Annotated in this window: 46 protein-coding genes; 28 read left to right on the top strand and 18 right to left on the bottom strand. The window is 72.9% G+C overall.

The features are described from left to right. Nucleotides 1–200 precede the first annotated feature (200 nt). Complete coding sequence (gene rsmD / locus LX83_RS36575; protein WP_253780486.1) at nucleotides 201–776, top strand: 16S rRNA (guanine(966)-N(2))-methyltransferase RsmD; 576 nt, start codon at nucleotides 201–203, stop codon at nucleotides 774–776. A 95-nt stretch (nucleotides 777–871) separates the two neighbouring features. Further along, entirely contained in the window at nucleotides 872–1,354 is a 483-nt protein-coding gene (gene coaD, locus LX83_RS36570) for a pantetheine-phosphate adenylyltransferase (protein WP_253780484.1), read from the top strand. An 86-nt stretch (nucleotides 1,355–1,440) separates the two neighbouring features. Here the strand turns inward: coaD and LX83_RS36565 are convergent, their stop codons facing one another. Beyond that, on the bottom strand, nucleotides 1,441–1,914 hold the full coding sequence (locus LX83_RS36565) for a GNAT family N-acetyltransferase (protein ID WP_253780482.1): 474 nt from the start codon (nucleotides 1,912–1,914) through the stop codon (nucleotides 1,441–1,443). 113 nt (nucleotides 1,915–2,027) lie between these two features. Here LX83_RS36565 and LX83_RS36560 point away from each other — a divergent pair, with 113 nt between their 5' ends. The 6 genes from LX83_RS36560 to mutM all read left to right on the top strand — a co-directional run bounded on the left by LX83_RS36560 (nucleotide 2,028) and on the right by mutM (nucleotide 6,222). Beyond that, nucleotides 2,028–2,474 (top strand): ribonuclease, encoded by a 447-nt coding sequence (locus LX83_RS36560; RefSeq protein WP_253780480.1) that lies wholly within the window; start codon nucleotides 2,028–2,030, stop codon nucleotides 2,472–2,474. A 172-nt stretch (nucleotides 2,475–2,646) separates the two neighbouring features. Further along, nucleotides 2,647–3,366 carry a DivIVA domain-containing protein gene (locus LX83_RS36555; RefSeq protein ID WP_253780477.1) on the top strand — a complete coding sequence of 240 codons (720 nt, stop codon included), beginning with the start codon at nucleotides 2,647–2,649 and terminating at the stop codon, nucleotides 3,364–3,366. 206 nt (nucleotides 3,367–3,572) lie between these two features. Further along, on the top strand, nucleotides 3,573–4,148 hold the full coding sequence (locus LX83_RS36550) for a YceD family protein (RefSeq protein ID WP_253780475.1): 576 nt from the start codon (nucleotides 3,573–3,575) through the stop codon (nucleotides 4,146–4,148). A 69-nt stretch (nucleotides 4,149–4,217) separates the two neighbouring features. Next, nucleotides 4,218–4,403, top strand: coding sequence for a 50S ribosomal protein L32 (gene rpmF / locus LX83_RS36545; protein ID WP_253780473.1), 186 nt, complete (start codon nucleotides 4,218–4,220; stop codon nucleotides 4,401–4,403). 26 nt (nucleotides 4,404–4,429) lie between these two features. Next, nucleotides 4,430–5,212, top strand: a complete 783-nt coding sequence (rnc, locus tag LX83_RS36540) for a ribonuclease III (RefSeq protein WP_253780471.1) — start codon at nucleotides 4,430–4,432, stop codon at nucleotides 5,210–5,212. Between the two features lie 83 nt (nucleotides 5,213–5,295). Continuing rightward, nucleotides 5,296–6,222 (top strand): bifunctional DNA-formamidopyrimidine glycosylase/DNA-(apurinic or apyrimidinic site) lyase, encoded by a 927-nt coding sequence (gene mutM, locus LX83_RS36535; RefSeq protein ID WP_253780469.1) that lies wholly within the window; start codon nucleotides 5,296–5,298, stop codon nucleotides 6,220–6,222. Between the two features lie 78 nt (nucleotides 6,223–6,300). On the opposite strand, the gene LX83_RS36530 is transcribed toward mutM, so the two are convergent. Beyond that, the gene (locus LX83_RS36530; RefSeq protein ID WP_253780466.1) at nucleotides 6,301–6,738 is read right to left on the bottom strand and encodes a MarR family winged helix-turn-helix transcriptional regulator; all 438 of its coding nucleotides are present in this window, start codon (nucleotides 6,736–6,738) and stop codon (nucleotides 6,301–6,303) included. Nucleotides 6,739–6,794: 56 nt separating this feature from the next. Next, complete coding sequence (gene asnB / locus LX83_RS36525; RefSeq protein ID WP_253780463.1) at nucleotides 6,795–8,642, bottom strand: asparagine synthase (glutamine-hydrolyzing); 1,848 nt, start codon at nucleotides 8,640–8,642, stop codon at nucleotides 6,795–6,797. Nucleotides 8,643–8,986: 344 nt separating this feature from the next. Here asnB and LX83_RS36520 point away from each other — a divergent pair, with 344 nt between their 5' ends. After that, nucleotides 8,987–11,665 carry a sensor histidine kinase gene (locus LX83_RS36520; RefSeq protein WP_253780460.1) on the top strand — a complete coding sequence of 893 codons (2,679 nt, stop codon included), beginning with the start codon at nucleotides 8,987–8,989 and terminating at the stop codon, nucleotides 11,663–11,665. After that, nucleotides 11,662–12,345 (top strand): response regulator, encoded by a 684-nt coding sequence (locus tag LX83_RS36515; RefSeq protein WP_253780457.1) that lies wholly within the window; start codon nucleotides 11,662–11,664, stop codon nucleotides 12,343–12,345. Before LX83_RS36520 ends, LX83_RS36515 begins: the two co-directional genes overlap by 4 nt. 5 nt (nucleotides 12,346–12,350) lie before the next feature. Here LX83_RS36515 and LX83_RS36510 read toward each other — a convergent pair whose 3' ends face one another. Then, nucleotides 12,351–12,551 carry a hypothetical protein gene (locus tag LX83_RS36510; protein WP_253780454.1) on the bottom strand — a complete coding sequence of 67 codons (201 nt, stop codon included), beginning with the start codon at nucleotides 12,549–12,551 and terminating at the stop codon, nucleotides 12,351–12,353. Between the two features lie 75 nt (nucleotides 12,552–12,626). After that, the gene (locus LX83_RS36505) at nucleotides 12,627–13,205 is read right to left on the bottom strand and encodes a hypothetical protein (RefSeq protein WP_253780453.1); all 579 of its coding nucleotides are present in this window, start codon (nucleotides 13,203–13,205) and stop codon (nucleotides 12,627–12,629) included. Nucleotides 13,206–13,404: 199 nt separating this feature from the next. Here LX83_RS36505 and LX83_RS36500 point away from each other — a divergent pair, with 199 nt between their 5' ends. Next, complete coding sequence (locus LX83_RS36500; protein ID WP_253780495.1) at nucleotides 13,405–13,713, top strand: acylphosphatase; 309 nt, start codon at nucleotides 13,405–13,407, stop codon at nucleotides 13,711–13,713. A gap of 26 nt (nucleotides 13,714–13,739) precedes the next feature. Here the strand turns inward: LX83_RS36500 and LX83_RS36495 are convergent, their stop codons facing one another. Continuing rightward, nucleotides 13,740–15,704, bottom strand: coding sequence for a peptidoglycan recognition protein family protein (locus LX83_RS36495; RefSeq protein WP_253780451.1), 1,965 nt, complete (start codon nucleotides 15,702–15,704; stop codon nucleotides 13,740–13,742). Between the two features lie 434 nt (nucleotides 15,705–16,138). On the opposite strand from LX83_RS36495, the gene smc reads away from it, so the two are divergent. Next, entirely contained in the window at nucleotides 16,139–19,777 is a 3,639-nt protein-coding gene (gene smc, locus LX83_RS36490) for a chromosome segregation protein SMC (RefSeq protein WP_253780449.1), read from the top strand. 45 nt (nucleotides 19,778–19,822) lie between these two features. On the opposite strand, the gene LX83_RS36485 is transcribed toward smc, so the two are convergent. Next, nucleotides 19,823–20,446, bottom strand: coding sequence for a TetR/AcrR family transcriptional regulator (locus tag LX83_RS36485; protein ID WP_253780446.1), 624 nt, complete (start codon nucleotides 20,444–20,446; stop codon nucleotides 19,823–19,825). 74 nt (nucleotides 20,447–20,520) lie between these two features. Between LX83_RS36485 and LX83_RS36480 the strand changes: the two genes are divergently transcribed. Further along, nucleotides 20,521–21,951, top strand: coding sequence for an MFS transporter (locus LX83_RS36480; RefSeq protein WP_253780443.1), 1,431 nt, complete (start codon nucleotides 20,521–20,523; stop codon nucleotides 21,949–21,951). Between the two features lie 25 nt (nucleotides 21,952–21,976). Here LX83_RS36480 and LX83_RS36475 read toward each other — a convergent pair whose 3' ends face one another. Then, nucleotides 21,977–22,582, bottom strand: a complete 606-nt coding sequence (locus LX83_RS36475) for a maleylpyruvate isomerase N-terminal domain-containing protein (protein WP_253780440.1) — start codon at nucleotides 22,580–22,582, stop codon at nucleotides 21,977–21,979. 159 nt (nucleotides 22,583–22,741) lie between these two features. Here LX83_RS36475 and LX83_RS36470 point away from each other — a divergent pair, with 159 nt between their 5' ends. Further along, a complete protein-coding gene (locus tag LX83_RS36470; protein ID WP_253780437.1) occupies nucleotides 22,742–23,062 on the top strand; it encodes a GNAT family N-acetyltransferase in 321 nt (106 codons plus the stop codon). Between the two features lie 36 nt (nucleotides 23,063–23,098). Here LX83_RS36470 and LX83_RS36465 read toward each other — a convergent pair whose 3' ends face one another. Both LX83_RS36465 and LX83_RS36460 read right to left on the bottom strand, forming a co-directional pair. Continuing rightward, a complete protein-coding gene (locus LX83_RS36465) occupies nucleotides 23,099–24,613 on the bottom strand; it encodes a sodium:solute symporter (RefSeq protein ID WP_253780434.1) in 1,515 nt (504 codons plus the stop codon). Next, a complete protein-coding gene (locus LX83_RS36460) occupies nucleotides 24,600–25,817 on the bottom strand; it encodes an anhydro-N-acetylmuramic acid kinase (protein ID WP_253780492.1) in 1,218 nt (405 codons plus the stop codon). Before LX83_RS36460 ends, LX83_RS36465 begins: the two co-directional genes overlap by 14 nt. Nucleotides 25,818–25,996: 179 nt before the next feature. Here LX83_RS36460 and ftsY point away from each other — a divergent pair, with 179 nt between their 5' ends. Continuing rightward, entirely contained in the window at nucleotides 25,997–27,607 is a 1,611-nt protein-coding gene (gene ftsY / locus LX83_RS36455; protein WP_253780431.1) for a signal recognition particle-docking protein FtsY, read from the top strand. Nucleotides 27,608–27,777: 170 nt separating this feature from the next. Continuing rightward, on the top strand, nucleotides 27,778–28,449 hold the full coding sequence (locus LX83_RS36450) for an HAD family hydrolase (RefSeq protein ID WP_253780428.1): 672 nt from the start codon (nucleotides 27,778–27,780) through the stop codon (nucleotides 28,447–28,449). Between the two features lie 56 nt (nucleotides 28,450–28,505). On the opposite strand, the gene eda is transcribed toward LX83_RS36450, so the two are convergent. Beyond that, nucleotides 28,506–29,129, bottom strand: coding sequence for a bifunctional 4-hydroxy-2-oxoglutarate aldolase/2-dehydro-3-deoxy-phosphogluconate aldolase (gene eda / locus LX83_RS36445; protein WP_253780426.1), 624 nt, complete (start codon nucleotides 29,127–29,129; stop codon nucleotides 28,506–28,508). Nucleotides 29,130–29,181: 52 nt separating this feature from the next. Further along, a complete protein-coding gene (gene edd, locus LX83_RS36440) occupies nucleotides 29,182–31,071 on the bottom strand; it encodes a phosphogluconate dehydratase (protein WP_253780423.1) in 1,890 nt (629 codons plus the stop codon). Nucleotides 31,072–31,367: 296 nt separating this feature from the next. Here edd and LX83_RS36435 point away from each other — a divergent pair, with 296 nt between their 5' ends. The 4 genes from LX83_RS36435 to LX83_RS36420 all read left to right on the top strand — a co-directional run bounded on the left by LX83_RS36435 (nucleotide 31,368) and on the right by LX83_RS36420 (nucleotide 35,654). Continuing rightward, nucleotides 31,368–31,667 carry a hypothetical protein gene (locus LX83_RS36435; protein ID WP_253780421.1) on the top strand — a complete coding sequence of 100 codons (300 nt, stop codon included), beginning with the start codon at nucleotides 31,368–31,370 and terminating at the stop codon, nucleotides 31,665–31,667. Between the two features lie 322 nt (nucleotides 31,668–31,989). Then, a complete protein-coding gene (locus LX83_RS36430; protein WP_253780418.1) occupies nucleotides 31,990–32,772 on the top strand; it encodes a hypothetical protein in 783 nt (260 codons plus the stop codon). 97 nt (nucleotides 32,773–32,869) lie between these two features. Then, on the top strand, nucleotides 32,870–34,882 hold the full coding sequence (locus LX83_RS36425; protein ID WP_253780415.1) for a fumarate reductase/succinate dehydrogenase flavoprotein subunit: 2,013 nt from the start codon (nucleotides 32,870–32,872) through the stop codon (nucleotides 34,880–34,882). A gap of 1 nt (nucleotide 34,883) precedes the next feature. Beyond that, nucleotides 34,884–35,654 carry a succinate dehydrogenase/fumarate reductase iron-sulfur subunit gene (locus LX83_RS36420; protein WP_253780412.1) on the top strand — a complete coding sequence of 257 codons (771 nt, stop codon included), beginning with the start codon at nucleotides 34,884–34,886 and terminating at the stop codon, nucleotides 35,652–35,654. A gap of 449 nt (nucleotides 35,655–36,103) precedes the next feature. Here the strand turns inward: LX83_RS36420 and LX83_RS36415 are convergent, their stop codons facing one another. The 4 genes from LX83_RS36415 to LX83_RS36400 all read right to left on the bottom strand — a co-directional run bounded on the left by LX83_RS36415 (nucleotide 36,104) and on the right by LX83_RS36400 (nucleotide 39,446). Continuing rightward, nucleotides 36,104–36,994 (bottom strand): amino acid ABC transporter permease, encoded by an 891-nt coding sequence (locus LX83_RS36415; RefSeq protein ID WP_253780410.1) that lies wholly within the window; start codon nucleotides 36,992–36,994, stop codon nucleotides 36,104–36,106. Beyond that, the gene (locus LX83_RS36410) at nucleotides 36,991–37,638 is read right to left on the bottom strand and encodes an amino acid ABC transporter permease (RefSeq protein WP_253780407.1); all 648 of its coding nucleotides are present in this window, start codon (nucleotides 37,636–37,638) and stop codon (nucleotides 36,991–36,993) included. The genes LX83_RS36415 and LX83_RS36410 overlap by 4 nt, the downstream gene beginning before the upstream one ends. 103 nt (nucleotides 37,639–37,741) lie before the next feature. Then, on the bottom strand, nucleotides 37,742–38,641 hold the full coding sequence (locus LX83_RS36405) for a glutamate ABC transporter substrate-binding protein (RefSeq protein ID WP_253780404.1): 900 nt from the start codon (nucleotides 38,639–38,641) through the stop codon (nucleotides 37,742–37,744). Nucleotides 38,642–38,717: 76 nt separating this feature from the next. Next, entirely contained in the window at nucleotides 38,718–39,446 is a 729-nt protein-coding gene (locus tag LX83_RS36400; protein ID WP_253780490.1) for an amino acid ABC transporter ATP-binding protein, read from the bottom strand. 348 nt (nucleotides 39,447–39,794) lie between these two features. Between LX83_RS36400 and LX83_RS36395 the strand changes: the two genes are divergently transcribed. Further along, complete coding sequence (locus LX83_RS36395) at nucleotides 39,795–40,532, top strand: response regulator transcription factor (RefSeq protein WP_253780401.1); 738 nt, start codon at nucleotides 39,795–39,797, stop codon at nucleotides 40,530–40,532. Nucleotides 40,533–40,623: 91 nt separating this feature from the next. Further along, nucleotides 40,624–42,015: a sensor histidine kinase gene (locus tag LX83_RS36390; protein WP_253780399.1), complete on the top strand. Its 1,392-nt coding sequence runs from the start codon at nucleotides 40,624–40,626 to the stop codon at nucleotides 42,013–42,015. A 12-nt stretch (nucleotides 42,016–42,027) separates the two neighbouring features. Here the strand turns inward: LX83_RS36390 and LX83_RS36385 are convergent, their stop codons facing one another. Then, on the bottom strand, nucleotides 42,028–43,005 hold the full coding sequence (locus LX83_RS36385; protein WP_253780396.1) for a TAXI family TRAP transporter solute-binding subunit: 978 nt from the start codon (nucleotides 43,003–43,005) through the stop codon (nucleotides 42,028–42,030). 58 nt (nucleotides 43,006–43,063) lie between these two features. Between LX83_RS36385 and miaB the strand changes: the two genes are divergently transcribed. The 3 genes from miaB (at nucleotide 43,064) to LX83_RS36370 (ending at nucleotide 46,881) form a co-directional block, all read left to right on the top strand. Then, the gene (gene miaB, locus LX83_RS36380; protein ID WP_308204125.1) at nucleotides 43,064–44,545 is read left to right on the top strand and encodes a tRNA (N6-isopentenyl adenosine(37)-C2)-methylthiotransferase MiaB; all 1,482 of its coding nucleotides are present in this window, start codon (nucleotides 43,064–43,066) and stop codon (nucleotides 44,543–44,545) included. After that, the gene (locus LX83_RS36375) at nucleotides 44,542–45,099 is read left to right on the top strand and encodes an Rv2732c family membrane protein (RefSeq protein ID WP_253780394.1); all 558 of its coding nucleotides are present in this window, start codon (nucleotides 44,542–44,544) and stop codon (nucleotides 45,097–45,099) included. Before miaB ends, LX83_RS36375 begins: the two co-directional genes overlap by 4 nt. A gap of 207 nt (nucleotides 45,100–45,306) precedes the next feature. Beyond that, complete coding sequence (locus LX83_RS36370; protein ID WP_253780391.1) at nucleotides 45,307–46,881, top strand: amidohydrolase; 1,575 nt, start codon at nucleotides 45,307–45,309, stop codon at nucleotides 46,879–46,881. A gap of 126 nt (nucleotides 46,882–47,007) precedes the next feature. Here LX83_RS36370 and LX83_RS36365 read toward each other — a convergent pair whose 3' ends face one another. After that, nucleotides 47,008–48,339 carry a DUF349 domain-containing protein gene (locus LX83_RS36365; protein ID WP_253780389.1) on the bottom strand — a complete coding sequence of 444 codons (1,332 nt, stop codon included), beginning with the start codon at nucleotides 48,337–48,339 and terminating at the stop codon, nucleotides 47,008–47,010. A 176-nt stretch (nucleotides 48,340–48,515) separates the two neighbouring features. Here LX83_RS36365 and LX83_RS36360 point away from each other — a divergent pair, with 176 nt between their 5' ends. From LX83_RS36360 to dapF, 3 genes are all read left to right on the top strand, one after another. Continuing rightward, complete coding sequence (locus tag LX83_RS36360; protein ID WP_253780386.1) at nucleotides 48,516–49,280, top strand: class III extradiol ring-cleavage dioxygenase family protein; 765 nt, start codon at nucleotides 48,516–48,518, stop codon at nucleotides 49,278–49,280. Between the two features lie 156 nt (nucleotides 49,281–49,436). Continuing rightward, complete coding sequence (miaA, locus tag LX83_RS36355; protein ID WP_253780383.1) at nucleotides 49,437–50,378, top strand: tRNA (adenosine(37)-N6)-dimethylallyltransferase MiaA; 942 nt, start codon at nucleotides 49,437–49,439, stop codon at nucleotides 50,376–50,378. 70 nt (nucleotides 50,379–50,448) lie between these two features. After that, nucleotides 50,449–51,288: a diaminopimelate epimerase gene (dapF, locus tag LX83_RS36350; protein WP_253780380.1), complete on the top strand. Its 840-nt coding sequence runs from the start codon at nucleotides 50,449–50,451 to the stop codon at nucleotides 51,286–51,288. Nucleotides 51,289–51,573 lie beyond the last annotated feature (285 nt).

Genomic DNA, 51,573 nt, shown 5'->3' with positions numbered 1-51,573 from the left:
GGGCCTGAGCCCGGCCGAATACCGGGCCCAAGCCCTCACCAACTAGCCTTCAATTAGCCAGTCCAACTCCCGGGGAGCAGTTCAGAGGGCGGGGGCTGCGCCCCTACCGACTCCGGACCCGGCGCGGATCGCCTGGCGTCCTCCTCGGTGAGAGGGGGCTGCCCGCACCACCGCGCGGCGCCGTGCGCGACCATGGCGGGGTGACCAGGATCGTGGCCGGCGTGGCCGGTGGCCGGCGCCTGCTGGTGCCGCCCAAGGGGACCAGGCCCACCTCGGAGCGGGTGCGGGAGGCGCTGTTCAGCGCGCTGGAGGCGCAGTTCGACCTGGACGGCGCCCGCGTGCTGGACCTGTACGCCGGGTCGGGCGCGCTCGGCTTCGAAGCCCTGTCCCGCGGTGCCGGCCACGCCACGTTCGTCGAGTCCAACCAGCGGGCGGCCGGGCTGCTCCGGCGCAACGCCGCCGAACTCGGCCTGCCCGGCGTGCAGGTGCTGACCAGGACGGTGCGCGGGGTGCTCAGCGAGCCCGCGGCCCAGCCCTACGACGTGGTCCTCGCCGACCCCCCGTACGCCGTGGCCGACGCCGAACTCGACGAGATGCTCACCCTCGCGGTGGCCAACGGCTGGCTCGCGCCGGACGCCGTGGTCGTGGTGGAGCGCGACGTGCGCAGCGCCGACCCGCACTGGCCGGCCGAACTGGAACCGCTGCGGCGCAAGCGCTACGGCGACACCGCCCTGCACTGGGCGGCGGTTCGGCCGTTCGCGGTACACCCCGGCTGACCCGGGTCGCGCAGCCGGCCGAACAGCCCGTTCTGGCGGGTGACGAGGACCACGAGCGCGGCGGTGTAACCCGATCGGCTGCTACCGTCCGGCTCATGAGGCGCGCGGTGTATCCCGGCTCCTACGACCCGGTGACCAACGGTCACCTCGACGTCATCGGGCGGTCGGCGAGCCTGTTCGACGAAGTGGTCGTTGCCGTCCTCATCAACAAGAACAAGCGCACGCTGTTCACCGTTGACGAGCGGATGGACATGCTCCGCATGGTCACCGAGCAGTGGCCCAACGTCCGGGTGGACGCCTGGCACGGACTGCTCGTCGACTACTGCCGCGAGCACGAGATCGGCGTGATCGTCAAGGGCCTGCGGGCGGTCAGCGACTTCGACTACGAGCTGCAGATGGCGCAGATGAACCTGCAGCTGTCCGGCGTCGAAACCCTGTTCATGCCCACCAACCCGATCTACAGCTTCCTGGCCAGCTCCCTGGTCAAGGAGGTGGCCACCTACGGCGGGGACGTGTCCAGCCTGCTGCCGCCCCTGGTCGAGCAGCGCCTGGTGCAGCGCCTGGCCGAACAGCGCTGAGGCGCCGCACAGCGGCAGCCGCACCGCGTCCGCGTCACAGGGGCTGACAGGGGCCGCCGCCCAGGGGCCGCCGCCCAGGGGCCGCCTCACAGGGACAGCTTCATCCCCACGTGCGTCGGCTGGAAGCCGAGCCGCTCGTAGAACCGGTGCGCGTCGGTGCGGCGGGCGTCCGTGGTGAGCTGCACCAGGCCGCAGCCGCGCTGACGTGACTCGGCAACGGCCCACCGCAGCATCCGCTGGCCCAGCCCGCTGCCGCGCTGGTCCGCGCGCACCCGCACCGCCTCCACGGTCGCCCTGGTCATGCCCCCGCGGGACAGGCCGGGGGTGAACGTGAGCTGGAGGGTGCCGACCACCTCGCCGTCCGCCTCGGCCACCACCAGCAACTGGTTCGGGTCGGCCGCGATCCGCTCGAAGGCCGCCAGGTAGGTGGGGTCGCCCGGGGTCTCCCGGCCCGCCCCGATCTGGTCCGCGGCCAGCAGCTCCACGATCCGGTCCACGTCCGCGCGGCGCGCCCGCCGAATGCCGGCTTGCGCGGCGAGTTCTTGCACAGTCAATTCCACGCGCGTCAGCATGCCACCGGGAGGCGACAGCGAGTGAGCCTCACCCCGACTCGACACCGTGGGTTAATGTCAAATCCTCGCGGGCACAACGTGAACGATTTACCTTTCGTTACATGAACCGCATCACAGCCAGCATGGCGAAGACGTTGGCCGCCTTCCTGCTCGCCGTGGTCGGCGTGGTCGGTCTGGCGGCCACCTCGGTCGCGGCCCCCGGCGCCGCCCCGACCCTGCCGACGAGCGCGGTCTCGACCAGGGCCGCCTGCGGCAACACCTCCGGGTTCCACCGGGTCGACCTCTCCGACCTGCCGTCCCAGGCCACCGACACGGTCGAGCTGATTCTGGCCGGCGGCCCCTTCCCGTATCCGCAGGACGGCACCGTGTTCCAGAACCGCGAGGGCCTGCTGCCCACCTGCGCCAGCGGCTACTACCACGAGTACACGGTGAAGACCCCGGGCAGCAGCACGCGCGGCGCCCGCCGCATCGTCACCGGCTCGGCCGGCGAGTACTTCTACACCGACGACCATTACGCGAGTTTCGACCTCGTCGACATCAACTCCTGAGATCATGGACGGGTCAGTCCGGTCGGATCGGTCAGGTCGGTCGGGCCGGCCGTTGGGGCGTGCTCCGGAGCGGCTCCCGCCGTCCCGGACACGCCCGGTCCGCCTACCCGGTCGGACGGTGAGAACAAGGCAGACTGGACGCCGCGACTGGCGTCGGGGCGAGGAGTGCGACGTGTACCGAGTGTTCGAGGCCCTTGACGAGTTGGTGACCATCGTTGAAGAGGCCCGCGGCGTGCCCATGACCTCCGGGTGCGTGGTGCCGCGCGGTGACGTGCTCGAACTGCTCGACGACATCCGCGACGCCATCCCCGCCGAACTCGACGACGCCCAGGACGTGCTCGACGCGCGCGACGAGATCGTCGGCCGGGCCCAGCACGAGGCCGAGCAGAGCCTGAGCAAGTCCCGCTCCGAGGCCGAGCGCGCGCTCGCCGAGGCCCGCGCCGAGGCCGACCGAATGGTGTCCGAGGCCAGAGCCAGGGCCGAGCGGATGCTGGCCGAGGCGCAGCACGAGGCGGAGCGGGCGGTCAACGCCGGCCGCCAGGAGTACGAGGACCTGGTGGCCAGGGCGCACAGCGAGGCCGACCGGATGGTCCAGGCCGGTCGCGCCAACTACGAGCGGGCCATCGAGGAGGGCCGCGCCGAGCAGGCCAGGCTCGTCTCGCAGACCGAGGTCGTGCAGGCGGCGCGGGAGGAGTCCGCGCGCATCGTGGACGCGGCCAACGCCGAGTCGGCCCGGCTGCGCCAGGAGTGCGACGCCTACGTGGACGGCAAGCTGGCGGAGTTCGAGGACCTGCTCTCGCACACGCTGCGCAGCGTCGGCAAGGGCCGCTCGCACCTGCGCGGGCCAGCGCTGAACACCGTGGCCGCCGCGCCCTACGACTACAACTCGTGACCGGTGCCGATGGGTCGGGGAGCGGCCCCCGTGCCGGTTTTTGATCCGGACGGGGTTGTCCCGTACTCTGGGTGGGCTGGCCGTGGTGCCAGCCAGCACAACACGTGCCCGGCAGCCTGAGAACACCGCAGCCTGAGAACAGCAGCCTGAGTCCACAGCACCCTGAGTCGACAGCACTTCGGGTCCACAACGTCTTGAGTCCAACCATGTCTGAGCACCGTTCCGCAGCAGCACGTCCGGCAACCGCCGGGCCCTGGGTCATCGACACCAGGGACCTCGGGCGGCGGCCGGGGACCAGCCGCACCTACCGCAGGACGGTCCCGGCTCCGGCCGGGCTCGGGCTCGTTGACGTGATCGCGGTGCCCGAGGGGGCCGACGTGGAACTCGACCTGCTGGTGGAAGCGGTGGTGGAGGGCGTCCTCGTCTCGGGCACCGCGAGCGCGGCGACCAGGGGCGAGTGCTCGCGCTGCCTCGACCCGCTGACCGACCGGGTCACCGCGGAGCTGACCGAGCTGTACGCCTACCCGGAGAGCGCCACCGAGGCGACCACCGACGAGGACGAGGTCAGCCGGATCGTCGATGACCTGATCGACCTCGAACCCGCCGTGCGTGACGCGGTCGTGCTGGCATTGCCGCAGGTGCCGCTGTGTTCGCCGGACTGCCTCGGGCTGTGCCCTGAGTGCGGTGGCCGCCGGGCCGACCTCGGCCCGGATCACGGGCATGAGACGATTGACCCTCGTTGGGCCGCCCTGCGGGAGCGGTTTGGCGAGGCATCGCAGTAACCAACGGAACTGACAACCAGAGTCGACGCTCGCCGCAAGAGCAGACTGACCTGTTGAGGAGAACTAGACGTGGCCGTCCCGAAGCGAAGGATGTCGCGCTCGAACACGCGTTCGCGCCGGTCCCAGTGGAAGACCACTGCGGTGCACCTGGTCGCCTGCTCGAACCGCGCCTGCCGTCAGCCCAAGCCGCAGCACGTGGCCTGCCCGGCGTGTGGCCAGTACGACGGCCGTCAGGTTGTCCGGCCCTCGGCCTGATCCCTTGGTGAAGGCAGCGATGTGCAATGGGGGGTAGGGGATCTCGGGGTGGCCCGCGCGACCGTACCCCCCTGCTGAAGGCGCTCGGCGTTGATCTGGACGCCGAGCTGCTGGTCCTGGCGCTGACACACCGCTCGTACGCGTACGAGAACGGGGGACTCCCGCCCAACGAGCGGCTGGAGTTCCTGGGTGACGCCGTGCTCGGCCTGGTGGTGACGGACAAGCTCTACCGGTCCCACCCGCAACTGCCCGAGGGGCAGTTGGCCAAGCTGCGGGCGAGCGTGGTGAACATGCACGCGTTGGCCAGCGTGGCTCGCCAACTCGGTGACGGTGGCCTCGGCGCCTACCTGCTGCTCGGGCGGGGCGAGGAACTCACCGGTGGCCGGGACAAGGCGAGCATTCTCGCTGACGGTCTCGAAGCCGTGATCGGAGCGGTGTACCTCCAGCACGGCGTCGAGACCGCCCGCGAACTGGTGCTCCGACTGTTCGAGAAGCTGCTGGCCGAGGCGCCGCAGCGGGGTGCGGGCCTGGACTGGAAGACCAGTCTGCAGGAACTCACCGCGTCGGCCGGCCTGGGTGTGCCCGAGTACCGGGTGGACGACCAGGGCCCGGACCACCGCAAGGAGTTCACCGCCACCGTGCTGGTCGGCGGTCAGCCCTACGGGCTCGGGGACGGGCGCACCAAGAAGGAAGCCGAGCAGAAGGCCGCCCAGGCCGCCTGGCAGGCCCTGTCCGAGCAGATCAAGGCCGGCCAGGAAGCCGAGCAGGCCGGCGAGGCCGGGGCCGTCGAGTCGGACGAGAGCGCGTAGCGACCACGGCCCGCCCCTGCCTCCCGGCGGGGCGGGCCGTGGCGTGCCGCGTGCCACCGTTTCACACGAGCAGGGGTTGCCGCGTGCCTGAACTACCCGAGGTGGAGGTCGTCCGGCTGGGCCTGCAGGCGCACGTGGCCGGCCGGACGATCAGCCACGTCGAGGTGCTGCACCCCCGGGCGATCCGCCGGCACCTGCCCGGCGCCGCCGACTTCGCCGCCCGGCTGGTCGGCCAGCGGATGGCCGGGGTGCGCCGCCGGGGCAAGTACCTGTGGGTGGACCTGGCCGGCCCGACCGATGCCGCGCACCAGGTCACCGCGGGTGAGTTCGCCGGAACCGGTGGTGACGGCGAGGCCATGCTCGCCCACCTGGGGATGAGCGGGCAGATGCTGGTCCAGCCGGTGGGCGCGCCCGACGAGAAGCACCTGCGGGTGCGGTTCCGGTTCGCCGACGACGGCCCGGAGCTGCGGTTCGTCGACCAGCGCACGTTCGGTGGCCTGGCACTGGCCGAACTGGTCCAGGTGGACGGCGAGCACCTGCCGCTGCCCGTGGCGCACATCGCCCGCGACCCCATGGACCCGCGCTTCGACCGCGACGCGGTGATCAGGGCGCTGCGGGCCAGGCGCACCGAGGTCAAGCGGGCGCTGCTGGACCAGACCCTGATCTCCGGGGTGGGCAACATCTACGCCGACGAGGCGCTGTGGCGGAGCAGGCTGCACTGGTCCCGGCCCACCGACCGGCTGACCAGGGCGCAGTGCGACACGCTGATCGAGGCCGCCAGCCAGGTGATGGGTGAGGCGCTGCGGGCCGGCGGCACCTCGTTCGACGCGCTCTACGTCAACATCAACGGCCAGTCCGGCTACTTCGACCGCTCGCTCAACGCCTACGGCCAGGAGGGGCAGCCGTGTTCCCGGTGCGGCACGCCGATCCGACGTGAGGCGTTCATGAACCGCTCGTCCTTCTCCTGCCCCCGCTGCCAGCCGCCACCCCGCAGCGCCCGGCCCTCCTGACGCCCTGGCCTGCCCGGCCCAGGTCTTTCGTCACCCGGATGGCCCTGCCTGAAGTGTCAACTCGGGGGGTTTGCAAAGTCAACTCGCGGGGATTTCGGCGAGGTGGCGCAGGACCGGGGTCAGGTTGGCCAGGGCGGCGCGTTCGGCCTCGGGCAGCCGGGCCATGCGCTCGGAGAGCAGTTCGGCCTCGCCGTGGGCCACCGAGATGATCGTGGTCCTGCCCTCGTCGGTGATCAGCACCCGGGTGGCGCGGCCGTCGGCCGGGTCGGGTTCCCTGCGGACCAGCCCGGCGGTCTCCAGGCTGGTCACCACCGTGGTGGCGGTGGGTTGGGAGCAGGGAACCCGGACGGCCAGCTCGCCGATGCGCATCGGCCCGGACTCCATCAGCTGGGACAGCACGACCAGCTGGGTCGGTTGCAGCCCGGCCGCCTTGGAGGTGTGCCGGAGGCTGCGCACCAACCGGTGCAGGGCGACCACCAGGCTGAGCGCTTCCCGACTGGTCGCACTGGTGGTCATCCCGGCCTCCCTGAAGACGCCCTACAACACTGCCCTGTCCGATTCGCCAGGTTCGTTCAGGACAGTCGCATCTCGGGGCGGTAGATGTCCAGCCATGTCGCCATGTTGAGGGCGAGATCGATGCTGTTGCGGGTGAGGGAGGGCATGCTGGTCGGGTCCAGCTCGGCCAGTTCGGTCAGCACCGCGCGGTCCATCAGGTCGAACACCTGGTGGTCGCGGTTGGCCAGCAGTTCCTTGAGCTGCTGCTGGATCGCGGCGGCGTAGTGCGGGTCCTGTGTGGACGGGTAGGGGCTCTTCACCCGGTCCACCACGGACTGCGGCAGCACGTCCCTGGTCGCCCCGCGCAGCAGGCTCTTCTCCCGGCTGTCGTAGGTCTTCAGCGACCACGGCGCGTTGTAGACGTACTCGACCAGGCGGTGGTCGCAGAACGGCACGCGCACCTCGAGGCCGACCGCCATGCTCATCCGGTCCTTGCGGTCCAGCAGCACGCGCACGAACCGGGTCAGGTGCAGGTAGCTGATCACCCGCATGCGCCGCTCGTGCTCGCTCTCCCCGGGCAGCGGGTCCACCTCGGCCACCGCGCTGGCGTAGCCGTCCCGCATGTACCCGGCCAGGTCGGCCTTGGCCAGCAGGTCGGCGGAGTATACGGTGCGCCGCTGGGTCTGGCCGCTGAGCACCCGGCTGGCGATCCACGGGAAGGTGTCGGCCCGCTGCACCTCGGGCTCGTGGAACCAGCGGTAGCCGCCGAACACCTCGTCGGCGGACTCACCGGACAGCGCCACGGTCGAGTGCTCCCGGATCGCCTTGAACAGCAGGAACAGCGAGGCGTCCATGTCGCCGAGGCTGTTGGGCAGGTCGCGGGCGGTGATCACCCGGCGCCGCACGTCCGGGTCGGCCAGCCGGGTGTGGTCGAGCACGATGTCGGAGTGCTCGGAGGCGACGTGCTCGGCCACGTCGTGCACGTACGGGGTGTCCGGGGTGCCGCGCAGCTCGTCGGCCACGAAGTTCTCCGCCTGGCCGACGAAGTCCACGGCGAAGCTGCGCACCTTCTCGCCCTGCTCGCCGAGCTGCTGGCTGGCCAGCGCGGTGATCGCGCTGGAGTCCAGGCCGCCGGAGAGCAGCACGCAGCGCGGCACGTCGGCGACCAGCTGGCGGCGGACGATGTCGTCGAGCAGTTCCCGCACCCTGGTCACGGTGGTCTGCTGGTCGTCGGTGTGCTCGTGGGTGCCCAGCCGCCAGTACACGTGCTCGCGCAGGCCGTTGCGGTCCACCGTGACCACGGTGCCGGGCACGACCTCGCGCATGCCCTCCCAGATCGCCTCGCCGGGGGTCTTGCTGAAGCTCATCAGCTCCCGCAGCCCGGTCAGCCCGACCACGCGCTTGGCCAGCGGGTTGGCCAGGATGGCCTTGGGCTCCGAGCCGAACAGCACGCCGTCGGCGGTGGGGTAGTAGTAGAACGGCTTGATGCCCATCCGGTCGCGCACCATGACCAGCTTCTGGCTGCGGCTGTCCCAGATGGCGAAGGCGTACATGCCGTTGAGCCGCTCGGCCAGGGCCTCGCCCCACTCCAGGTAGCCGTGCAGCACCACCTCGGTGTCGCTGTCGGTGCGGAACTGGTGGCCGCGCCGGCGCAGTTCGTCGCGCAGCTCGGTGAAGTTGTAGGACTCGCCGCTGTAGACCATGGCGACCTGCTGGCCGTCGGCGGTGGCCTCGGCCATGGGCTGGGCGCCGCCGGGCAGGTCGATGATGGCCAGCCGGCGGTGGCCGAGGGCGGCGTGCCGGTCGTACCAGGTGCCGGCCGCGTCCGGACCGCGGCAGGACATGGTCTCCGTCATCGCTTCCACGGTGGGCCGCTCGGTGCTCAGATCACGGTCGAACGAGACCCATCCGGTGATGCCACACATGCGCGTTCTCCTTCACGCCCTTGGCTGGAGATCGGGTGATGTTGCGAGCAGGTAAACTGCATTCATTACCTATGAAACTACTTAACCGGGCGCTTGTCATCAGGCACTTGGCGTAGCGCGGAGCGTTACCGGTAGCACCACTCGGTTACCCGTGGGTCTCGCCCGGGTGACCGGTGGTGGTGTGAGGTGGATTGCAGCCGCGGCGGACCGCGCCGGGGGCCCGACGGCGTCGTCCGGCACCAGGCCTGGCACCAGGCCCGACACCACCGGGTTCGGTGGCAGTCGGCGGATCGGACGGTCAGACCAGCGATCGGGGTGATGACGGGCCGGCGCACACTGGTGCGGTGGACGGGGAACGAACAGCCAGGGGCGGCACCAGACGGGGAGAACTGCGCATCTACCTCGGTGCCGCTCCGGGGGTGGGCAAGACCTTCGCCATGCTCGGCGAGGCGCAGCGCCGCCGCGAACGCGGCACCGACGTGGTGGTCGGCCTGGTCGAGACGCACGGCCGGGCCAGGACGGCGGAGCTGGTGGCCGGCCTGGAGCAGGTGCCCCGGCGCACCCTGACCCACCGCGGCCGGCAGTTCACCGAGCTGGACGTGGACGCGCTGCTGGCCCGCCGGCCCGAGGTGGCGCTGGTCGACGAGCTGGCCCACACCAACGTGCCCGGCTCCCGCAACGCCAAGCGCTGGCAGGACGTCGAGGAACTGCTGGAGGCCGGCATCGACGTGCTGTCCACGGTGAACGTCCAGCACCTGGAGAGCCTCAACGACGTGGTCGAGCGGATCACCGGGGTGCCGCAGCAGGAGACCGTGCCCGACGAGGTGGTGCGCCGCGCCGAGCAGGTCGAACTGGTCGACATCACCCCGGAGGCGCTGCGCCGCCGGCTCGCGCACGGCAACGTCTACCCGGCGCACCGCATCGACGCGGCCCTGAGCAACTACTTCCGCCCGGGCAACCTCACCGCCCTGCGCGAGCTGGCCCTGCTGTGGGTGGCCGACCAGGTGGACGTGGCACTGCACCGCTACCGGGCGGAGAAGCGGATCACCGACACCTGGGAGACCCGGGAGCGGGTGGTGGCCGCGATCACCGGCGGCCCGGAGAGCGAGACGCTGATCCGCCGGGCCAGGCGGATCGCCAGCCGGGCCGGCGCCGACCTGCTGGTGCTGCACGTGCTGCGCGGCGACGGCCTGGCCGGGGTGCCGTCCGGCACGGTCGGCCGGTTCCGCCGGCTGGCCGAGGACGTGGGCGCCTCCTGGCACACCGTGGTCGGCGACGACGTGCCCACCGCGCTGCTGGACTTCGCCAGGGGCGTCAACGCCACCCAGCTGGTGCTGGGCACGTCCCGCCGGTCCCGGCTGGCCCGGCTGTTCGACGAGGGCATCGGCGCGGCCGTGCTGCAGCGGTCCGGCCCGATCGACGTGCACATGGTCACCCACGCGCACTCCGGCGGGCGCATCCGCACCATGCTCGGCCGCAGCCCGCTGGCGCTGCCCAGGCAGCTGGCCGGCTGGCTGCTTGCCGTGCTGTGCCCGCTGCTGGCCACCACCGTCGGCGTGCTGCTGCGGCGGGAACTGGACTTCTCCACCAACGTGGTGGACTTCTTCTTCGCCACCGTGGTGGTGGCCCTGGTCGGCGGGCTCGGCCCGGCGCTGGTCGCCTCCGTGCTCAGCGCCCTGCTGCTGAACTTCTTCTTCACCGAGCCGGTGTACACGCTCAGCGTGGACGCCCAGAAGAACGTGGTCACCCTGGTGGCCATGGTCGTGGTGGCGGTGCTGGTGGCGCTGGTGGTGGACGGCGCGGCGCGGCGGGCCGAGCAGGCGGCCAGGGCCCGCACCGAGGCCACCCTGCTGGCCTCCTACGCGCACACCGTGCTCACCCACCCGTTCCCGCTGGCCCGGCTGCTGGAGAAGGTGCGGGAGAACTTCGGGCTCACCTCCGTGGCGCTGCTGGAGCGGCGCGACGGCGGCTGGCAGCGGGTGGCCTGCGTGGGGGCCACGCCCTGCGCCGAGCCGGACGAGGCCGACGTGGACGTGGCGGTCACCCCCGAGGTGCACCTGGTGCTGCGCGGCCGGCCGCTGCCGGCCGCCGACCGCAACGCCCTGGAGACCGCGGCCGGCCAGGCCCTGCTCGCCCTGCGCCAGCAGCGCATGGCCGACCAGACCGCCGAGGCGCAGCGCCGGGCCGAGGCCACCGAGCTGCGCACCGCCCTGCTGTCCGCGGTCGGCCACGACCTGCGCACCCCGCTCACCTCGATCAAGGCGGCCGTGAGCAGCCTGCGCGACCCCGAGCTGGTCCTGTCCGAAGAGGACACCGGCGAGTTACTGGCCACCGTGGAGGAGTCGGCCGACCGGCTGACCGGGCTGGTGGACAACCTGCTCGACTCGTCGCGGCTGGCCACCGGCGCGGTGCGCCCGCTGCGCAAACCCGTCGGCTACGACGAGGTCGTGGCCAGGGCACTGACCGGGTTGGAGGACCGCCAGCTGGTCGCGGTGGACGTGGACGAGCACCTGCCGAGGGTGCTGGCCGACGTGGGCCTGCTGGAGCGGGTGGTGGCCAACGTGGTGGACAACGCGCTGCGGCACGGCCGGTCCAGGCCGCGCCGGCAGGTGGACGTGGACGGCGACGGCCGGATCAGCCCGGACGAGCCGGCCGTGGCCGTGCGGGCCAGCGCGCACGCGGCCAGCGTGGAGCTGCGCGTGGTCGACCACGGCCCCGGCCTGCCCCGGCACACCGAGGACGCGCTGTTCGAGCCGTTCCAGCGACTGGGTGACCGGGACGCCACCCCCGGCGTGGGCCTGGGGCTGAGCGTGGCCAAGGGCTTCACCGAGGCGATGGGTGGCACGATTCGGGCCGAGGACACCCCGGGCGGGGGCCTGACCGTGGTGATCTCGCTGCCCGCGTGCGGCAGGGACGGCGAGCCATCCCCGGCGCAGCCGGAGCAGTCAGCGCAGCCGGAGCGGTCAGCGCAGCCGGAGCGGTCAGCGCAGCCGGGGCAACTGGCGGAGAGGGGACAGGCGTGACCAAGGTGCTGGTGATCGACGACGAGCCGCAGATCGTGCGGGCGTTGCGGATCAACCTGACCGCCCGGGGCTACCAGGTGCTCACCGCGCACGACGGCACGGCCGCGCTGCGCGCCGCGGCCGAGGGCAAGCCCGACGTGGTCGTGCTGGACCTGGGGCTGCCCGACATGGACGGCACCGAGGTGATCGCCGGGCTGCGCGGCTGGAGCCGGGTGCCGATCATCGTGCTGTCCGCCCGCACCGACTCCACCGACAAGGTCGAGGCGCTGGACGCCGGCGCCGACGACTACGTGACCAAGCCGTTCGGCATGGACGAGCTGCTGGCCCGGCTGCGCGCGGCCGTGCGCAGGTCCACCACGGGCGGCGGCGAACCCGAGGAGCCGGTGGTGACGACCGCCTCGTTCGTGGTGGACCTGGTGGCCAAGAAGGTGCACAAGGACGGCGGCGAGGTGCACCTGACCCCCACCGAGTGGGGCGTGCTGGAGGTGCTGGTGCGCAACCGGGGCCGGCTGGTCGCGCAGAAGCAGCTGCTCCAGGACGTGTGGGGGCCGGCGTACGTCACCGAGTCGCACTACCTGCGGGTCTACCTGGCGCAGCTGCGCCGCAAGCTGGAACCGGTGCCGGCGCACCCGCGCCACCTGATCACCGAACCCGGCATGGGCTACCGCTTCGAGCTGTAGCGCGCTCAGCCGGTGTCGCGCCGGGCCAGCTCGGCGCGCACCGCGTCCGGGATGCGCCCGTCGTGGTCGATCGGGGTCCACGGCTCGCTGCGCACCCACTGCGAGCCGCAGCCCTGACAGGCCAGCACCGGCAGGCCCGCCAACTCCCGCCGGGTCGGCCGCCACGCGCAGCGGCTGCGGCAGGGGTGCGCGGCCAGTTCGGTCACGTCCCCAGGCTACGGCCTGTCAGGGCCAGGACCCGCGAGGGTCAGTACGCCGTGCGGGTCAGGACGCCGTGCGGGTCAGGACGCTGCCGCGCCCTGGTCGCCCGGCGGGGGCGGCGACGTCGAGCTGGTGTCGCCGGGGTCGGGCGGCGTGCTGCTGTGCGGCGGCGGGCTGGAGGAGGTCGAGGCGGGCGGGTCGGCTGGCTTGCTGGAACTGCTGGTCTGTCCCGGGCCCGGGTCGTTCGGCGTGCCCGGGTCACCCGGGTCCTGCGGGGTGCCCGGGTCCACCGGGGAGGTGTCGTCGACCGTGGTGGTGGTGCCGTCCGGACGGGTGATGGTGGTGCGCCGCACCGACGAGGAGGGCCCGGTCCTGGTGTCGCTCACGCTCGACGCCGCGCCGCTGGTGTCCGTTTCGGACAGTGAGACGTCGGTGGCGGTGACCGTGGTGGTGCCGCCCGTCCGGCTCGACGTGGTCAGCTTGTCGTTGTGCGACACGGGTTGCTCGGCCATGTCGGCGCCCTGCCCGGACGCGGCGAGCGTGGCCACCGAGGCGAACACGGTGGCCAGCACCACGCCGGAAGTCGCGAGTAACACCTGCGGGCGGAACCGGCCCCCGGGCTGCTGCGGGGACTGTTCCGCGCGGTACTCGTCGTTCACGCCGTCTCCTTGTCGGACTGCTCAGCCTGGCTCGGGTGGGGTGCTGGCGCACGAGGAGCGGGGCCACCCGGGGCCAATGACACGGGGCCAATTCACACGGTGTGGCAGTGGATGCGCGAAGCACTCACGGGCGGGCACCGTACCACTACCGGGTGATGCCGGTGGGGTGCCGGAGCCGGCTGCCGCCGACTGCGCCACCATGCCCTCCGTGGCTGACGAAACAACGTCCGACGAGCGGCCCACCCGGCTCACCGCCTGGGTGCACGGCCGGGTCCAGGGTGTCGGGTTCCGGTGGTGGACCCGCAGTCAGGCGCTCGCCCTCGGTCTGGTGGGCAGTGCCCGCAACCTGGCCGACGGCCGGGTGGAGGTGGTGGCCGAGGGCCCGCCGGAGAACTGCCGGCGGCTGCTGGCGGCGCTGCGCTCCGCCGAGGGCCCCGGCCGGGTGGACACCGTGGTGGACCAGTGGGCCCCGGCCAAGGGCGGGCTGACCGGCTTTGTCGAGCGCTGACCGGCCAGCCCGCCCCGGCGGGCGGCTCAGCCGCGGATCGGCGACGGCAGCAGGGTCACGTCGTCGGCCTTGACGTAGGCCACCCGGTGCCCGAACTGGATCTGGACGTACTTGGTCTGGCCGCGCACCACCACGTGCCCGGCCTGGTCGAAGGTGGTCGCCCACAGGTACTCGGAGTCCACCGACTGCTCGCCGACGCTGTAGCGCTGGCCCTGGGACATCGAGTACTGCAACGGCACCACGCTCTGCACCGGCACGCCCTGCGGGTAGGCCTCGGCCTCCGGGTAGGCCCGCCCGTACACCGGGACGCTGGTCAGGCCGTGGCGCGGGGTGACCACCCACCCCCTGGCCCAGGTGGCGGTCGGCGCGCTGGCCGGGTTGTGGAACCAGCCCTTCTGCCCCAGGTACCAGACGGCCGTCCAGTCACCCCGGACCTCGGCGACCGCGTACCGCTGCCCGGCCGAGGCCCGGCTGCCGATGTCGGACACGGCCATGGTGCTGGGCTTGCCGTCCGGGTGCAGGCCCACGTCGGTCAGCAGCGGCGCGTCCGCGCGCGGCTCGGTGCGCAGCACCACCTCGGCCGAGCCGCGGGCCGGGCAGGGGTTGGCCGGCGCGGCCGTGTCGCACCCGGTGAACGCCGGCTGGTTGGTGGCGTAGTTCGGGTTGATCACCGCGATACCGGCCCGGGTGTCCGTCGGGTTGCCGGTGATCGGCGCGCCCAGCAGGTCGAAGTAGTGCGCCCAGTCCCAGTAGGGCCCCGGATCCCAGTGCATGCCGGCCACGGTCTGCGCGGTCGGGCCGGGCACGGTGTCGTGGCCCAGGATGTGCGCGCGGTCCAGCGGGATGCCGTACCGGTCGGCCAGGTAGCGCACCAGCTTGGCCGAGTTGCGGTACATCGTCTCGGTGTACCAGGTGCCCGCGGCGGCGAAGCCCTCGTGCTCGACGCCGATCGAGCGGGCGTTGACGAACCAGTTGCCCGCGTGCCACGTGACGTCCTTGGTGGCCACGTGCTGGGCGATCTGGCCGTCCTGGGACCGGATCGTGTAGTGCCAGCTGGAGTAGGTCGGGTCCTGGACCAGCTTCATCGCCGTGTCCCAGTAGCCCTCGGTGTCGTGGATGACGATGTAGTCGACGGGCAGGTCGTTGGGCCGGTCGGCCAGGTCGTGGTTGCCGTAGCCGTTGTTGGGCAGCTGCTGGTAGGGCGCGGGCACCCAGTCGCAGGGCACGTCCGGCGGGCACTCCACGCCGGCGCGCTCACCGCCGGGCAGGCCGAGCCGGTCGAGCTGGCCGGTGTCCGGCCGCACCGGGTGCGCGGCCAGCCGCACGCGCTGGCCGTCGTCGGTGACCCGGTCGGCGCCCTGGCCGAGGGTGGTGAACACCTCGTCGGCGAAGTCGGCGGCGGCCTCGGCCGTGGTCGCCCCGGCGTAGCGGGCGACCGCCCCGTACCAGGCGGCCGGGTCGTCGCTGCCGGCCGCGCCGAGTTCCCGCTGGTAGTGGGCGAGCAGCGCGGCGCCGCCGCGGATGTTCTGGGTGGCGTCGGCGCGCAGCGCGGCCGCGTCCACCCCGGTCAGCTGGGCGGCCAGGGCAACGGTGTGCAGGCCGGGCGTGTCCTGGCCGGCCGGGGGTGCGGTGTCCGGGTGCACCGCCGGCCGGGCGTCGTCGCCGCGCGGGTCGACGCCGTGCTGGTGGTGTTCGGTGCCGGCATCGGGGTTGGCCGCGGCCAGGTCGGTGAGGTGCATCGGGCCGAACCCGGCGGCCCGGCTGGGTGTGCCCGCGTTGGCGTCCCAGCGGGACTCCAGGTAGGACACCGCGAGCAGCAGGTCCTCGGGCACGCCGAACTCGGTGGCGGCGCTGGCGAACGCCTGCTGGCGGTGCTGGTCGGCGTGGGCCGGCGCGGCACTGGCCGCGGGCAGCCAGGCCAGGGAACTGGCACACAGCGCGGCGGTGGCGGCCGCGGTCACCATGTGCCGTGGCGCGGAGCGTGATGGCATGGCCACACTCTCGTCAGCCCCACCGTGATCGTCAATGGTTCGCCGGTGCGGCCGCCACGTCGTGAACCCCTGACCGCCAGCCGGCCGCGCAGCGCCCCTGCGATCGCTCGATCGGGCGAAACCGTGCCAGACCGGCGGACGCGCGCACCCGCTTGTGATCTCGGCGGCGAGTTCGGGGCTCTCCCCGGAGCAGCGAGACGAAGGGCGGAGAACGTGGGGCGCGGCTGGCGCGAGGTCGGGGCGGAGCACGAGCCCGACCGCAGCGAGATCGGCCGCGGGGCGGGTCCGCATCTCGGCGACTTCGCCGACGGGGACTGATCGCGAGCCTGGTCAGCCGGGTGGTGGCGGGCCACGCCTGCGGCGGGGTGTCGGTGGGCGCGGGTACTCTCGGCCGGACAGCCAGCCGTGATCGGTAGTGGGAAGGCCAGCGCACCGTGCACCTCAAGAGCCTGACGCTGAAGGGCTTCAAGTCCTTTGCCTCGGCCACCACGCTGCGCTTCGAACCCGGCATCACCTGTGTGGTCGGCCCGAACGGGTCGGGCAAGTCCAACGTGCTGGACGCGCTCCAGTGGGTGATGGGCGAGCAGGGCGCCAAGAGCCTGCGCGGCGGCAAGATGGAGGACGTCATCTTCGCCGGCACCGCCGGCCGCGCCCCGCTCGGCCGCGCCGAGGTCACGCTGACCATCGACAACTCCGACGGCGCCCTGCCCATCGACTACACCGAGGTGTCGATCACCCGGCGGATGTTCCGCGAGGGCGCCAACGAGTACGAGATCAACGGCAACTCCTGCCGGCTGATGGACATCCAGGAGCTGCTGTCCGACTCGGGCATCGGCCGCGAGATGCACGTGATCGTCGGCCAGGGCCAGCTGTCCTCGATCCTGGAGTCCAAGCCCGAGGAGCGCCGCGCCTTCATCGAGGAGGCGGCCGGCGTGCTCAAGCACCGCAAGCGCAAGGAAAAGGCGCTGCGCAAGCTGGACGCGATGCAGGCCAACCTGACCCGGCTCACCGACCTCACCGGCGAGCTGCGCCGCCAGCTCAAGCCGCTGGGCAAGCAGGCCGAGATCGCCCGCAAGGCCCAGGCCGTGCAGGCCGAGCTGCGCGACGCCCGGCTGCGGCTGCTCGCCGACGACCTGGTCAGCCAGCGCGACGCGCTGGCCCGCGACGAGCAGGACGAGGCCGCGGCCAGGGCCAGGCGCACCGAGGTCGAGCAGGCGCTGCAGGTCGCCCAGGCCCAGCAGAACGACCTGGAGGAGCAGATCGCGGCGGCCGAACCCAGGCTGGCCGCGGCGCAGGAGACCTGGTACCGGCTGTCCGCGCTGGAGGAACGGCTGTCCGGCACGGTCCGGCTGGCCGTGGAGCGGGCCAGGCACCTGTCCGCCGAGGGGGACAAGCCGAGGGGCGGCCGCGACCCGGAGGAGCTGGAGGCCGAGGCCGAGCGGGCCGCCGAGCTGGAGGCCGAACTCCAGGAGGGGGTCACCGAGGCCAGGGTCAGCCTGGCCGAGGCCCTGGAGGTGCGCACCGAACTGGAGCAGCTGGTCTCCGCCGCCGAACGCGAGCACCTGGCCGCGGTGCGCGCCATCGCCGACCGGCGTGAGGGCCTGGCCCGGCTGTCCGGCCAGGTGGAGGCGCTGCGCAGCAAGACGAACGCCACCGCCGAGGAGATCGAGCGGCTGTCGGTGGCCCTGGCCGAGGCGGCCGAGCGGGCCGAGCAGGCCGAGCGGGAACTGGCCGAGGCCCAGGCCGAGGTGGGCACCGAGGACGAGGGCGACGCCAGCCTGGACGAACGCCACCAGCAGGCGGTGGCCGCCAACACCGCGGCCAAGGAACGCGTGGAGGAGCTGGTCCGCGCCGAGCGCGCGGCCGAGCGGGAGATCGCGTCCTGGAAGGCCAGGGTGGACGCGCTGTCGCTGGGGCTGACCCGCAAGGACGGCGCCGGCGCGCTGCTGGCCGCCGGCGACCGGCTGCCCGGCCTGCTCGGGTCGGTGGCCGCGCTGCTCAGCGTGGCACCGGGCGCGGAGGTGGCGCTGGCCGCGGCCCTCGGACCGGTGGCCGACGCGGTGGCGGTGGCCGGCGGCGCGGACGCGCTGGCCGCGCTGGAACTGCTGCGCGAGTCCGACGCCGGCCGCGCCGGCGTGCTCATCGGCGACGACCCCGGCGCCCCGGCCGAGTCCACAGTGGACTGGCCGGCGCTGCCGGAGGGGGCGCGCTGGGCGGTGGACCTGGTGCGCGCGCCCGAGGCGCTGCGGCCCGCGGTGTGCCGGGCGCTGCACCGGGTGGCCGTGGTCGTCGACCTGGACCAGGCCAGGCAGCTGGTGGCCGCGCACCCGTCGGTGCGGGCGGTCACCACCGGCGGTGACGTGTTCGGCGCGGACTGGGCGGTGGGTGGCTCCGGTCGCAGCCAGAGCGTGATCGAGGTCCAGGCCGCGGTGGACGAGGCCCAGGACCGGCTGGCCGAGGCCGAACGGCAGTTGCAGCACGCCACGGCGGCGCTGGCCGGCGCCCGCGCCGAGCAGCAGGCCCGCCGCGCCGAGGTGGGCGAACTCAAGGAGGCGCTCAACGACGCCAAGGTGCGCCGGGCCCGCTCGTCGGAGCGGATCACCCGGCTGCGCCAGGCCGCGAAGTCGGCCGCGGCCGAGGTCGACCGGGTCAGCGCGCAGCGCGCCAAGGTCGAGCAGGCCCGCCAGGACGGCCTGGCCACCCTGGCCGAGCTGGAGCAGCGGCTGGCCGCCGCCCAGTCCGAGCAGGTGGACGACGAACCCGACACCCGCGAGCGCGACGAGGCCGGCAACCGCCTGGCCGCCGCCCGCCAGCAGGAGATGGACGCCCGGCTGGCGCTGCGCACCGCCGAGGAGCGGGCCCGCGCCCTGCACGGCCGCGCCGACCAGCTGCGCCGGGCCGCCCGCGCCGAGCGCGAGGCCAGGGAACGCGCGGAGAAGGCCAGGGCGGCGCGGGCGCGGGGCGCGGCCGTGGCCAACGCGGTGGTGGCCGCCGGGCAGACCGCCATGGAGCGCATCGCCACCTCGCTGCTGCGCGCCGAGCGCGACCGGGACGCGGCCCAGCGGCTGCGCACCGAGCTGGACGCCGCGCTCACCCAGGTGCGCCAGCGGGTGCGGGAGCTGAGCACCGAGCTGGAGAAGCTGACCGACGCGGTGCACCGGGACGAGGTGCTGCGCGCCGAGCAGCGGCTGCGCATCGAGCAGCTGGAGACCAGGATCGCCGAGGAGTTCGGCATCGGCCTGGCCGACCTGGTCACCGAGTACGGGCCGGACGTGCCGGTGCCGCCCAGCCCGGTGGAGATCGCCGAGTACGAGGCGGCCAAGCAGCGCGGCGAACAGGTGATGGCCCCGCAGCCCATGCCCTACGACCGGGACACCCAGCAGCGCCGCGCCAAGCGGGCCGAGCGGGACCTGTCCCTGCTGGGCAAGGTCAACCCGCTGGCGCTGGAGGAGTTCGCCGCGCTGGAGGAGCGCTACAAGTTCCTGTCCACCCAGCTGGAGGACCTCAAGGACACCCGGCGCGACCTGCTGACCGTGGTCAAGGAGGTCGACGACAAGATCCTGGAGGTCTTCGCCTCGGCCTACGCCGACGTGGCCCGCGAGTTCGAGGTCGTGTTCGCCACCCTGTTCCCCGGCGGTGACGGCCGGCTGGTGCTGACCGAGCCGGACGACCTGCTCACCACCGGCGTGGACGTGGAGGCCCGGCCGCCGGGCAAGAAGGTCAAGCGGCTGTCGCTGCTGTCCGGTGGCGAGAAGTCGCTGACCGCGGTGGCCATGCTGGTGGCCATCTTCCGGGCCCGCCCCTCGCCGTTCTACGTGATGGACGAGGTCGAGGCGGCGCTGGACGACACCAACCTGCGCCGGCTGATCGGCCTGCTCGAACAGCTGCGGGAGTCCTCGCAGCTGATCATCATCACCCACCAGAAGCCGACCATGGAGATCGCCGACGCCCTGTACGGGGTGAGCATGCGCGGCGACGGCATCACCACGGTGATCTCGCAGCGGCTGCGCGGCCAGGACGGCGCGCGCCGGTCCGCGCCCCCGCCGGCGGCCGAGGCCCAGCCGGCCGGCTGACCACACTCGCCCGCCCGGGTCGGCCGCGGCCCCCGTGGGCCGGGTTCAGTGCGGGGCGGGTCGGCTGCGCCACTGGTCGGTGGCCACCCCGCCGAGCACCACCAGCACCACCTGTTCGGCCAGGTCGGGCGTGACCGGCAGGTGGTTGAACAGCACCCGGTAGTAGGTGGTGGCGGCCAGCAGGTCCAGCAGCAGGTCGATGTCGGCGTCGGCGCGGATGTCGCCGCGCTCGATGCCCCGGCGCAGCGCCTCGGCGGTGGTGGCCCGCCTCGGGTGGAACAGCCGGTCGCGGAAGGACTCGGCCAGCTGGGCGTCCTCGGCCAGGTCGGCGACCAGCGCCGGGAGCACGCGCCGCGCGACCGTGTCGGTGAACGCCCTGGTCAGCGTGTTGATCCCGATGATCAGGTCGCAGTGGGTGCAGCCGGTGTCCGGGGTGGGCGCGGTGCCCATGCTGCTGGCCAGGGCGTCGACCACCAGGTGCTGGCGGGACGGCCAGCGGCGGCGGATCGCCGGTTTGGTGGTGCCGGCCCGCGCGGCCACCGCCTCCAGGGTGAAGTCCGCGTAGCCGACCTGTTCGAGCAGGTCGGCGGTGGCCGCCAGCACGGCGGCGTCGATGCGCGCGTCCCGGGGACGGCCGGTGCGCCGGACAGCCGCTGGTGAGGAGGTCACGGGCTGAGTATAGTGCGCTCCACTATCGTTTCGTTCCGGATCGGAACGTTAATTGCGGGAGGTGGAGCGCTGTCATGTCAGCGAGCAGTACACCGGTGGACACCGGTGGCGGGTCGGCGGCCGACGCCGGCGGCGTGTTCTCGGCCCGGTACCGGGCGCTGACCCTGGGCGTGGTCCTGTCGGTGAGCCTGGTCGCGTTCGAATCCCTCGGCGTGGCCACGGTTCTCCCCGACATCGCCCGTGACCTGGGCGGACTCGACTCCTACGGCTGGGGCCTGGCCGCGCTGATGCTGGCCAACATCATCGGCACGGTGGTGGCCGGCCGCGGCGCCGACCGGGTCGGCCCGGCCACCGCGCTGGGCGTGGCCCTGGTCGTGTTCGCCGTGGGCTGCGTGCTGGCCGGGGTGGCCGGCTCGTGGTGGTTCCTGCTGTGCGGCCGGGCCGTGCAGGGACTGGGCGTGGGCGCGGTGATGGGCCTGGCCTACGGCGTGATCGGCCGCGCCTACCCGGCGGGTCTGCAGGCCAGAGCCATGGCACTGCTGTCCTCGGCGTGGACCCTGCCCTCCCTGCTCGGTCCGCCGATCGCCGGGCTGATCACCGAGCACGCCTCGTGGCGGTGGGTGTTCGTGCTGCTCATCCCGCTGGTCGCGGCGGCGGCCCTGCTCACCCTGCCGGCGCTGGCCCGGCTGGCCGGCACCGCGCCGGCCGCCCGACCCGCCCCCGACCGGCCGTGGTGGCGGGGGCCGGTCGCGCACAGCGTGCTGCTCACCCTGGGCACGGCCGTGCTGCTGGCCGCGTTCGAACTGGACGCCCTGCCCGCGGTGGTGGTGCTCGCCCTGGTCGGCGGCGTGCTCGCGACCGTGGCCCTGCGCCGGGTCACCCCGGCCGGCACGCTGCTGGTCCGGCCGGGCGTGCCCGCCGGCATCGTGGTGCGCGCCCTGCTGTGCGCGGTGTACTTCGGCAGCGAGGCGTTCCTGCCGCTGGGCCTGACCGAACTGCGCGGGCTGGACGCCACCCTGGCCGGGTTCGGCCTGTCCGCCGGCGCGATCACCTGGGTGCTCGGCTCGGCGCTGCAGGCCAGGCGGGACGGCCGGACGGGCGGTGGCGGCCGGGTCACCGACACCGCCACGGGATTGGCCGTGCTGCTGCTCGGCGTGGTGATCATGGCCGGGGCCGTGCTCACCAGCACGGTGCCGGCGCTGGTCGCGGTGGCCGGCTGGGCCGTGGCCGGCGTGGGCATGGGGCTGGCCTACAACGCCAGCAGCACGCAGGTGCTCAACCACGCCCCGGCTGATCAGCAGGGCGCGGTGGGCGCGGCACTGCAACTGGCGCAGACCCTGGCCACCGCGCTGCTCAGCGGCCTGGGCGGCGGGGTGATCGCCCAGGTGCACCTGGCCGGCGGCACCACCCACACCGCGCTGACCGCGATCTTCGTGCTCACCGGCCTGCTCGCCCTGCTCGGGCTGCCCGTGGTGGCCCGGCTGCGCGCGGTGCCCCGCGGCTGATCACGCGCGGCGGGCCGGCCGTCGCTCAGGACTGTGCCGAGGGGACCTTTCCGTCCCATTCGGACAGTGGCGCGCTGTGCCAGCGCCAGTTCACCTGACGTGGCCGGCCCGGCAGGTCGATCCGGCCGTTGGCCCACAGCAGCACCTGCCACGGGTCGCCGTCCGGGGGCGCCCACGGGAACAACCGGCGCAGGACGGCCGCGGCCAGTTCGGCCGGCGGGGTGAAGCGCAGCCCGAGACCCCGGGCCGCGTCATCGGTGTGCACCAGGATCTCGTCGCAGGCCATGGCCGCGAACCCGGCGGGATCGGCCACGCCCCACGGGTGGAAGCCGCGCGCCTGCTCGGCGCTGCCGTCGACCACCGAGGCCAGCACCCGGGCCAGCGCGCCCAGGGTGGTCACCAGGTCGGCCGGGCCGCTGTCCCGCCGGACCTCCAGCTCCACAGTGGACAGTTCGGTGCGGCCGGCGGTCAGGTCGAACGGGTACCAGAGCAGGCAGTCGCCGACGTGCGCGACCACCTCGGCCACCGACATGTCCAGCCCCGGGATCGGGGCCGACCAGTCCCGGTCCAGTGTGGTGGTCAGGAAGCCGGTGGCCCGCTCGGCCGCGTGTCGAACATCAGTTCCGCGCATCGGGTCATCATGCCAACCCGGCCCGACTGATCCACTCCGCGTGGCGTGAGCGCCCGGGACGGGGCGAATTGGCCCGACTGGCCGGCGGAACAGCCGGTGAGCGGGCATCCTGGGAAACGACCCGGTGCCAGTGCTTCCTCATGGTTGGAGGAGATCGCCATGGACACGGTCGTCGTTCGAGACGTGCCGGAACGGGGCCGCTACGAGGCGTACGTCGCCGACGAGCTGGCGGGCATCGCCGAGTACCGCGTGATCGGCCACACCGTGGTGTTCCGCCACACCACGGTGTTCCCCGAGTTCGAAGGGGTCGGCATCGGTGGCGAACTCGCCAGAGCCGCGCTGGACGACGTGCGGGCCAGGGGCCGGCGCGCCCGCCCGCGCTGTCCGTTCATCACCGGCTGGCTGCTGCGGCACCCCCGCTACGCCGACCTGGTCGACCCGGACCACACCGCCTGGCTGGCCTCCCACGGGGCCGCCTGAACCCCGGGGAGGCCAGCGCGCCGGCCGTCGGCCGGCTCAGGCGGCCGTGGCCTCCACGGCCTGCTCCACCTCGGGCTCGGGTGGGTTGCGGTGGCGCAGCGCCAGCAGGCCGCCGACCACCAGCGTCACCACCACGCCCAGCGGGGTGTACCAGGGGTAGGCCAGCGGCAGTTCCTTGCCGTTCGGGCCGGTGAACGTCACGCCCAGGATCACCGTGGCCATCACCACCACGGTCACCACGAACGCGATGATCGCGTCCAGCTGCCGGGCCCGGCGCACCAGCAGGCCCAGCAGGAACGCGCCGAGCAGCGCGCCGTAGGTGTAGCCGGTGATGCCCAGCCCCAGTTCGATCACGGAGTTCTTGGTGCTGGAGAACATCGACGCGAACACCACGAACACGCCCGCCCAGATCAGCGTCCAGATCCGGCCGTGCCGCAGCACGCTGGCGTCGGGCAGCGCCCGCTTGGTGAACCGCTGGTAGAGGTCGGCGACCGTGGACGTGGACAGCGCGTTGAGCGCCGAGGCCAGCGCGCCCATGGTGGAGGCCAGCACACCGGCGATGAGCAGCCCGGACAGGCCGACCGGCAGGTCGTCCACGATGAAGGTGGGGAACACGTCGTCCGCGCTCTGCATGCCCAGCTCGGCCACGGACTTGCCGCCGTTGTACACCCACAGCATCACGCCGACCAGCAGGAACAGCGAGAACTGGACGAAGACCACCAGACCGCTGCCGATCAGCGCCTTCTGGCCGTCACGCAGGCTGCGGGTGGCCAGCAGCCGCTGGGCGATCAGCTGGTCGGCGCCGTGCGAGGCCATGGACAGCACCGCGCCGCCGACCACCGCGGTGACGAACATGTACGGGCTGGTCACGATGCTGTTGGTGAAGTTGAACAGCTCGAAGCGGCCGCCCTCGGCCGCGGTCGACGCCCAGCCGTCCGGCAGCGAGCTGGCCAGCACCACCACCGCGGCCACCGCGCCGAGCAGGTAGATGGACAGCTGGATCACGTCCACCCACACCACCGCGCGGATGCCGCCCACGTAGGCGTAGGCGAGGGTGAGCACGGTCAGGATCAGCACGATCTGCCAGTACTGGGTGTGCAGGCCGTAGTGGTCGAGGATCACCTTGATCGGGATGGCGCCGGCGAACAGCCGCACGCCCTCGGCCAGCAGCCGGGTGATCACGAAGGTGATCGAGGCGACGCCCTGCAGCGCGCCGCCGAACCGCTTGCCCAGGAACTCGTACGCGCTGACCAGGTTGCCCTTGAAGTACTGGGGCAGCAGCACGAACGCGGCGATGATCCGGCCGACGATGTAGCCCAGCGCGAGCTGCAGGAACAGCAGCGCGTTGCCGAACACCAGGCCGGGCGTGCTGATCACGGTCAGCGTGGACGTCTCGGTGGCCACCACCGAGAAGCACACCGCCCACCAGGGCAGGCTGCTCTCGCCCACGAAGTAGTCCTTGGCCGAGCGCTGTTTTCGGCCCACCAGCATGCCGATGATCGGCATGGCCAGCAGGTAGACCACGATGATCCCGAGGTCAACGGTTCGCACTGGGTCCTCCTGCTGCGTCGCGGGTTGCCGGGGGAGTGGTTGGAGTGTGGGAGTCCGGGGTCACGATTCGGAGTCGGGTGACTGACGATGTGGTCGGTTCCGGGGGCCGCAGCGGTCGGGCGCCCGGGGTGATGCTGCCGAGCAGCCTCGGGCCGGCCGCGCCGGTGGCGCTGGGCTGGTTGGCCGGCACGCCCGCCCAGGTCAGAAAGCCCAGCAGCGCGGTGAGGTAGGCCTCCTTGGCGTCGGCGGGCAGCCCCAGTTCGTCGCTGGTGCGCAGCGGGGTCGCGCCGAGCCGTGCGGCCAGTGCCGCCACCAGCGCCGGGTTGCGCATGCCGCCACCCGAGCCGACCACCAGGCCGGCGTTGTGGCGCCGGCACTCGGCCGCGATGGTGCGCGCGGTCAGCTCGACCAGGGTGGCCAGCAGGTCGGCGTCGGCCACCTCGGGCACCCGGCCCAGGGCGCGGCGCAGGTACTCGGCGTTGAAGTGCTCCTTGCCGGTGGACTTGGGCGGCGGCGCCGGGTAGTAGTCGTCGGCCAGCAGCACGTCGAGCAGGTCGGTGCGGACCTGGCCGCGCCGGGCGAGCGCGCCGCCGGTGTCCTGGCGCAGGGCGCCGCCGGAGACCAGGCCGGCGGCCACGTCCAGCAGGGCGTTGCCCGGGCCGGTGTCGTAGGCCAGCGCGGGCCCGTCCGGGGTGACCACGGTGATGTTGGCGATGCCGCCGATGTTCAGCCCGACCGCGGGCCGCCCGCTGGTCTCGGCCAGCTCGCGCAGCCACAGCGCGTCCAGGGTGCTGGCCAGCGGCGCGCCGTGCCCGCCGGCGGCCACGTCACGGGCGCGCAGGTCGGCGACCACGGGCAGGCCGGTGGCCTCGGCGATCCAGGCGGGCTGGCCCAGTTGCAGGGTGCCAAGGCAGTGGTTGTCCTCGACCCAGTGGTAGATGGTCTGGCCCAGGGAGGCGACCAGGTCGGCGTGCCCGTCGGCGAGGGTGGCCACGGCGTGGCTGGCGGCCGAGGCGAACGCCTGGCCGGTGCGGGTGTCCAGCGCGCAGAGTTCACCGGCGGTGCACGTGGCCGGTGGCAGCGCGGCCACCAGGGCGGCCCGCAGTTCGGCCGGGTAGTCCAGTTCGGCGTGCCCCAGTGGCACCAGTTCGACCTGGTCCGAACGCAGGCGAAGGTCGGCAACCGCCACGTCAACGCCGTCCATGGACGTTCCGGACAGCAGGCCGACAACCCGACAGGAGTTCACGCTGTGTGGTCTATTGCACAGCCAGTCGTCGGCGCAAGTGTCTAGGTTAACAATTGACCAACAAGTACGGAGGGTAGTTTTCTCTTTACGGCGGCGGCTGGCGCGACCCGGTCCGGCGTGGATGCGAGGATGACGGTGTGTCAACCACGTCCGTGATCTGGATCGTCGTAGCCGTCGTGGCCGTGCTCGCGGTCGCCGTGGTGACCGGCCTGGTGCTCGCCCGCCGGCGGCGGATCAGCCTGACCGAGCGCAAGCCCACCGACCAGCAACAACAACCCAAGGGCGGGGGCTACCGCGCGGGCGGCGGCATCAGCCTGTCCTCGGGTGGCGGGACCACCACCGTGCCCCCGCCGGCCCACCCCGCCGGCGAGCGCACCGAGACGGACGGTGAACCCGGCGTCGGCGAGGACGCCGCGGTTCCGCGCGACTCGCTCCGGCGCGGCTTCGTGGACGTGCCGCTGCCCCCCGAGGCGCCGGCCACCCCGGAGGCGGCTCCGGCGGAACCCGCCCCGGAAGCACCACTGAGTTCGACCGACCCGGCGCTGCGCGAGACGGTCGCCCCCGGGGAACCCTCACCGCAGTCGATCGGCCCGATCGAGGACACCGCCACCGCTGACACCGCCACCGCCGACACCACCGCCCCGGACACCACCGCCGAGGACATCGCACCCCCCGTGGTGCCGCCGCCGGCGGAGCGGACCGCACCGGCGGCCCCGGTGGAGCGGCCCGCCGCCCCGGTGCCCGCCCAGCCCGAGGCACCCGGCATCGAGATCGTCGAGCCAGCGGTCGCCGAACCCGCGGTCGAGGAGATCGAGCCGACCGCCGGCCGGCTGGAGCGGCTGCGCGGCCGGCTGGCCCGGTCCCGGTCCACCTTCGGCCAGGGCCTGCTCGGCCTGCTCGGCGCGGGTGACCTGGACGAGGACTCGTGGACTGACATCGAGGACACCCTGCTCATGGCCGACCTGGGCGCGGCCACCACCACCGAGATCGTGGACAAGCTGCGCGAACGGCTGGTGTCCCGGGGTGTGCGCACCTCCGAGCAGGCCCGGGCGGTGCTGCGCGAGGTGCTGGTCGAGGCGCTGCACCCGGGCATGGAGCGCTCGGTGCGGGCCCTCCCGCACGGCGACCCCGCGACCGGCGGCAAGCCCGCCGTGGTGCTGGTCGTCGGCGTGAACGGCACGGGCAAGACCACCACCACCGGCAAGCTGGCCCGGGTCCTGGTGGCCGACGGCCGCAACGTGCTGCTCGGCGCGGCCGACACGTTCCGCGCCGCCGCCGCCGACCAGCTGGAGACCTGGGCCAACCGGGTCGGCGCCGAAGTGGTGCGCGGGCCCGAGGGCGCCGACCCCGCCTCGGTCGCCTTCGACGCGGTCAAGCGCGGCATGACCACCAAGGTCGACACCGTGCTCATCGACACCGCCGGCCGCCTGCACACCAAGACCGGCCTGATGGACGAGCTGGGCAAGGTCAAGCGCGTGGTGGAGAAGCAGGCCGAGGTGGACGAGGTGCTGCTGGTGCTCGACGCCACCACCGGCCAGAACGGCCTGGTCCAGGCCCGGGTGTTCGCCGAGGTGGTGGACGTGACCGGGATCGTGCTGACCAAGCTCGACGGCACCGCCAAGGGCGGCATCGTCTTCCAGGTCCAGCGCGAACTGGGCGTGCCCGTCAAGCTGGTCGGCCTCGGTGAGGGCGCCGACCACCTGGCCCCCTTCGAACCCACCGCCTTCGTCGACGCCCTGCTGGGCTGAGCCGCCCCCGCGACGCTCGACCGCACCCGACGGCCCCTGTCCCGGCCCCGCCAGGACCGGGGCCGTCGTGCCGAGGGTGGGGTGGCGGCAGGGCCGGCCAGCCTGGTCACCCGAGGGCAACCGGTTCTGCGTCATCGACACCGGCCGCGGCTAGCTAGAGTCCGTCCGTGGTGACTGGTGAGACTGAGCTGACCGCCCAGCACATCGTCTGGGACTGGAACGGGACACTCCTGGCGGACAACGACGCGGTGCTCGCCGCGGTGAACCGGGTCTGCGTGGACTTCGGCCGCGCGGGTGGGCCGATCACGCTGGACGAGTGGCGGGCGGTGTTCAGCCGGCCCATCGTCCAGTGCTACGAACGCCTGCTGGGGCGGACCCTGAGCACCGCGGACTGGGCCAGGCTGGACGCGCTGTACCACGACGAGTACCGCAAGCTGCTGCACACCTGCCGGTTGGCGCAGGGCGTGCCCGACCTGCTCCGGGACTGGCGGGTCGGCGGTCGCACCCAGTCGCTGCTGTCCATGTGGTTCCACCACGAGCTGGTACCACTGGTCACCGAGTTCGGCATCGCCGAGCTGTTCGGCCGGATCGACGGGCTGCGGGCCAGCACGGGTGGCGGCTCCAAGGCCGAGCACCTGGCCGAACACCTGGCCGAGCAGGGGCTGAAGCCGGGCGACGTGGTGCTCATCGGGGACGTGGTCGACGACGCGCACGCGGCCGACCAGGTCGGCGCGGCCTGCGTGCTGGTCAGCACCGGCGTGATGAACCGGCCGGCGCTGGAGGCCACCGGGGTGCCCGTGGTCGACACGCTCACCGAGGCGGTCGGGCTGCTCACCCGGTGACCCCGCACCTGGCGGGCGCGCCGCCGGCGCGCCGGCCCGACCGCCAGCGGGGCTGCTCAGCCGAGCTGGGCGGCGGCGTGCGCCAGCTTCTCGATGCGCGCGTAGTCGCCGCTGGCCAGCGCGTCCTTCGGGGTCAGCCACGAGCCGCCGACGCAGCCGACGTTGGGCAGCGCGAGGTAGCGCGCGGCGCTGTCCGCGGTGATCCCACCGGTCGGGCAGAACCGCAGCCCGGGCAGGGGACCGCCGATCGACTTGAGGTAGTCCACGCCGCCGGCGGCCTCGGCCGGGAAGAACTTCAGCGCGGTCAGCCCCCGCTCGGCCAGCCGCATCGCCTCGGACACGGTGGCCGCGCCGGCCAGGAACGGCAGGCCGACCCCGGTCACCGCGTCCAGCAGCGCGTCCGTGGTACCCGGGGTGACCAGGAACGACGCCCCGGCCTTGGCGGCCTGCTCGGCCTGCTCGCCGCTGACCACCGTGCCGGCGCCCACCGCGATGTCCGGCACCTCGGCGGCCACCCGCTCGATCGCGGCCAGCGCGCTGGGGGTGCGCAGGGTCAGCTCGATCACCCGGATGCCGCCGCGCAGCAGCGCCTGGGCCAGGGGCACCGCCTGGTCGGCGTCGTCGAGCACCACCACGGGGATGACGGGGGACAGGGTGAGCAGATCAGGGCCGGTCAGCACCGGGCCACCTCCGTTGCGTTACGCCGAATACGTCAGCTGGTTGGTCCGATCCTCACACAGTCAGGTCCACCGGATCGGTGAAGTGTGACGGGGCCAGCGGTCCGAACACGCTGGCACCCCGGTCGGCCGGGCCCACCGCGCGCCGCAGCGCGGCGAACAGCTCCCGGCCGGTGCCGGTCCAGCTCACCTCGTCCGGCGGGAAGTCGGTGAGTTCGCGCGCGGCCAGCTCGGCCGGCTCGACCAGCACGTCGATGCTGCCCTGGTTGGCGTCCAGCCGGATCACGTCGCCGTCGCGGACCTTGGCCAGCGGGCCGCCGGCCGCGGCCTCCGGGGTGAGCTGGATGGCGGCCGGGATCTTGCCGGACGCGCCGGACATCCGGCCGTCGGTGACCAGCGCCACCCGGTGGCCCCGGTCCATCAGCACACCCAGCGCCGGGGTCAGGCCGTGCAGTTCGGGCATGCCGTTGGCGCGCGGCCCCTGGTTGCGCACCACCACCACGACGTCCCGGTCCAGCTCGCCGGCCCGGAACGCGTCGGTGAACTGCTGCTGCGAGGTGAACACCCGGGCCGGCGCCTGCACCACCCGGTGCTCGGGGCGCACCGCGGACACCTTGATCACGGCGCGGCCCAGGCTGCCGGACAGCATGCGCAGGCCGCCGTCGCTGGCGAACGGGTTGTCCAGGCCGCGCAGCACGGACTCGTCCAGGCTGCGCCGGGGGCCGTCGCGCCACACCAGCCGGCCCTCGTCGAGCACGGGCTCGCGCCGGTAGCGGTCCAGGCCGGGACCGGCCACGGTGCGCACGTCCGGGTGGAGCAGGCCGCCGTCGAGCAGTTCGCCGATCAGGAACTGCACGCCGCCGGCGGCGTGGAAGTGGTTGATGTCGGCGCTGCCGTTCGGGTACACGGTCGCCAGCAGCGGCACCACGCTGGACAGGTCGGAGAAGTCGTCCCAGGTCAGCTCGATGCCGGCGGCCGAGGCCACGGCCACCAGGTGCATGGTGAGGTTGGTGGAGCCGCCGGTGGCCAGCAGCGCGACCACGCCGTTGACCACGGCGCGCTCGTCGACGACCTCGGCGATCGGCGTGTACTCGGCGCCGGCCCGGTTCAGCGCCACCACCCGGCGGCCCGCCTCCTCGGTGAGCGCCCGGCGCAGTGGCGTGCCCGGCTGCACGAAGCTGGCCCCGGGCAGGTGCAGGCCCATCACCTCGACCACCAGCTGGTTGGAGTTGGCGGTGCCGTAGAAGGTGCAGGTGCCCGGCGAGTGGTAGGAGGCGGACTCGGCCGCCAGCAGGTCCTCCCTGGTGGCCTTGCCCTCGGCGAACAGCTGGCGCACCCGGCTCTTCTCCGAGTTGGGCAGGCCCGAGGCCATCGGGCCGGCCGGGACCAGGATGGTCGGCAGGTGGCCGAAGGACAGGGCCCCGATCAGCAGCCCCGGCACGATCTTGTCGCACACCCCGAGCAGCAGCGCGCCGTCGAACATCTCGTGCGACAGGGCCACGCCGGTGGACATGGCGATCACCTCGCGGCTGAACAGGGACAGCTCCATGCCGGCCCGCCCCTGGGTGATGCCGTCGCACATGGCGGGCACACCGCCGGCGAACTGGGCGACGCCGCCGGCCTCCCGCACCGACTGCTTGATCCACTCGGGGTATTCGTGCAACGGCTGGTGCGCGGAGAGCAGGTCGTTGTAGGACGAGACGATGGCGATGCCCGGCTTGGACACGCCGCGCAGCGCCAGCCGGTCCGGGCCGGAGCAGGCGGCGAACCCGTGCGCCAGGTTGCTGCAGGCGAGCCCCGCCCTGGCCGGGCCGTCGGCGGCCTGCGCGCGGACCCGGTCCAGGTAGGCGGCGCGGGTGCGGGCGCTGCGCTCGATGATCCGCTGGGTGACCTCGGTCAACACCGGGTGCGGCTGGGGGCGCTCCGGCCGGCTGCTCGTTGACATCCACTGCCTCCGCTTTGGCGATAACGGCCGGAGCCGTCAGTTGTCAGGGAACCGCTGCGGACGACAGCACTGGCGTCGCACGGACAGACGTGACGTCTGACACGGTAAGTGAAACACCCGATCGGATCAAAACCGATCCAGAACACTCGGCTGGCTGGCGCGTTTGCGATCACCGGGGGAACTTTCGCTGTGGTGGTTGTCACAGCAATGCCGAAGCGGGCACTCTCGGGGGGAGAGACCACGGGGACCGCGGTCGGCAACCCGGTCCTGCCAAGGACGGGAGGTGCTAGTTGATCATGGCGACAACGACGGGAACCGAACTCGCCGAGCTGAAGCGGACAATCGGCCAGCTCAGGCACTGCGTGGGCGCGTTGCGCTCCCGCTACGGCGACGTGGCCGGGGTGCAGCGGCTGGCCAACGACGTCGAACGCCTGGACATCGACGCCGCGGAACTCGCCGGTCTGCCCAGCACACCGCAGCCGCGCCGAGCGGTCGAGCACGACGTGGTGGTCGTGCCGGACACGCCCTACGACCCGGCGCTGTGGCGGGACGCCGACGACGAGGGAGTGGGCGGCTACCAGCCGCACCGGCGCTGACCAGCCACGTCAGCGGCTGAGCGCGGAAACGGCGCGGACCAGCAGCCGCACCCGCCCGCACTGAACGCCGGTCGGCCACGCCGGTGGCGGACAGCCGGGCACCACGTCCGGCCAGCTCCGGCCGCACAGCCGGCCTGGTTCCGGACAACCTGTCCGACCGGCCGCAACCCCCGGTCGGCGGCCAGCCACGGCCGACCCGACCACGCCGCGCCACGGCGCTCCACCGACGCAGCGCCGGGCGCACCACCCCCCGACCTGGTTGCCCCTGGTTCCCCTTGCCCACCTGGTATTCGAGTTCATCCACCCGGCATTCGAGGTGATCATGACCGCAGGACCCAGTGTGGCCGGCCGGGCCGGCACCCGCACCCTGCGCACCGACCGCTGGTGGCTCCAACCCGCCGTGACCGTGGCCGCGCTGCTCGCGTTCGTCGTCTACGCCACGATCCGCGCCTTCGCCAACGCGGCCTACTACGCGCCGCCCTACCTGTCCCCGATGTACTCGCCGTGCCTGGCCACCAACTGCGTGCCTGGCGCGAGCGACGTGCACCTGGTGGGTGACTGGTGGGGCCTGTCGCCCGCCCTGCTCGTGCTGGTCTTCCCGCTCGGCTTCCGGTTGACCTGCTACTACTACCGCAAGGCCTACTACCGGTCGTTCTGGGCGTCGCCGCCGGCCTGCGCGGTCGCCGAACCGCACCGCCGCTACACGGGCGAGACCCGGTTCCCGCTGGTGCTCAACAACGCCCACCGGTACTTCTTCTACGTCGGCCTGCTGTTCAACATCGTGCTCAGCTACGACGCCGTGCTGGCCTTCCGCGACGAGCACGGCAACTGGGGGCACGCGGGGCTCGGCACGGTGGTGCTGGTCGTCAACGCGCTGCTGCTGTGGACGTACTCGCTGTCCTGCCACTCCTGCCGGCACGTGATCGGCGGCCGGCTCAACCACTTCTCCCGCCACCCGATCCGCTACCGGGCCTGGACGCTGGTGTCCCGGCTCAACGCCAAGCACATGCGCTACGCCTGGCTGTCGCTGTTCTGGGTGGCCTTCACCGACCTGTACGTGGCGCTGGTGGCCAGCGGAACCATCACCGACCCGCGCTTCTTCTGACACCGGCAACCGCCACGGCCCGTGCCGGACGGGCAATACCCGGCCCGTGCAGGACAACGCCAGGACCACCCCAGGGACCACGCTGCCGAGGACATCCATGACAGAGCTGGAACGCCACTCCTACGACGTGGTGGTGATCGGTGCCGGTGGTGCCGGTCTGCGGGCCGCCATCGAAGCGCACGAGCAGGGCCTGCGCACCGCCGTGGTGTGCAAGTCGCTGTTCGGCAAGGCGCACACGGTGATGGCCGAGGGCGGCATCGCCGCGGCCATGGGCAATGTGAATTCCAGGGACAGCTGGCAGGTGCACTTCCGGGACACCATGCGCGGCGGCAAGTTCCTCAACAACTGGCGGATGGCCGAGCTGCACGCCAAGGAGGCACCCGACCGGGTGTGGGAGCTGGAGACCTACGGCGCGCTGTTCGACCGCACCGGGGACGGCCGGATCAGCCAGCGCAACTTCGGCGGCCACGAGTACCCGAGGCTGGCGCACGTGGGCGACCGCACCGGACTGGAGCTGATCCGCAGCCTGCAGCAGAAGATCGTGGCGCTGCAGCAGGCCGACCGGCGGGAGCACGGCGACTACGAGGCCAGGCTGCGGGTGTTCGCCGAGTGCACCGTGACCGAACTGCTGCTGGACAGCCCCGAACCCGGGCAGGCCGGACCCGCGCAGACCGGACCCGGGCAGGACACGGGTGCCACGCCGCCCCGGGTGGCGGGCGCGTTCGCCTACTGGCGCGAGTCCGGCCGGTTCGTGGTGTTCGAGGCGCCGGCCGTGGTGCTGGCCACCGGTGGCATCGGCAAGTCGTTCAAGGTCACCTCGAACTCCTGGGAGTACACCGGCGACGGGCACGCCCTGGCCCTGCGCGCCGGCGCGAGCCTGATCAACATGGAGTTCGTCCAGTTCCACCCCACCGGCATGGTGTGGCCGCCGAGCGTGAAGGGCATCCTGGTCACCGAGTCGGTGCGCGGCGACGGCGGGGTGCTGCGCAACTCCGAGGGCCGGCGGTTCATGTTCGACTACATCCCCGAGGTGTTCAAGGACAAGTACGCCGACAACGAGGACGAGGCCGACCGCTGGTACACCGACCCGGACAACAACCGCCGGCCGCCCGAACTGCTGCCCCGCGACGAGGTGGCCAGGGCGATCAACGCGGAGGTGAAGGCGGGCCGGGGCACCGAGCACGGCGGGGTGTTCCTGGACGTGTCCACCCGGATGTCCGCCGACGAGATCATCCGCCGGCTGCCGTCCATGCACCACCAGTTCAAGGAACTGGCCGATGTGGACATCACCGCCGAGCCCATGGAGGTGGGGCCCACCTGCCACTACGTGATGGGCGGGGTGGAGGTGGACCCGGACACGGCCGCGTCCAGGGTGCCCGGCCTGTTCGCGGCCGGTGAGGTGGCCGGCGGCATGCACGGGTCCAACCGGTTGGGCGGCAACTCCCTGTCCGACCTGCTGGTGTTCGGCCGCCGCGCCGGGCTGGGCGCCGCCGACTACGTGACCGCGCTGCGCGACCGGCCCCGGGTGACCGAACAGGTGCTGGCCCAGGCCGAGCGGACCGCGCTGGCCCCGTTCGCCAACCTGGCCGGTGCCGGGCCCGCCGCCGACCAGGAGAACCCCTACACCCTGCACCTGGAACTCCAGCAGGTGATGAACGACCTGGTCGGCATCATCCGGCGGGGTGCGGAGATGGCCCAGGCGCTGGACCGGCTCGACGAGCTGAAACGGCGGGCCGAGCACGTGGCCGTGGAGGGCCACCGGCAGTTCAACCCCGGCTGGCACCTGGCGCTGGACCTGCGCAACATGCTGCTGGTCAGCGAGTGCGTGGCCCGCTCGGCGCTGCGCCGCACCGAGAGCCGGGGCGGGCACACCCGCGACGACTACCCCCGGATGGACCCGAGGTGGCGGCGCAAGCTCCTGGTGTGCACGGCCGACGGCGCGGGCGTCGAGGTTGCCGAGCGGCCCCAGGAGCCGATGCGCCCCGACCTCGTCGACCTGTTCGAGTTCACCGAACTGCAGAAGTACCTGACCGGCGAGGAGCTGGCGGCCGGCGGCGCCGAGCGCGCGGCAGGGCGGTCAGCCACCGAGCACCCGGGAGAGCGGAGCTGACATGGGCTACCAGGCACACTTTCGGGTGTGGCGGGGCGACGCCGACGGAGGCGACCTGCACGACTTCACCGTCGAGGCCAACGAGGGCGAGGTGGTGCTGGACATCATCCACCGGTTGCAGGCCACCCAGTGCGGTGACCTGGCGGTGCGGTGGAACTGCAAGGCGGGCAAGTGCGGCTCGTGCTCGGCCGAGATCAACGGCCGGCCCCGGCTGATGTGCATGACGCGGATGTCGGAGTTCGCCGAGGACGAGGTGGTCACGGTGACGCCGATGCGCGCGTTCCCGGTGATCCGCGACCTGGTCACCGACGTGTCGTTCAACTACGAGAAGGCCAGGGAGATCCCGGCGTTCAGCCCGCCCAAGGGGGTCGCGGCCGGCGACTACCGGATGCACCAGGTGGACGTGGGCCGGTCGCAGGAGTTCCGCAAGTGCATCGAGTGCTTCCTGTGCCAGAACACCTGCCACGTGCTGCGCGACCACGAGGAGAACAAGCCCGCGTTCGCCGGCCCCCGGTTCCTGATGCGCATCGCCGAGCTGGAGATGCACCCGCTGGACAGCCTCAGGGAGAACACCGGCGCCGACCGCACCGAGGTGGCCCAGCAGGAACACGGCCTGGGCTACTGCAACATCACCAAGTGCTGCACCGAGGTCTGCCCGGAGCAGATCAAGATCACCGACAACGCGCTGATCCCGATGAAGGAGCGGGTCGCCGACCGCCGCTACGACCCGCTGGTGTGGCTGGGCAACAAGATCCGCCGCCGCAGAACCTGACAGCGTAGCGCCGGCGGCCGGCCCCGCGCCGAGGTTCACCCGGACGGTGTGGCAGTTGTGCACAGGCCGCCGGGTTGTCCACAGGCGCGCGAGCGGAGCTGGTGTTCGGGGTGGGGGTGGGTAGGCTGGACCTGGGGTCGCCCCCCTGGGCGGGCGGGGGGTGTCTACCTGCGGAAACGCCCAATCACACCCACCCCACCGGTGCTCGGGACGGGTGGCGTGGCGGCACCGAGCCAGCCGGGACCACACCGCGATCGGACCACACCGCGATCGGACCGCGCCGGTTCGCCGCGCGCTCCCGGCCACGACCGGGCCCAGGCGCACCACGCCACCGGGTGAAACAGAACCCCGGGTGGCGGAACGTCCACCACCCGGGGCCACCGCTCAAGAACCACTGCCTCGGAAACCACCGCCCCGGCCCGGAAACCCCGTCCCGGGCCGGAAGGCTGTCAGTACTGCTGGCTGGTGAGCTGACCGGTCCCCGCGACCGCGGTCACGGCCACGTCGCCGTCCTCACCCAGCGCGGTGGGCGCCGTGGGCACGGCCTTCTTGCTGCGCCGGTTGCGCCGCTCCAGGTAGTGCGCCAGCCAGGTCAGCAGCAGGCACATCACGATGTACATGGCCGCCACCACCATGGTGACCGGCACCAGCGGGCGGCCGAACTCGGCGATACCACCCAGGTAGCGGGCGTAGTACAGCAGCTCGGGGTAGGTGATCAGGAAGCCAAGCGCGGTGTCCTTGAGCAGCACCACCAGCTGGCTGACGATGGTCGGCAGCATCGCCCGCACCGCCTGCGGCAGCAGCACCAGCAGCATCACCTGCGTCTTGCGCATGCCCAGGGCGTAGGCGGCCTCGCGCTGGCCGCGCGGCAGCGACTCCACGCCACTGCGGAAGATCTCCGCCAGCACCGCGCCGTTGTAGAGCATCAGGCCGAGCACGACCGAGTTGAACGGCGCGCCCAGGCCGATGCCGTAGTGGAAGATGAAGATCATCACCACCAGCGGCACCGCGCGGAAGAACTCCACGATCGCCGTGGACGGCACCCGCAGCACCGCGTGGTCGGACAGCCGGCCCGCCGCGAACACCGCGCCGAACACCAGGGCCAGCACCGCGCCGAGGGCGAACGCCTGCAACGTGGCCAGCAGCGACGACACCAGGTCGAGCTGCACCTTCTCGTAGAGCAGCCACTCCCACATGCGGCTGGCGAACTGGCCGGTCACCGCGAACCGGTAGATCACGAAACCGATGATCGCCGCGATCACCACCACGCCGACCACGGCCAGCAGCCGGTGCCGGGCGCGCGCGCGGGGGCCGGGCAGGTCGAACAGAACCGAACTCATCGCGCCACGCTCCAGCGCTTCTCCAGGCTGCGTTGCAGCAGGGTCATCGGCACCACCAGGATCACGAAGAACAGCGCCACCCAGAGCAGCCCGGTCAGCGCGGGCTCACCGCGCTCGGACAGGTAGTCCCGGATCGCACCGGCCTCGGCCACCGAGAAGCCAGCGGCCACGGTGGTGTTCTTCAACAGGGCGATCAGCGTGCTCACCATCGGCGGCACCACCGCGCGGGTGGCCTGCGGGAGCACCACGCTGGTCAGGATCTGCCCGAAGCCGAGGCCGAGCGCTCTGGCCGCCTCGGCCTGGCCGACCGGCACGGTGTTGATGCCCGACCGGACCACCTCGCAGATGAAGGCGGCCGTGTAGAGCGACAGCGCGGTCACCGCCGCGGTGAAGTAGGAGATGCTGACGATCTCCAGCAGCGGGAAGGCGAACGCGAAGAAGAAGAAGATCAGGGTCAGCGGGGTGTTGCGGAACAGCGTCACGTACGCGGTGCCCGCGGCGCGCAGGAACGGGACCGGGCTGACCCGCAGCATGGCCAGCACCATGCCCAGCACCAGCGAGCCGATCGCGGCGAGCACGAACAACTGGATGGTGTTGAGAAACCCGCGCTCGAACAGGTCGAGGTTGTCCAGCAGGACGTCCATCGGTCTCCTCGCCAGTGCCAACAGAGGGAAACGAGTGGGCAGGGGTTACGCGTGTGGCCGGCGTCCACCGGGGTAGCGGCGGACACCGGCCACACGGTGGGGCTCAGTAGCGGTCGAGCTTGGGCTTCTCGGCCTTGGCTCCCGACTTGCCCAGGGTGCTGTCGTAGACCTGCTGCCACGTGCCGTTGTCAAAGGACTCCTGCAGCACGTCGTTGATCTTGTCGCGCAGCACCTTGTCGTCCTTGGCCAGGCCCACGCCGTACGGCTCGCTGGAGAAGGTGTTGCCGACCACCTTGAACTTGTCGGGCTCCAGCGCGGCGTAGCCCTTGAGGATGGCGTCGTCCGTGGTCACCGCGTCGACCTGCTTCTGGTCGAGCTGCTGCACGCACTGCGAGTAGTTCTGGAAGGAGACGATGTTGTTCGCCTCGGTCAACTGCTGGTCGCTGACCCGCTGCAGCGGGGTCGAGCCGGTCACCGAGCACACCTTCTTGCCCTTGAGGCTGTCCTTGCCGGTGATGCTCGTGTCGTCCTTGCGCACCAGCAGGTCCTGCCCGGCCACGTAGTACGGGCCGGCGAAGCTGATCTGCTCCTTGCGCTTGTCGCTGATGGTGTACGTGCCGACGTAGTAGTCGACGTCACCGTTGGCGATGGCCTGCTCGCGGCCCACCGACGCCACGGCCTTGAACTGGATCTTGTCCTCGCCGTAGCCGAGCTTGGCCGCGATCATCCGGGCGATCTCGATGTCGAACCCGGTGTACTTGCCGCTGGTCGGGTCCTTGTACCCGAGCTGCGGCTGGTCCTCCTTGACGCCGATGACGACCTGGTCGCGGCCCTTCATCCGCTGGAAGGTGGGCGAGCCGTCGAGCTTGACGTCCGAAGCGGGGGTGAACGACGGCGCGGGGGAGCTGCCCGCCGCGTTGTCGCTCGGGCTGCCCTCCCGGCCGCACGCGGTCAGGGCGAGGGCGCCGACCAGCAGCCCTACCGCAAGGGGGCGCAGTCTCATCGTCTTCAGTCTCCTGCTCTGTGTTTCACGGGCGGCGCCTGAACGACAGCACCGCGCCTGGTCGGGCACTGACCGGTCAGTGGGTGAGGATCTTGCCAAGGAAGTCCTTGGCCCGGTTGGACGTGGGAGCGGTGAAGAACGCCTCGGGCGAGGTGTCCTCGACGATCTCACCGTCGGCCATGAACACGACGCGGTCGGCGGCCCGGCGGGCGAAACCCATCTCGTGGGTGACCACGAGCATGGTCATGCCCTCCTTGGCCAGCGTCGTCATCACGTCCAGCACCTCGTTGACCATCTCCGGGTCGAGGGCCGAGGTGGGCTCGTCGAAGAGCATCACCTTGGGACGCATGGCCAGTGCCCTGGCGATCGCGGCCCGCTGCTGCTGCCCACCGGAGAGCTGCGCGGGGAACTTGTCGGCCTGACTGGCGATGCCGACCCGCTCCAGCAGCTCCATCGCGGTGCTGCGGGCCTGTCCGGCGGGTGTCCTGCGGACCTTCATCGGCGCCAACATGACGTTGTCGACGATGCTCTTGTGGGCGAACAGGTTGAACGACTGGAACACCATGCCCACGTCGGCGCGCAGCCGGGCCAGTTCCTTGCCCTCCGCCGGCAGCGGCTTGCCGTCGACCTCGATGGTGCCCTTGTCGATCGACTCCAACCGGTTGATCGTGCGGCACAGCGTCGACTTGCCCGAGCCCGACGGCCCGAGCACCACCACGACCTGTCCCTGGGGGACTTCCAGGTTGATGCCCTTGAGCACGTGCAATGGCCCGAAGAACTTGTCCACGCCGGTCATCCGGATCATCGGTGGCGCAGAGGTGGCTCCGGTCATGCGCTCCTCCAGGAGGGTGTGGTCGGCGTTGGTGGGTTGGTCGGCGCTGGTGGGCCCGCGTTGGCGGAAACCTAGGTGGGCGTGCCCGGGGCAGTCCAGGCGCTTGAGCAAGACTTGAGGTCCCAAGTCTGCAACGTTCTCGCCCCGACAGCGATCTCCGTCCGCAGCGGAAGGCGGAGAGCAGCATAGACGGCTGGGCCGACAGAGCAGGGCGGTTAACGCGGACTTAGGGTTTCAACTCTGTCACACACCCGGGTCGACTGAAAGCCCGGTGGGGGTTGGCCGGTCGGTCGGGCAGGGCCGGGACGGGGAGGGCTTGGCGTGCGAGTACTGCTGGTCGAGGACGACGACCGGGTGGCCGAGGCACTGGTGCCCGCGCTCACCAGGCGCGGGTTCACCGTGGAACGGCTGGCCACCGGCCGGCCCGCGCTGGACCGGTTGGCCGGGGTGGACGTGGTCCTGCTCGACCTCGGCCTGCCCGACGTGGACGGGGTGACGCTGTGCCGGTCCATCCGCGCGGCCAGCGACGTGGCGATCATCGTGGTGACCGCGCGCGGCGAGGTCGACGACCGGATCCTGGGCCTGCACGCCGGCGCCGACGACTACCTGGTCAAGCCCTACGACGTGGGGGAGCTGGTGGCCAGGGTGCACGCGGTGTGGCGGCGGCGCGGCCACCAGGTCGGGCCCGGCATCCCCAGCGGCCTGCCCGGGGCGGCCGGCCCCGGCGGCCACCTGGTGCGCGTCGGGGACACCGAGATCGACCTGGCCCGCCACGAGGTGCGGGTGGCCGGCCAGCCGGTCACCCTGGCCCGCAAGGAGTTCCAGGTGCTGGCCATGGTGGTGGCCGCGGGCGGGGCGGTGTGCACCAGGGAGCGCATCCTCGCCGAGGTGTGGGGCCGCACCTGGTCGGGCGCGAACCGCACGCTGGACGTGCACGTGGCCAACCTGCGCACCAAGCTGGGCAGGCCCCAGCTGATCGAGACGGTGCGCGGGGTGGGCTACCGGCTGGCCGCGCCGACCGGGCCGGTGTCCGGTGCGGACGGCGGATCAGCCGGCTGAGGCGGACAGCACGGCTGCCGGAGGACAGCACGGCTGAGGCGGACCGCGCGGCGGGCTGCACCGCGCGGCGGACGAGAACGGGAGTGCGCGCATGCGGGCCAGGCTGCTCGGCATCGTGCTGTCGCTGGTCGGGTTGCTGCTGGTCGGGCTGGGCGTGCCGCTGGCGCGCAGCGTGGCCGGCAGCGAGCAGCAGCGGCTCTTCCTCGACCGGGTGACCGACACCAGCCGGTTCGCCTCGCTCGCGCAGCGCCCGCTCATCGACAACCGGCCCGCGCTGCTCACCACCGAGCTGCGCCGCTACGACGACCTCTACGGCATCACCGTGCTGGTCTTCGACCGGGACCACCGGATGGCGGTGGCCTCCCGCGACGACGTGCCCGCCACCACGCCGGCGGTGCGCGCCGCCGTGGCCGCGGCACTGGCCGGCCGCCAGCCCGAACTGGGCGCGCCGCTGCTGCCCTGGGACGACACCCCGCTGGTGCTGGCCGAACCCGTGCTGGTGGACGCGGAGGTGCGGGGCGCGGTGGTCACCATCTCGCCGACCGACCGCAGCCGCGCCCGGATCCTCGGCTGGTGGACGCTGGTCGCGCTGGGCGGGCTGGTCGCGCTGGGCCTGGCCCTGCTGGCGGCGCTGCCCGTGGTGCGGTGGGTGCTGCGGCCGGTCCGCCGGCTGGACGACGCCACCGGGGCGCTGCTCGGCGCGGTGGTGGCCGGGCGGCCGGTGGAGCCGGTGGGCATCGCAGCCGGCCCGGCCGAACTGCGCCAGCTGGGCCGCTCCTTCGACGTGATGGCGGCCAACGTGGCCGAGGTGCTGGCCGCGCAGCGGGCCTTCATCGCCGACGCCTCCCACCAGCTGCGCAACCCGCTGACCGCGCTGCGACTGCGGCTGGGCAACCTGGAGGGCGAGGTCAGCCCGGCCGCCACCGCCGACCAGGCCGCGGCACTGGCCGAGGCCGCGCGGCTGAACCAGATCCTGGACGACCTGCTCACCGCGGCCCGCGCCGAGGCCAGCACGGTGGAACCGGTCGCCGTGGACATCGACCCGGTGGTGGCGCAGCGGGTGGCCACCTGGCAGGTGGCGGCCCGCGCCCGAGGCGTGGACCTGGTGCTGGCCGGCGAGCCGGGCGGCCGGGTGCTGGCCCCGCCCCGCGGCGTGGAGACCGTGCTGGACGCGCTGCTGGACAACGCCGTGAAGTTCACCCCGGAGCCGCCCCCGGACCCGCCCCTGATCGAGGTGCGGGTGGCGCGGGTGGACGGGCGGGTGCGGCTGTCCGTGCGCGACCACGGCCCCGGCCTGGACGAGGAGGAGCTGGCCCGCGCCACCGACCGGTTCTGGCGCAGCCGCGCCCACCAGAACGTGTCCGGCTCCGGCCTGGGCCTGGCCATCGTGCGGCGGATCGCCGAGCGGGTCGGCGGCGCGGTCAGCCTGGACCGGCCCGAGGACGGCGGCCTGCGGGTCACCGTCGAGCTGCCCGCCGCCTGAGCGGCCGGGCGGTCAGACCTTGGCGTCCTGGTAGTAGCGGCGCGCCCCGGGGTGCAGGGGCACCGACGCGGTCTCGATGGCCGAGCGCGCGTCAATGGACTGCGCGGCCGGGTTGGCCCGGTCGAGCGGCTCCCTGGCCGCGAACAGCCCCCGGGTCAGCGCCTCGGCCACGTCGTCCGACATGGCATCGGTGACCAGCAGGAAGTTGGGCACGGCCAGGGTGCTCACCGGCCCGCCGGACAGGCCGTAGGCCGAGGCGGGCAGGGTGGCCGTCCGGTAGACCGGGTAGCGCTCGCGCAGTTCCGGCAGCACGTCGGCCAGGTCGAGCAGGCGCAGCGGCAGCCGCGCGGCCAGCTCGGTGATGCCGGCGGTGGGCAGGCCCCCCGACCAGAAGAACGCGTCGATGCTGCCCGAGCGCAGCGCCGCCAGCGACTCCGACAGGCCCAGGTGCGCCACGACCAGGTCGTTCTCCCCGAGACCCGCGGTCTCCAGCAGCCGCCGGGCGATCAGCTCCACCCCGGACTTGGGGGAGCCGATGGACACCCGCAGCCCGCGCAGGTCGGCCAGGTGCCCGGCCCGGCTGTCCGCCCTGACCACCAGCTGCAGGTAGTCGTCGTGCATCCGGGCCAGCGCGCGCAGGCCGCGCTGACCGGGGGTGTTGATCGTCTCGGTGGCCGCGTCCGCCGCGGAGAAGCCGATGTCGGCCGAACCGGTGACCAGCCGGCCCAGGTTGTCCACGGACCCGGCGGTCTGGCGCACCTCGGGCCGGGGCATCCGCAGCTGGCCGGCCCAGGCGTCGGCCAGCACGTTGCCGAGCACGTCGTAGACGCCGTCCTTGCTGCCGGTGGCCACGGTGAGCCGCAGGCCGGTGAAGTCCGCCTGGCAGCCGCTCACCAGACCGGCCAGCAGGCCGGTGACCAGCAGCAGCACCGCGGCGGCCGCCGGCCGCCCGGTCGGTCGTTGGCGGGTCCGGTTCGCGACGGGTGACACGCCGTCATGGTGCCAGGCCGGGGTTCTACCCTGGTGGCAGACGGAAAGGGAAGATGCAGTGACCCGCACGTACCACATCCGCACGTTCGGCTGCCAAATGAACGTGCACGACTCCGAGCGGCTCGCTGGCCTGCTGGAGGACGCCGGCTACACCCCGGCCGACGAGGGGGCCGTGCCCGACGTCGTCGTGTTCAACACCTGCGCGGTGCGGGAGAACGCCGACAACAAGCTCTACGGCAACCTCGGCCACCTGCGCCCCACCAAGGCCGCCCACCCGGGCATGCAGATCGCCGTGGGCGGCTGCCTGGCGCAGAAGGACCGCGGCGAGATCGTGCGCCGCGCGCCCTGGGTGGACGTGGTGTTCGGCACGCACAACATCGGCTCGCTGCCGGTGCTGCTGGACCGGGCCAGGCACAACGCCAGGGCCGAGGTGGAGATCCTGGAGGCGCTGGAGACCTTCCCGTCCACCCTGCCGGCCCGGCGCGACTCCGCCTACTCCGGCTGGGTGTCGGTGTCGGTCGGCTGCAACAACACCTGCACGTTCTGCATCGTGCCTTCGCTGCGCGGCAAGGAGCGGGACCGGCGGCCCGGCGAGGTGCTCGCCGAGGTCGAGGCGCTGGTCGCCGAGGGCGTGCTGGAGGTGACCCTGCTCGGCCAGAACGTCAACTCCTACGGCGTGGAGTTCGGCGACCGCTACGCGTTCGGCAAGCTGCTGCGCGCCTGCGGCGACATCGACGGCCTGGAGCGGGTCCGGTTCACCTCGCCGCACCCCAGGGACTTCACCGACGACGTGATCGCCGCGATGGCCGAGACCCCGAACGTGTGCCACCAGCTGCACATGCCGCTGCAGTCCGGCTCCGACCGGGTGCTCAAGGCCATGCGCCGCTCCTACCGGTCCGGCCGCTACCTGGAGATCCTCGACCGGGTGCGGGCCGCCATGCCGGACGCGGCCATCACCACCGACATCATCGTGGGCTTCCCCGGCGAGACCGAGGAGGACTTCCAGGCCACCCTGGACGTGGTGGCCGCGGCCCGCTTCTCCAGCGCGTTCACCTTCCAGTACTCCAAGCGGCCCGGCACACCCGCCGCGGACATGCCCGACCAGCTGCCCAAGCAGGTCGTGCAGGAGCGCTACGACCGGCTGATCGCCCTGCAGGAGGAGATCTCCTGGGCGGGCAACAAGCAGCTGGTCGGCCAGACCGTGGAGGTGCTGGTGGCCACCGGTGAGGGCCGCAAGGACAACGAGACGCAGCGGCTGAGCGGCCGGGCCAGGGACGGCCGGCTGGTGCACTTCAACCCCACCGGGCCGGCCGTGGACGGCAGCGTGCGGCCGGGCGACGTCGTGCACACCACCATCACCTACGGCGCCCCGCACCACCTGGTGGCCGACGGCCCGCTGGTCGCGCACCGCCGCACCAGGGCGGGTGACCACGCCGAGGCCGGGATCCGGCCCAGGACCTCCGGGGTCAGCCTGGGCCTGCCGGGCTTCGGCGCGCCCAGCCAGCCGGCGCAGCCCGTCGGGGGGTGCTCGGTCCAGTGAACGACCGGCGCGACATCCCCGGCCAGCGCGGCGGACCGGACGAGCCGGAGGAGTCACCGGAGCTGGCCCGGCTGCGGGCCGAGATCGACCAGGTGGAGAAGGCCGTGGCGCGGCGCATCGACCCCGGGTTCGGGGCCGTGGTGATCGCCGTGGCCGTGCTGGTGTTCCTGGTGGCCGCCGTGCTGCCGTGGGTGGGCCCGGCCAGCGGCCTGCAGATCCTGCTCGGGCAGCGGCCGGCCGGGGCCGCGGTCGGGCCGCTGCCCACGGTGTTCGCCTTCGCCGCGGTGCTGATCGGCGTGCTGGCCTCGGCGATCGGGCTGATGGTGCGGCGCTGGGGCATGGCCTGGATCTGCGCGCTCGGCTGCTTCGCCACCACCATCGTGGGCGTGCTGTCCATCTGGACCCAGCAGACCACGCAGAGCCACGAACCCGGCCCCGGGCCGGGCGGCGGCCTGGTGCTGGCCGTGCTCGCCGTGCTGGTGCTGGCCGTCCAGTGGCTGCGCATCGCCTGGTCGCGGCCGGCCACCAGCCCCACCGCCGGGATGGAGCAGTGATCCGCACCAGCGGGTGATCTTCCCGGTCGCTCCCCCACATGGGCGCACTGTGCGGGGCGGAGCGTTGCGCCAGGTGGCCGACGAAAAAGTGCTCACTTAGCTTAAGGGTCAGCGCTTCTGCCACGGACCGTGGTCGGATTGGAGCTGATCGTGGTCACCTCGCCCGCATCGCCTGACGTGATCTTCGTGGGGGGCACCGTTCGGACCGTGGACGATCAGCTCCCCGTGGCCGAGGCGCTGGCCGTGGCCGGGGACCGGATCGTCGCGGTCGGCAGCGCGGCCGAGGTGACCGCCCTGCGCGGCCCCACCACCGAGGTCGTCGACCTGGACGGCGGCTGCCTGCTGCCCGGTTTCGTCGAGGCGCACAGCCACCCCACCCAGGACCAGCTGATGTACGCGCCGTCCGTGGTGGACATCCGGCCGATGAGCTGCGCCACCGCCGACGAGGTCAACCTGCGGGTGAAGCGCGCCCTGGACCGCACCCCCGGTGACCAGCCGCTGGTGTTCAACGGCCTGGACACGCTGCTGCAACCGGGGTTCCCCGAACCGACCCGGGAGTGGCTGGACGAGCTGGGCCCCACCCGGCCGATCATCTTCTGGCAGAACTCCGGCCACGTGGCCTGGGCCAACGGCGCGGCGCTGCGGTACGCGCGGCTGCCCGACGACGCCCCCGACCCGCCCGGCGGCCACTTCGAGCGCGACGAGTTCGGCCGGCTCACCGGCAAGGCCTACGAGGCGCCGGCCATCCTGGCGATCGCGGCCCGGCTCATCTTCGGCGGCCTGCGCGGCCCGGAACTGCTGGCCAACCAGCACGAGTTCCTCGCATCCCGGGGCATCACCACCACCAGCGAGATGGCCTTCTCCGGCCAGCTGCGGCCGCTGATCCGCTCGCTCTACGACCACGACCTGGCCAGGGCCCGGATGCGGGTCTACGAGATGTCCTCGCCGGCCGGGCGGGCCAGCTGCGCGCTGGACAACGGCGACGACATGTTCAAGCAGATCGGCATCAAGATCTGGGTGGACGGCTCACCGTGGCTGGGCACCATCGCCACGTCCTTCCCCTACCTGGACACCCCGGCCACCCGCGCCCTCGGCCTGGCACCGGGCCACCGCGGCCGGGCCAACCACGACACCGACCAGCTCCGGGAGATCGTCGCCGCCTACTACCCGCAGGGCTGGCAGATGTCCTGCCACGTGCACGGCGACGAGGGCGTCACCATGATCCTGGACGTCTACGAGGAGGCGCTGCGCGCCCACCCGCGCCCCGACCACCGGCTGCGGCTGGAGCACTGCGGGGCGATGACCACCGAGCAGTACCGCCGGGCCGCGGTCATGGGGGTGTGCTGCAGCCTGTTCGTGAACCAGCTGTACTACTGGGGCGACGTGCTGGTGGACGACCTGTTCGGCGCCGAGCACGGCGCGCCGTGGATGCGGGCCCGCTCGGCGGTGGACGCGGGCATGCGCATCTCGCTGCACAACGACGCGCCGGTGACCCCGGAGGAGCCGCTGCGCAACATCTCGGTCGCGGCGACCAGGACCACCCGCTCCGGCCGGGTGCTCGCCCCCGAGGAGCGGATCACCGTGGCCGAGGCGCTGCGCGCGGAGACCGTGGACGCGGCCTACCAGCTGTTCTGCGACGACGTGCTGGGCACGCTCACCCCGGGCAAGTACGCCGACCTGGTGGTGCTGGAGGCCGACCCGCACGCGGTGGACCCGGCCGAGATCGCCGACCTGGCGGTCACCGCCACCTACCTGGCCGGCCGCCTGGTCTACGAGCGCTGAACCACCCGCCGCGCCAGGCCGCGTGTCACCCACATGGCCCTGCCTGAACTGTCAACTCGGGGGGTTTGCAAAGTCGACTCGCGGGGCGTGGGCCCGGGGTGGGAGCCCCGGGCCCACGATGGGGTGTCAGCGGCTGGCGACGGCCTGTTCGGCGGCGGCCAGCCACTCGCGCCACTGCGCCGCCTGGGCCTCGGCCTGTTCGGCGCGGCGCTTGTCACCGGCCGAGCGGGCCTTGGCCGCCTGCGACTCGAACTGCGCCACCCGCTCGCGGAACTGCGCGACCCTGGCCTCGGCCTCCGGGTCGGTGCGCCGCCACTGCGCGTCCACGGCCGAGCGCACCCGCTCCTCGATCGCGCGCAGCCGGCCCTCCAGCTCCCGCACCCGCTCACGCGGGACCTTGCCGATCTGGTCCCACCGCTCCTGGATCCGGTACAGGTGCGACCGCGCCGCCTCCAGGCCGGCCCCCGGGTCGATCTGCTCGGCCTCGGCCAGCAGCTCCTCCTTGAGCTTGGCGTTGGCCGTGAACTCCGCGTCACGCTCGCTGAACGCCTCCGAGCGGCGCGCGAAGAACCGGTCCTGCGCCGCGCGGAACCGCTGCCACAGGGCGTCGTCCGCCTCCTTGGGCGCCCGGCCCGCCGCCTTCCACTCGGCCATCAGCTCCTTGTAGCGGCCGGCGGTGGGGCCCCAGTCGTCCGACTCGGCCAGCGCCTCGGCCTCCTCGACCAGCTCCTGCTTGCGCGCCTTGGCGGTGGCGCGCTGCCGGTCCAGGTCGGCGAAGTGCGAACCGCGCCTGCGGTTGAACGCGTCCCGCGCCTTGGAGAAGCGCCGCCACAGCTGCTCGTCGGTCTTGCGGTCGACCCCGCGGATGGTCTTCCACTCGTCCAGGATGGCCCGCAGCCGGTCGCCGGCGCTCTTCCACTGCGTCGACTCGTTGGCGATCTGCTCGGCCTCCTCCACCAGCGCCTGCTTGCGCGCGGCCGACTCGGCCCTGGCCACCTCCTTGGCCGCCTTGGCCGCCTCCACGGCCTGTTCCGCCGCGGCCACCACCGCGTCCACGCGCGCGGCCAGCGCGGCCAGGTCACCCACCACGGCCGCGTCGGTCAGCCCGTCCCGCAGGTGCTTGGCGCTGGCCAGCGCCTGCTTGGGGTCACCGGCGCCGGACGCCAGCCTGGCTTCGAGCAGCTCCGCCTCGGTGCGGATGTCGTCGAAGCGGCGGGCGAAGTGCGCCAGCCCCTCGGCAGGCTCGCCAGCCTGCCAGGAACCCACCGCGCGTTCCCCGTCCTCGGTGCGCACGTAGACCGTGCCCTCGGCGTCCACCCGTCCCCAACGGGCGGGATCGTCGGACGCGACGGGAACCGGCGGGGCGACCGCCTGCGTTCCCGGCTGCCGCGTCTGATCCTCGGTCGCGGCACCACTGCCCTCGGCTGTGCTGTCCGGGGTCGTGTCCTGATCCGTCATCGCCGGCTTCCTCCTCGCCTGCCCACCTCGTGCCCGTGCGGTCCACGAGCGCCCCACCGAGGGCGGGGCCCAGCAACCGGGCACGGCGACCATCCATGGTCCCCAGTGCCCCGCGCGCATTCAAACAGGTCAGGGCTCAACTGGGTACTCCGAGGCGGTCGGTAGCGTCAGTTGGCATGATCAGACGCGCTGTGCTGGTGCCACATCCGCCGCTGCTGGTGCCCGAACTGGTCGCCGGTGCGCGCACCGTCACGCAGCCGCTGCGGGCAGCGGTGATCTCGCTGGTCAGCGGGCTCGCCGAGGTCGCTGACTGCTGGATCGCGGTGGCCGCCGACCCGGCCGGCCCGACCCGGTTGGACCCCGCTTCGGTGGGCACGTTCCGAGGTTACGGCGTTGACGTGCGGGTTCGCCTGTCCACCGAGGAGGCGACCGAACGGGCCACCGGGGCGCGCGAGTCGGGCCAGGACCAGCCGCCCGCCGCGGACCTGCCGCTGCCCGCGCTGGTGGCCGGCTGGCTCCGGGACCAGGCCGGCGCCACCCGGGTGGCCGTGGACCTGGTGCCGCCCACGCTGTCCCCGGCCGGCTGCCGCGCGCTGGCGGCCGACCTGCTGGCGCGCGCGGCCGGCCCCGACCCGGTGGGGCTGTTGGTGCTCGGCGACGGCTCGCCCCGGCATGGCGAGCGCGCGCCCGGCCGGCCCGACGACCGCGCCGGCCCGTTCGACCAGGGGGTGCACCAGGCGCTGGCCCGCCTGGACACCGCGGCGCTGGCCGCGCTCGACCCCGACCTGGCCGACGAGCTGGGCGCCCAGGGGCGGGCCGCCTGGCAGGTGCTGGCCGGGGTGGTCGACCAGGACGAGCGGCCGTGGCGGGCGGTGTCCGCCGATCTGGAGGTGCCCTGGGGCGTGGGCTACCACCTGGCCCGGTGGGACCCGGTGGAGTGAGCCGTCCACGGCACTCCCACGCCGGTGCTTGCCGCGCAGCGTGCACACCCAGGGCGCACGGCTGATCCGACGCCTCATCCGCGCCCGCCAACTCCGCTCCTGACCACCACGCCGGGGTGGGCGGGTCGCGCGGCCAGGCGGTTAGGCTGACCCGCCGTGACCACCCGCCCGCCCCGGCCGATCGCGGTCGTCGGCCCCACCGCCACCGGAAAGTCCGACCTGGCGGTGCGGCTGGCCCTGCGCTGCGGCGGCGAGGTGGTCAACGCCGACGCCATGCAGCTGTACCGGGGGATGGACATCGGCACCGCCAAGGTGACCGAGGCCGAGCGGCAGGGCGTGCCGCACCACCTGCTCGACGTGCTCGACGTGACCGAGACCGCCTCGGTCGCCGCCTACCAGCGGCACGCCAGGGCCGTGATCGAGGACCTGCTGGCGGCCGGCCGCACCCCCGTCCTGGTCGGCGGGTCCGGCCTCTACGTCCAGGCCGTCCTGGACGACCTGCGCTTCCCCGGCACCGACCCGGCCGTGCGGGCGCGGCTGGAGCACGAGTTGGCCGAGGTGGGCGCGCCCGCCCTGCACGCCAGGCTGGCCGAGGCCGACCCGGTGGCCGCCGAGGCGATCCTGCCCAGCAACGGCCGCCGGGTGGTGCGTGCCCTGGAGGTCATCGAGATCACCGGCCAGCCCTTCTCGGCCACCCTGCCCCGTCCCGGCCCGGCCCGCTACGACACGGTCCTGGTGGGTGTGGACCGCGCCGCCGTCGACCTGGACGCCCGGGTCGACCTGCGGGTGGACCACATGTTCGCCGCCGGCCTGGTCGACGAGGTGCGTGAGCTGGTCGGCCGGGGCCTGCGCGAGGGCCGCACGGCCTCCCGGGCGCTCGGCTACCAGCAGGTGCTGGCCGCACTGGACGGCGAGTACGACATGGCCACCGCCGCGACCGAGACGGCCAGGGCGACCCGCCGGTTCGTCCGCCGGCAGCGCTCGTGGTTCCGCCGGGACAACCGGATCACCTGGTTCGACCCGGCTGGCTTCCCGCCGGCCGCCCCCGGCGCACCCGACGACCTGGTCGACGCCGTGCTCGCGCTGACCCGGCGGTGAGCGCGCCGCCCCGGGCGTCCCAGGTGGACGGTGGCGGTCGACGTCGCGGGTGGACACGTAGTCTTGACGGGTGGCCGGTGTTGAGTTCGTCAAGGGGCACGGCACGGAGAACGACTTCGTGGTGCTGCCCGACCCTGCGGGCACGCTCGCCCTGACCGAGGCGCGGGTCCGCGCGCTGTGCGACCGCAGTCGGGGCCTGGGCGCGGACGGGGTGCTGCGGGTGGTGCCCACCAGGGCGGTGGTCGACGCACCGGCCGGGGTTGACGACAGCCTGTGGTTCATGGACTACCGCAACGCCGACGGTTCCGTGGCCGAGATGTGCGGCAACGGCGTCCGGGTGTTCGCGCGCTACCTGGTGGAGACCGGCCTGGCCAGCGAGGGCAGGTTCACCATCGGCACCAGGGCGGGTGAGCGCGGCGTGACCGTGCACCCCGACCGCACGGTCACCGTGGACATGGGCCCGGCCCGGGTGGTGGGCCGCTCGGCCGCCACCGTGGACGGCACCGCGTTCCCCGGCGTGGCCGTGGACGTGGGCAACCCGCACCTGGTCTGCCGCACGGACACGCCAGTGGACGACCTGGACCTGACCCGGCCGCCCGGTCACGACCCGGTGGTGTTCCCGCACGGCGTGAACGTCGAGTTCGTCAACGTGCTCGGCGAGGACGCGCTGCGCATGCGCGTGCACGAGCGGGGCGTCGGCGAGACCCGCTCGTGCGGCACCGGCACGGTGGCGACGGTCGCCGCGTGGCTGCACCTGGCCGGCCGGACCAGCGGCAGGGCCACGGTGGCCGTGCCCGGCGGGCAGGTCACCGTCACCGTTGACGAGCGGGGCAGCACCCTCACCGGCCCAGCCGTCCTGGTCGCCGGCGGCGAACTGGACGAGCAGTGGTGGGCCGACAACGGCTTCTAGGAGCGACCACCCCCGTTTTCGGAAGCGCCGGACCGGGCCCGAAAGCGACCGGCTGTTCTTCGGAAAGCGACGGGTTGGTCTGCTGAACAGCGACGAGCCAGCCTGCTGAAAGCGACGGACCGCCAGCCCCAGCAGCGCCCTGGGGCCAGTGGGGCAGCCGAACTACCACCCGAACACCCCCCACCCTCCATGAACTGCTCCCCGGGAGTTGGACTGGCTAATTGAAGGCTAGTTGGTGAGGGCTTGGGCCCGGTATTCGGCCGGGCTCAGGCCCTGCAACGTGGT

Origin of the sequence: Goodfellowiella coeruleoviolacea, from assembly GCF_024171785.1 — a bacterium.
GTDB lineage: Bacteria > Actinomycetota > Actinomycetes > Mycobacteriales > Pseudonocardiaceae > Goodfellowiella > Goodfellowiella coeruleoviolacea.
The sequence above is the reverse complement of the archived record's forward strand: the minus strand, read 5'-3'. Positions and strand labels throughout refer to the sequence as shown.

Bases quoted from the DNA above. Each gene is read 5' to 3' on its own strand.
- coaD (WP_253780484.1), top strand. From the start codon at position 872: ATGAGGCGCGCGGTGTATCCCGGCTCCTACGACCCGGTGACCAACGGT.
- LX83_RS36560 (WP_253780480.1), top strand. From the start codon at position 2,028: ATGAACCGCATCACAGCCAGCATGGCGAAGACGTTGGCCGCCTTCCTG.
- LX83_RS36550 (WP_253780475.1), top strand. From the start codon at position 3,573: ATGTCTGAGCACCGTTCCGCAGCAGCACGTCCGGCAACCGCCGGGCCC.
- rnc (WP_253780471.1), top strand. From the start codon at position 4,430: ATGGGGGGTAGGGGATCTCGGGGTGGCCCGCGCGACCGTACCCCCCTG.
- LX83_RS36530 (WP_253780466.1), bottom strand. From the start codon at position 6,738: ATGACCACCAGTGCGACCAGTCGGGAAGCGCTCAGCCTGGTGGTCGCC.
- asnB (WP_253780463.1), bottom strand. From the start codon at position 8,642: ATGTGTGGCATCACCGGATGGGTCTCGTTCGACCGTGATCTGAGCACC.
- LX83_RS36500 (WP_253780495.1), top strand. From the start codon at position 13,405: ATGCCCTCCGTGGCTGACGAAACAACGTCCGACGAGCGGCCCACCCGG.
- LX83_RS36495 (WP_253780451.1), bottom strand. From the start codon at position 15,704: ATGCCATCACGCTCCGCGCCACGGCACATGGTGACCGCGGCCGCCACC.
- LX83_RS36480 (WP_253780443.1), top strand. From the start codon at position 20,521: ATGTCAGCGAGCAGTACACCGGTGGACACCGGTGGCGGGTCGGCGGCC.
- LX83_RS36475 (WP_253780440.1), bottom strand. From the start codon at position 22,582: ATGCGCGGAACTGATGTTCGACACGCGGCCGAGCGGGCCACCGGCTTC.
- LX83_RS36470 (WP_253780437.1), top strand. From the start codon at position 22,742: ATGGACACGGTCGTCGTTCGAGACGTGCCGGAACGGGGCCGCTACGAG.
- LX83_RS36460 (WP_253780492.1), bottom strand. From the start codon at position 25,817: ATGGACGGCGTTGACGTGGCGGTTGCCGACCTTCGCCTGCGTTCGGAC.
- edd (WP_253780423.1), bottom strand. From the start codon at position 31,071: ATGTCAACGAGCAGCCGGCCGGAGCGCCCCCAGCCGCACCCGGTGTTG.
- LX83_RS36435 (WP_253780421.1), top strand. From the start codon at position 31,368: ATGGCGACAACGACGGGAACCGAACTCGCCGAGCTGAAGCGGACAATC.
- LX83_RS36430 (WP_253780418.1), top strand. From the start codon at position 31,990: ATGACCGCAGGACCCAGTGTGGCCGGCCGGGCCGGCACCCGCACCCTG.
- LX83_RS36425 (WP_253780415.1), top strand. From the start codon at position 32,870: ATGACAGAGCTGGAACGCCACTCCTACGACGTGGTGGTGATCGGTGCC.
- LX83_RS36420 (WP_253780412.1), top strand. From the start codon at position 34,884: ATGGGCTACCAGGCACACTTTCGGGTGTGGCGGGGCGACGCCGACGGA.
- LX83_RS36415 (WP_253780410.1), bottom strand. From the start codon at position 36,994: ATGAGTTCGGTTCTGTTCGACCTGCCCGGCCCCCGCGCGCGCGCCCGG.
- LX83_RS36410 (WP_253780407.1), bottom strand. From the start codon at position 37,638: ATGGACGTCCTGCTGGACAACCTCGACCTGTTCGAGCGCGGGTTTCTC.
- LX83_RS36405 (WP_253780404.1), bottom strand. From the start codon at position 38,641: ATGAGACTGCGCCCCCTTGCGGTAGGGCTGCTGGTCGGCGCCCTCGCC.
- LX83_RS36400 (WP_253780490.1), bottom strand. From the start codon at position 39,446: ATGATCCGGATGACCGGCGTGGACAAGTTCTTCGGGCCATTGCACGTG.
- LX83_RS36390 (WP_253780399.1), top strand. From the start codon at position 40,624: ATGCGGGCCAGGCTGCTCGGCATCGTGCTGTCGCTGGTCGGGTTGCTG.
- LX83_RS36365 (WP_253780389.1), bottom strand. From the start codon at position 48,339: ATGACGGATCAGGACACGACCCCGGACAGCACAGCCGAGGGCAGTGGT.
- LX83_RS36360 (WP_253780386.1), top strand. From the start codon at position 48,516: ATGATCAGACGCGCTGTGCTGGTGCCACATCCGCCGCTGCTGGTGCCC.